51 protein-coding genes and 7 pseudogenes (2 of these 58 only partly in view) are annotated in these 57,398 nt (G+C 69.5%); 41 read left to right on the top strand and 17 right to left on the bottom strand.

The window, feature by feature from the left end; all coding sequences use genetic code 11:
* The 5 genes and pseudogenes from RLT58_RS34885 to RLT58_RS34865 form a co-directional block, all read left to right on the top strand.
* Positions 1–81 carry the 3' portion of a transposase gene (locus RLT58_RS34885; RefSeq protein WP_311314356.1) on the top strand. It extends 219 nt beyond the left edge of the window, so the window shows 81 of its 300 coding nt (coding positions 220–300); the start codon falls outside the window, past its left edge; the stop codon is at positions 79–81.
* Complete coding sequence (locus tag RLT58_RS34880; protein WP_311314355.1) at positions 78–965, top strand: IS3 family transposase; 888 nt, start codon at positions 78–80, stop codon at positions 963–965. Before RLT58_RS34885 ends, RLT58_RS34880 begins: the two co-directional genes overlap by 4 nt.
* A 33-nt stretch (positions 966–998) precedes the next feature.
* Positions 999–1,856, top strand: a pseudogene (locus RLT58_RS34875) (DUF6192 family protein); the annotation flags it as partial.
* A 2-nt stretch (positions 1,857–1,858) separates the two neighbouring features.
* Positions 1,859–2,278, top strand: coding sequence for a hypothetical protein (locus tag RLT58_RS34870; RefSeq protein WP_031031886.1), 420 nt, complete (start codon positions 1,859–1,861; stop codon positions 2,276–2,278).
* 66 nt (positions 2,279–2,344) lie between these two features.
* A complete protein-coding gene (locus RLT58_RS34865; RefSeq protein WP_037772147.1) occupies positions 2,345–3,187 on the top strand; it encodes an IS5 family transposase in 843 nt (280 codons plus the stop codon).
* A 50-nt stretch (positions 3,188–3,237) separates the two neighbouring features.
* Here the strand turns inward: RLT58_RS34865 and RLT58_RS34860 are convergent, their stop codons facing one another.
* Positions 3,238–3,456, bottom strand: coding sequence for a hypothetical protein (locus RLT58_RS34860; protein ID WP_031031882.1), 219 nt, complete (start codon positions 3,454–3,456; stop codon positions 3,238–3,240).
* Between the two features lie 85 nt (positions 3,457–3,541).
* On the opposite strand from RLT58_RS34860, the gene RLT58_RS34855 reads away from it, so the two are divergent.
* The 4 genes and pseudogenes from RLT58_RS34855 to RLT58_RS34840 all read left to right on the top strand — a co-directional run bounded on the left by RLT58_RS34855 (position 3,542) and on the right by RLT58_RS34840 (position 6,456).
* Entirely contained in the window at positions 3,542–4,255 is a 714-nt protein-coding gene (locus RLT58_RS34855; RefSeq protein WP_311314354.1) for a zinc-binding dehydrogenase, read from the top strand.
* A gap of 68 nt (positions 4,256–4,323) precedes the next feature.
* Positions 4,324–4,677: pseudogene (locus RLT58_RS34850) on the top strand (hypothetical protein); the annotation flags it as partial.
* A 74-nt stretch (positions 4,678–4,751) separates the two neighbouring features.
* The gene (locus RLT58_RS34845; RefSeq protein ID WP_311314758.1) at positions 4,752–4,949 is read left to right on the top strand and encodes a hypothetical protein; all 198 of its coding nucleotides are present in this window, start codon (positions 4,752–4,754) and stop codon (positions 4,947–4,949) included.
* 286 nt (positions 4,950–5,235) lie between these two features.
* The gene (locus RLT58_RS34840; protein WP_311314748.1) at positions 5,236–6,456 is read left to right on the top strand and encodes a low temperature requirement protein A; all 1,221 of its coding nucleotides are present in this window, start codon (positions 5,236–5,238) and stop codon (positions 6,454–6,456) included.
* Between the two features lie 504 nt (positions 6,457–6,960).
* On the opposite strand, the gene RLT58_RS34835 is transcribed toward RLT58_RS34840, so the two are convergent.
* Positions 6,961–7,149, bottom strand: coding sequence for a hypothetical protein (locus RLT58_RS34835; protein ID WP_311314353.1), 189 nt, complete (start codon positions 7,147–7,149; stop codon positions 6,961–6,963).
* A 247-nt stretch (positions 7,150–7,396) separates the two neighbouring features.
* Here RLT58_RS34835 and RLT58_RS34830 point away from each other — a divergent pair, with 247 nt between their 5' ends.
* A complete protein-coding gene (locus tag RLT58_RS34830; RefSeq protein ID WP_311314352.1) occupies positions 7,397–8,599 on the top strand; it encodes an IS110 family RNA-guided transposase in 1,203 nt (400 codons plus the stop codon).
* Positions 8,600–8,778: 179 nt separating this feature from the next.
* Here RLT58_RS34830 and RLT58_RS34825 read toward each other — a convergent pair whose 3' ends face one another.
* From RLT58_RS34825 to RLT58_RS34805, 5 genes are all read right to left on the bottom strand, one after another.
* A complete protein-coding gene (locus RLT58_RS34825) occupies positions 8,779–9,207 on the bottom strand; it encodes a hypothetical protein (RefSeq protein WP_311314351.1) in 429 nt (142 codons plus the stop codon).
* A 240-nt stretch (positions 9,208–9,447) separates the two neighbouring features.
* Positions 9,448–10,221, bottom strand: a complete 774-nt coding sequence (locus tag RLT58_RS34820) for a transposase (protein ID WP_311314350.1) — start codon at positions 10,219–10,221, stop codon at positions 9,448–9,450.
* A 29-nt stretch (positions 10,222–10,250) separates the two neighbouring features.
* Complete coding sequence (locus RLT58_RS34815) at positions 10,251–10,754, bottom strand: hypothetical protein (RefSeq protein ID WP_311314349.1); 504 nt, start codon at positions 10,752–10,754, stop codon at positions 10,251–10,253.
* An 851-nt stretch (positions 10,755–11,605) separates the two neighbouring features.
* Positions 11,606–13,108: an AMP-binding protein gene (locus tag RLT58_RS34810; RefSeq protein ID WP_311314747.1), complete on the bottom strand. Its 1,503-nt coding sequence runs from the start codon at positions 13,106–13,108 to the stop codon at positions 11,606–11,608.
* Positions 13,109–13,474: 366 nt separating this feature from the next.
* On the bottom strand, positions 13,475–13,768 hold the full coding sequence (locus tag RLT58_RS34805) for a chitin-binding domain-containing protein (RefSeq protein WP_311314348.1): 294 nt from the start codon (positions 13,766–13,768) through the stop codon (positions 13,475–13,477).
* A gap of 282 nt (positions 13,769–14,050) precedes the next feature.
* Between RLT58_RS34805 and RLT58_RS34800 the strand changes: the two are divergent.
* The 3 genes and pseudogenes from RLT58_RS34800 to RLT58_RS34790 all read left to right on the top strand — a co-directional run bounded on the left by RLT58_RS34800 (position 14,051) and on the right by RLT58_RS34790 (position 17,876).
* A pseudogene (locus RLT58_RS34800) lies at positions 14,051–15,254 on the top strand (IS3 family transposase).
* A 182-nt stretch (positions 15,255–15,436) separates the two neighbouring features.
* A complete protein-coding gene (locus RLT58_RS34795) occupies positions 15,437–15,961 on the top strand; it encodes a hypothetical protein (protein ID WP_311314347.1) in 525 nt (174 codons plus the stop codon).
* Positions 15,962–17,065: 1,104 nt separating this feature from the next.
* A protein-coding gene (locus RLT58_RS34790) for an IS5 family transposase (protein ID WP_311314346.1) occupies positions 17,066–17,876 on the top strand; the annotation gives its coding sequence in 2 pieces (ribosomal slippage) (positions 17,066–17,416 and positions 17,418–17,876; 810 coding nt in all).
* 17 nt (positions 17,877–17,893) lie between these two features.
* Here RLT58_RS34790 and RLT58_RS34785 read toward each other — a convergent pair.
* Positions 17,894–18,388, bottom strand: coding sequence for an NAD-dependent epimerase/dehydratase family protein (locus RLT58_RS34785; RefSeq protein WP_311314345.1), 495 nt, complete (start codon positions 18,386–18,388; stop codon positions 17,894–17,896).
* A gap of 668 nt (positions 18,389–19,056) precedes the next feature.
* Between RLT58_RS34785 and RLT58_RS34780 the strand changes: the two are divergent.
* Positions 19,057–19,356: pseudogene (locus RLT58_RS34780) on the top strand (chaplin); the annotation flags it as partial.
* A 223-nt stretch (positions 19,357–19,579) separates the two neighbouring features.
* Here the strand turns inward: RLT58_RS34780 and RLT58_RS34775 are convergent.
* Entirely contained in the window at positions 19,580–20,446 is an 867-nt protein-coding gene (locus tag RLT58_RS34775) for a tyrosinase family protein (protein ID WP_311314344.1), read from the bottom strand.
* A gap of 7 nt (positions 20,447–20,453) precedes the next feature.
* A complete protein-coding gene (locus RLT58_RS34770) occupies positions 20,454–20,939 on the bottom strand; it encodes a tyrosinase family oxidase copper chaperone (protein WP_311314343.1) in 486 nt (161 codons plus the stop codon).
* A 1,141-nt stretch (positions 20,940–22,080) separates the two neighbouring features.
* Here RLT58_RS34770 and RLT58_RS34765 point away from each other — a divergent pair.
* The 12 genes and pseudogenes from RLT58_RS34765 (at position 22,081) to RLT58_RS34710 (ending at position 33,810) form a co-directional block, all read left to right on the top strand.
* Entirely contained in the window at positions 22,081–22,704 is a 624-nt protein-coding gene (locus tag RLT58_RS34765; RefSeq protein ID WP_311314342.1) for a DUF2975 domain-containing protein, read from the top strand.
* Positions 22,704–22,979 (top strand): helix-turn-helix domain-containing protein, encoded by a 276-nt coding sequence (locus RLT58_RS34760; RefSeq protein ID WP_311314341.1) that lies wholly within the window; start codon positions 22,704–22,706, stop codon positions 22,977–22,979. Before RLT58_RS34765 ends, RLT58_RS34760 begins: the two co-directional genes overlap by 1 nt.
* Positions 22,980–24,006: 1,027 nt before the next feature.
* Positions 24,007–24,720 (top strand): annotated as a pseudogene (locus RLT58_RS34755) (transposase).
* 357 nt (positions 24,721–25,077) lie between these two features.
* On the top strand, positions 25,078–26,016 hold the full coding sequence (gene yhfZ / locus RLT58_RS34750) for a GntR family transcriptional regulator YhfZ (protein WP_311314340.1): 939 nt from the start codon (positions 25,078–25,080) through the stop codon (positions 26,014–26,016).
* A 109-nt stretch (positions 26,017–26,125) separates the two neighbouring features.
* Complete coding sequence (locus tag RLT58_RS34745; protein ID WP_311314339.1) at positions 26,126–26,512, top strand: PRD domain-containing protein; 387 nt, start codon at positions 26,126–26,128, stop codon at positions 26,510–26,512.
* Positions 26,513–26,570: 58 nt separating this feature from the next.
* Entirely contained in the window at positions 26,571–26,927 is a 357-nt protein-coding gene (locus RLT58_RS34740) for a DUF2620 domain-containing protein (RefSeq protein ID WP_311314338.1), read from the top strand.
* A 47-nt stretch (positions 26,928–26,974) separates the two neighbouring features.
* A complete protein-coding gene (locus RLT58_RS34735) occupies positions 26,975–28,312 on the top strand; it encodes a YhfT family protein (RefSeq protein ID WP_311314337.1) in 1,338 nt (445 codons plus the stop codon).
* A gap of 49 nt (positions 28,313–28,361) precedes the next feature.
* On the top strand, positions 28,362–29,315 hold the full coding sequence (locus RLT58_RS34730) for a phosphotriesterase family protein (RefSeq protein WP_311314336.1): 954 nt from the start codon (positions 28,362–28,364) through the stop codon (positions 29,313–29,315).
* Positions 29,316–29,317: 2 nt separating this feature from the next.
* A complete protein-coding gene (locus tag RLT58_RS34725) occupies positions 29,318–30,433 on the top strand; it encodes an aminotransferase class V-fold PLP-dependent enzyme (RefSeq protein ID WP_311314335.1) in 1,116 nt (371 codons plus the stop codon).
* 2 nt (positions 30,434–30,435) lie between these two features.
* Positions 30,436–31,602: an alanine racemase gene (locus RLT58_RS34720; protein WP_311314334.1), complete on the top strand. Its 1,167-nt coding sequence runs from the start codon at positions 30,436–30,438 to the stop codon at positions 31,600–31,602.
* A gap of 11 nt (positions 31,603–31,613) precedes the next feature.
* Positions 31,614–32,855 (top strand): phosphopentomutase, encoded by a 1,242-nt coding sequence (locus RLT58_RS34715; protein WP_311314333.1) that lies wholly within the window; start codon positions 31,614–31,616, stop codon positions 32,853–32,855.
* 205 nt (positions 32,856–33,060) lie between these two features.
* Entirely contained in the window at positions 33,061–33,810 is a 750-nt protein-coding gene (locus RLT58_RS34710; RefSeq protein WP_311314332.1) for a transposase family protein, read from the top strand.
* Between the two features lie 322 nt (positions 33,811–34,132).
* Here the strand turns inward: RLT58_RS34710 and RLT58_RS34705 are convergent, their stop codons facing one another.
* Positions 34,133–34,324: a hypothetical protein gene (locus tag RLT58_RS34705; protein ID WP_311314331.1), complete on the bottom strand. Its 192-nt coding sequence runs from the start codon at positions 34,322–34,324 to the stop codon at positions 34,133–34,135.
* A gap of 192 nt (positions 34,325–34,516) precedes the next feature.
* Between RLT58_RS34705 and RLT58_RS34700 the strand changes: the two genes are divergently transcribed.
* The 3 genes and pseudogenes from RLT58_RS34700 to RLT58_RS34690 all read left to right on the top strand — a co-directional run bounded on the left by RLT58_RS34700 (position 34,517) and on the right by RLT58_RS34690 (position 37,512).
* Complete coding sequence (locus RLT58_RS34700) at positions 34,517–36,592, top strand: SpoIIE family protein phosphatase (RefSeq protein ID WP_311314330.1); 2,076 nt, start codon at positions 34,517–34,519, stop codon at positions 36,590–36,592.
* Positions 36,585–36,818 (top strand): annotated as a pseudogene (locus RLT58_RS34695) (penicillin-binding protein); the annotation flags it as partial. The gene RLT58_RS34700 and the pseudogene RLT58_RS34695, both read left to right, overlap by 8 nt.
* Before the next feature lie 305 nt (positions 36,819–37,123).
* Positions 37,124–37,512 (top strand): annotated as a pseudogene (locus RLT58_RS34690) (hypothetical protein).
* 190 nt (positions 37,513–37,702) lie between these two features.
* Here RLT58_RS34690 and RLT58_RS34685 read toward each other — a convergent pair.
* On the bottom strand, positions 37,703–38,146 hold the full coding sequence (locus tag RLT58_RS34685; RefSeq protein ID WP_311314329.1) for a DUF5707 domain-containing protein: 444 nt from the start codon (positions 38,144–38,146) through the stop codon (positions 37,703–37,705).
* A gap of 307 nt (positions 38,147–38,453) precedes the next feature.
* Between RLT58_RS34685 and RLT58_RS34680 the strand changes: the two genes are divergently transcribed.
* Genes RLT58_RS34680 through RLT58_RS34670 form a run of 3 tightly spaced genes read left to right on the top strand, consistent with a single transcriptional unit; the run spans position 38,454 to position 43,395 of the window.
* A complete protein-coding gene (locus RLT58_RS34680) occupies positions 38,454–39,053 on the top strand; it encodes a hypothetical protein (RefSeq protein WP_311314328.1) in 600 nt (199 codons plus the stop codon).
* Positions 39,053–41,644 (top strand): ABC transporter ATP-binding protein/permease, encoded by a 2,592-nt coding sequence (locus RLT58_RS34675; RefSeq protein WP_311314327.1) that lies wholly within the window; start codon positions 39,053–39,055, stop codon positions 41,642–41,644. The genes RLT58_RS34680 and RLT58_RS34675 overlap by 1 nt, the downstream gene beginning before the upstream one ends.
* On the top strand, positions 41,641–43,395 hold the full coding sequence (locus tag RLT58_RS34670) for an ABC transporter ATP-binding protein (RefSeq protein ID WP_311314326.1): 1,755 nt from the start codon (positions 41,641–41,643) through the stop codon (positions 43,393–43,395). The genes RLT58_RS34675 and RLT58_RS34670 overlap by 4 nt, the downstream gene beginning before the upstream one ends.
* Positions 43,396–44,135: 740 nt before the next feature.
* On the opposite strand, the gene RLT58_RS34665 is transcribed toward RLT58_RS34670, so the two are convergent.
* The 3 genes from RLT58_RS34665 to RLT58_RS34655 all read right to left on the bottom strand — a co-directional run bounded on the left by RLT58_RS34665 (position 44,136) and on the right by RLT58_RS34655 (position 46,007).
* Positions 44,136–44,978, bottom strand: coding sequence for a helix-turn-helix domain-containing protein (locus RLT58_RS34665; RefSeq protein WP_311314325.1), 843 nt, complete (start codon positions 44,976–44,978; stop codon positions 44,136–44,138).
* 101 nt (positions 44,979–45,079) lie between these two features.
* Positions 45,080–45,319, bottom strand: a complete 240-nt coding sequence (locus RLT58_RS34660; RefSeq protein WP_311314324.1) for a hypothetical protein — start codon at positions 45,317–45,319, stop codon at positions 45,080–45,082.
* Between the two features lie 310 nt (positions 45,320–45,629).
* Positions 45,630–46,007, bottom strand: a complete 378-nt coding sequence (locus RLT58_RS34655; protein ID WP_311314323.1) for a winged helix-turn-helix transcriptional regulator — start codon at positions 46,005–46,007, stop codon at positions 45,630–45,632.
* A 55-nt stretch (positions 46,008–46,062) separates the two neighbouring features.
* Between RLT58_RS34655 and RLT58_RS34650 the strand changes: the two genes are divergently transcribed.
* The 9 genes from RLT58_RS34650 to RLT58_RS34610 all read left to right on the top strand — a co-directional run bounded on the left by RLT58_RS34650 (position 46,063) and on the right by RLT58_RS34610 (position 55,504).
* Positions 46,063–46,743: an SDR family oxidoreductase gene (locus RLT58_RS34650; RefSeq protein ID WP_311314322.1), complete on the top strand. Its 681-nt coding sequence runs from the start codon at positions 46,063–46,065 to the stop codon at positions 46,741–46,743.
* Positions 46,744–46,979: 236 nt separating this feature from the next.
* Positions 46,980–48,233, top strand: coding sequence for a glycosyltransferase family 4 protein (locus tag RLT58_RS34645; protein WP_311314746.1), 1,254 nt, complete (start codon positions 46,980–46,982; stop codon positions 48,231–48,233).
* Complete coding sequence (locus tag RLT58_RS34640) at positions 48,230–49,075, top strand: hypothetical protein (RefSeq protein ID WP_311314321.1); 846 nt, start codon at positions 48,230–48,232, stop codon at positions 49,073–49,075. Before RLT58_RS34645 ends, RLT58_RS34640 begins: the two co-directional genes overlap by 4 nt.
* A gap of 304 nt (positions 49,076–49,379) precedes the next feature.
* Positions 49,380–50,141: a DeoR/GlpR family DNA-binding transcription regulator gene (locus tag RLT58_RS34635; RefSeq protein ID WP_311314320.1), complete on the top strand. Its 762-nt coding sequence runs from the start codon at positions 49,380–49,382 to the stop codon at positions 50,139–50,141.
* Positions 50,142–50,324: 183 nt separating this feature from the next.
* Positions 50,325–51,689 (top strand): ABC transporter substrate-binding protein, encoded by a 1,365-nt coding sequence (locus RLT58_RS34630; RefSeq protein ID WP_311314319.1) that lies wholly within the window; start codon positions 50,325–50,327, stop codon positions 51,687–51,689.
* A gap of 53 nt (positions 51,690–51,742) precedes the next feature.
* Positions 51,743–52,666, top strand: coding sequence for a carbohydrate ABC transporter permease (locus RLT58_RS34625; protein WP_311314745.1), 924 nt, complete (start codon positions 51,743–51,745; stop codon positions 52,664–52,666).
* Positions 52,663–53,553, top strand: a complete 891-nt coding sequence (locus tag RLT58_RS34620) for a carbohydrate ABC transporter permease (RefSeq protein WP_311314318.1) — start codon at positions 52,663–52,665, stop codon at positions 53,551–53,553. The genes RLT58_RS34625 and RLT58_RS34620 overlap by 4 nt, the downstream gene beginning before the upstream one ends.
* Positions 53,550–54,539 carry a zinc-dependent alcohol dehydrogenase family protein gene (locus tag RLT58_RS34615; protein WP_311314317.1) on the top strand — a complete coding sequence of 330 codons (990 nt, stop codon included), beginning with the start codon at positions 53,550–53,552 and terminating at the stop codon, positions 54,537–54,539. The genes RLT58_RS34620 and RLT58_RS34615 overlap by 4 nt, the downstream gene beginning before the upstream one ends.
* Positions 54,540–54,568: 29 nt before the next feature.
* Positions 54,569–55,504, top strand: a complete 936-nt coding sequence (locus tag RLT58_RS34610; protein ID WP_399131995.1) for a PfkB family carbohydrate kinase — start codon at positions 54,569–54,571, stop codon at positions 55,502–55,504.
* Positions 55,505–55,564: 60 nt separating this feature from the next.
* Here RLT58_RS34610 and RLT58_RS34605 read toward each other — a convergent pair whose 3' ends face one another.
* A complete protein-coding gene (locus RLT58_RS34605) occupies positions 55,565–56,866 on the bottom strand; it encodes an MFS transporter (RefSeq protein ID WP_311314315.1) in 1,302 nt (433 codons plus the stop codon).
* Positions 56,863–57,398 carry the 3' portion of an ArsR/SmtB family transcription factor gene (locus tag RLT58_RS34600; RefSeq protein ID WP_311314314.1) on the bottom strand. It continues 1 nt past the right edge of the window, so the window shows 536 of its 537 coding nt (coding positions 2–537); the start codon is cut by the window's right edge — 2 of its three bases fall inside, at positions 57,397–57,398; its stop codon occupies positions 56,863–56,865. The genes RLT58_RS34605 and RLT58_RS34600 overlap by 4 nt, the downstream gene beginning before the upstream one ends.

Here is a 57,398-nt window from a genome sequence, read left to right as displayed (position 1 = left end):
CGGCAGAACGCCGAACAGGCCAAGACGATCGAGGTCCTGCGAAAAGCCGCGGTCTTCTTCGCGAAGGAGAGCGATCGGTGAACGACACGTACGCGTTCATCGAAGCGGAGAAGACCACCCACGGCGTCGCCTTCCTCTGCCGCCTGCTCAAGGTGGCCCGCTCCTCGTTCTACGCCTGGCTCGCCGCGGCGAAGCCCCGGGCCGCCCGCCGGGCCGCCGACCAGGTCCTCGTGCACGAGATCACCGTGATCCACATCGGGTCGCGCCAGACCTATGGCGTCCCGCGCGTCCATGGCGAACTGCGGCGTCTGGGACGGCGGGTGAACCGCAAGCGGGTCGCCCGCCTGATGCGCGAACACGGCATCCAGGGCGTCACCCGCCGCAGGCGCCGTTCGCTGACCAGGCCGGACAAGAAGGCCAGGCCGGCCCCGGACCTGATCGGCCGCGACTTCCACGCCGAGACACCCGGCACGAAACTGGTCGGCGACATCACCGCCCTGCCGACCGCCGAGGGCTGGCTCTACCTCGCCTGCTGGCTCGACCTGGCCACCCGCGAGATCGTCGGCTACTCGATGGCAGACCACCACCGCGCCGATCTCGTCGTCGATGCACTCGACATGGCCCACGGCCGCGGTGGACTGCAACCCGGCTGCGTGATCCACAGCGACCGCGGCAGCGAATACACCTCCACCCGATTCCGGTACCGAATAAGGGATTTGGGCCTTCGGCAAAGCTGCGGACGGACCGGATCTTGCTTCGACAACGCCGCCGCGGAGAGTTTCTGGGCCCTGCTCAAAGAAGAGATCGGCACCCGCGTCTGGCCCGACCGGGCCACCGCCCGTGCCGACGTCTTCGACTTCATCGAAACGTTCTACAACCGCCGCCGACTGCGCAGACACAAGGTCTTCGGCTACCTCACCCCGGCCGAGACCCGCCAACGACACCGACACACCCTCGCGGCATAACCATCGAGTGTCCAAGATCACGGGGAAGCTTCAGTCAGGCCCCGCGGCGGCACCCCGGACACCGAGTGGACGGTCCGGGAGTCGCTGGTCCGCCTGGCCGACGACATCGGCCTGACGTTCAACACGGTGAAGAACGCGAGGTGGATCGCGTCGCGCTGGCCCAAGGAACACCGCCAGGGGGACGTGTCGTTCACGATCCACCGCATCCTGGGCCGGATCGAGAACGACCAGGAGAGGTGGGCCGCGATCAAGAACCCTCCCGAGGGGAAGGCCCGGTGGACGGCGGACGACGCCAAGCGGCGGGTCGGCTGGACGGTCGACAGCCCGGAGACCCCGCAGGAGCGGATCACCGCGATTCACCACCTGGCCCAGGATGAGGAGGTCGCCGCGACGGTGACCACCGATTTCCTCAGGCGCCCGCAGGTCGCGGCCAAAGTCTCCACGGAGAACAAGGTCCGGGTGGTGGAGGAATTCACCCGCGACGAGGGCGTCGCCACTACGGCCGCGACCAGCCTGTTGCGCAGGCCGGACGTCGCGTTCAAGGCGATGAGCGACGACACCGCCCGCTTCCAGGTCAACTCTGCCCAGGCCGAGCGCAGCCGGCAAGCCCACGGCCACTTCGAGCGCACGAACCCCGTCGCCCCGGCGGTCCGCAACATCGACCGGACGGTGGAGTTCCTTGACCTGGTGACCGCCTTCCACGCGTTCGTCGCGGCGGCCGGCCGCACCGTTCCAGGCCTGCGCGACCGGCAGCTGTCGGAGGACGAACGCACCATCGTCCACCAGAACGTTGCGAAGGTGAAAGCGACCCTGGACTGGATCGAGACGGCGGTCGACACCGGCAAGGTCGACATGGATGACGAGCTCGCGGCCATCCTTCGGGGCGAGTAGTCGTGCCCCGCGCCTCCCGGCGCAAAGGGGACGCGGCCAGACGGCACGCGGACACGGTCCGCTTCGTCCTGTTCGAGGCCCGGCCGGCCGGGCTGGAGTTCCACCAGCTCGTTCGTGCCAGTGCCCTGTCCCCGCACCAGGTCCGGTCCGGCCTGGCCGCGCTGAAGGACGAGGCCGCGTCGAAGGGGTGGCCGCCGCTGATCTGGAACCGCGTCGACGGCTATCAGCTCGGCGCGGAGCGGGCCGCCCTGGAAGCCTACGAACGGCAGGTCGTCTCCGAGAAGCTGACCCAGTTCCGCCGCTTCATCACTGGCACCGTCGCCCCGCACGCGGCCGCCCACCCGAACGACAAGTGGGTGCGGCACATCGTCGCCCAGCTCAACTCCATCGAGTCCACCCTCGACCTCATCGCCTCGGCCTGACCCTTCCCTGCGGGGGCCGACCGGCGAAGCCGGTCGGCCCCCGCCGCAGGTCACCAGGGAAGAACCATGCGTGAACGCCGCTATCCCTCGGACATGACAGATCACGAGTGGGCGCTGATCGAACCGCTCCTTCCGCTGCCCGCGAGTGAGACACCGCTGGGAGGCCGGCCGGAGAAGCACCCCCGCCGGGAGATCGTCGACGCGATCCGCTACGTCGTCGACACCGGCTGCAAATGGAGGGCCCTACCTGCGGACTTCCCGCCCTGGAGAACCGTTTGGGGGTTCATGGCCCGCTGGGCGGCGGCCGGGGTCATCGGCCAGATCCGTGACGCACTCGCGGGGCGGATCCGCCGGGAGATGGGCAGAGGCCCCAGAGCCGTCGCCACGATCATCGACTCCCAGTCGGTCAAGGCGGCCTCGACCGTCGGGAAGGACAGCCGCGGCTACGACGCGGGCAAAAAGATCAACGGACGCAAACGGCACATGGTGGTCGACACCAAGGGCCTGCCGCTGATGGTCATGGTCACCCCCGCGGACCTCCACGACTCCGCCGCCGCGAAGGAAGTCCTCTTCCGCCTCCGTCTCACCCATCCCGAAATCACGCTCGTCTGGGCCGACCGCGCTTACGCGGGCAAGCTCGTGACCTGGGCTAAGAAGTATCTGAACCTCACGATCAAGACGATCTCCCGGCCCAAGGACACCACCGGATTCGTCGTCCTTCCCCGCCGCTGGGTCGTCGAACGATCACTCGCCTGGATGATGAACGCCCGCCGCCATGCCCGCGACTACGAGCGGCTCATCCAGCACTCGGAAACGCTCATCACCTGGGCCGCCATCACCCTCATGACCAGACGCCTGGCCACGATCATGGGACGTCGTCACTCAGCAGGGCCTGCGGCCGGCGTCTGACGCGCCGGTGGGGCCGGCCACCGGCCGACCCCACCGGAACCAGCGGCCGGTCAGTCCTTCTCGTACTGCGCGAGTGCGAGTCCGAGGCCGAAGAACGTCGGCGCCCACTCACCCACGAAAATCCCCCACCGGTCAGCACGGTCCGTCCCCGCTGCCTCTCCCTTGACCGAAGCCGTCCACGACAGGAACGACAGCCCGATCGAGACCACAGCAGCCGTATAGGCGTGATCACTACGCAAACCCGCCTCGTGCAACTTCTTGATGATCATGACCAAACTCCTCTGACGGAGATCTGCAGACACTGCCACCGTCACCCCCGCCCGGCATAACCGCTCACTCCGCACCACCAAACGGGTGACCCCAAAGGCAGCGCTCACAGCCCTCGCCTTTGAAAACAGCTTCTCAGCGCAGGGCGGCCACGCGGAGTACATCGCCATCACGGCCGGGGGAACGGTGCTGCTGCCCGACGGCTTGTCCTACGAGGACGCGGCTCCGATGATGTGCGCCGGGTACACCACGTGGAGCGGTCTGCGGGACGCTTCCCCGCAGCCGCACGAGAAGGTCGCTGTCGTGGGCATCGGCGGGCTGGGGCACGTGGCCCTGCAGCTGGCCAAGGCATCCGGATTCGAGACCATCGCGATCACGCACTCCCCGGACAAGCACGAACTGGCTGCCCGGCTCGGTGCCGACCACGTCGTCGCCAATGGCGAGGAGCTGCGGGATCTGGGCGGGACGGACGTCCTGCTGATCACCACCAACGCCTTCGACGCAGCGGAAGGAGCGATGACCGGCCTGCGCCCCGACGGCCGTGTCGTCCTGAGCGGTCTGGACTTCACCCGGCCGTTCTCCATCTCCTCCGAGGGCGTGCCGTTCCACATGATGCGCCAGCAGGTCATCGGCTCCACCCACGGTGGCCAGCACTACCTGTCCGAGGTCCTTGACCTCGCCGCCAAGGGCAAGGTCAAGCCGATCACGGAGACCTTCCCGCTCGATCGGGCCACCGACGCCTATGACCGGCTCTCCTCGGGCAGGATGCGCTTCCGCGGCGTACTCACCCCGCACGCCTGATCCGCGCAAGCCCGCTCCGGGCGCGCCCGCCACCGTTCAGGCTCGGAGACCTCGCGGTCGGCGCGGCCGTGACGTACGGACTGGGCACCAGTGGGCAGACCTGCGGGGCGGCGTCCCGCAGGTCTGCCCACTGGTGCCGCGCGAACGCCTCGGTCAATTCCTCGACGCGTTCACCGCACGCATCGACCAGTTCAAGGCCGACGACCCGCAGGCCGAAGACACGTTCATGGGACCCGTCCTCTCGGCCAGCCGGTGAGCGCCGTCCAGAGCTACATCCGCCAGGGCATCGGCCAGGGGGCCGGCTCGTCTCCGGTGGCCTGGGCAGGCCCGACCTGCCCGCCGCCCTCCAGGACGGCCACTTCGTCAGAGCCACCGTCTTCACCGATGTCATCAACAGCATGAACATCGCCCGCGAGGAGATCTTCGGACCTGTCCTGTCCGTCATCACCCACGACACGGTCGACGAGGCACTGCGCACCGCCAAGCCTGTGCGGGTATGTCACCAGCACCCACCCGGGACGAGCCCGCACCGTCGCCGAGCAGATACGCACCGGCCGTACTCATCAACAACGCCGACTTCGACTTCAACACCTCCTGGGGCGGCTACAAGCAGTCCGGCAACGGCCGCAGGTGGGCCGCCTTTGGCAGCAGCGAATACCCGGAAACCAAGTCCATCGTCTGCGTGATCGCCTGATCCGGCCATCCACATGCCACAGCCGCGGTACACGGCTCGGCCGTCCGGGGAAACGCGACCTGACGGGGCCGGGGTCGTCCCACGGCACACGTCGGCCGAGACGGGCATCCTCCAAAGGCCCGCCGCCGTCCCTCCTCGGCACACCCAACGAACGGGATTTTCGATGACTGAGAAAAACGCCAGGCGCAGCCCGTCGGCGAGTTCATCCCGCACCACCGGCACCACCGGCACCACCGGCACCACCGGCACCACCGGCAAGGGCAGGCTCGCACACCGGCTCTTGCCGATGACCGGACGCGACTCCAAGGAGTCCCACCGGGTCGCCACACCGTTGGAGCTCTTGTTCGATCTGACGTTCGTCGTCGCTGTCGGCACGGCCAACTCCCGCTTCGCTGAACTGCTCGGCGAGGGGCACTCCTCACAGGCCGTCTTTGCGTTCCTCCTCGCCATGTTCGCGATCAGCATCGCGTGGATCAGCTTCACCTGGTTCGCCTCCGCCTTCGGCACGGACGACTGGCTCTACCGGGCTCTGACGATGGTCCAGATGATCGGCGTCGTCGTGTTCGCGCTCGGCATCCCCGCGCTGTTCCACTCCGTCGACGAGGGCGACCACCTGGAGCTGCGGGTGATGGTCCTCGGATACATCGTGATGCGCATCGCGATGGTGCTCCAGTGGTGGCGTGTCTCCCGGGAATCCCCCTCCTTTCGCAAGGCAGGCAGAGCGAACATCCTCTGGATCCTGATTGCCCAGGTCTGCTGGGTGGTCGTGGGGTTCGCGCATCTGCCGCTCCTGGTCGTCATCATCTCCGTCGTCGTGATCGGCACCCTGGAGCTGCTCCTGCCGAGGTTCGCGCAGGGAGGGGCCGGCGACACGCCCTGGCATCCTCACCACATCGCCGAGCGCTACAGCCTGTTCACGATCATCGTGCTCGGCGAGAGCGTGGTCGGCACCGTAGCTTCCTCGGGCGATCTCCTCGGCGGCGCGGACGGGGCACAGTGGACCGGCAACGCCGCTGCCGTCGTCATCGCCGGTGTCGGACTGACCTTCGGAATGTGGTGGGTCTACTTCGCCACACCGTTCGGCGACATCCTCGCCCACCGCCGCAGGCGCGGATACCTCTTCGGCTACGGCCACATCCCCGTCTTCATCAGCATCGCGGGGGTCGGAGCGGGGCTCCACGTGGCCGGACTGCACCTGGAACACCACGCGCATCTCGGCGGGACCGCCGTCGTACTGTCCCTGGCCCTGCCGGCCGCGCTCTACCTGCTCATGGTCTACCTGCTCCACACCCTGCTCTTGTCGGCGACGGACCGGTTCCACCTTCTGCTGATCTCACTCACCCTCGTCGTGCTGGCTGCTGCGGTACTCCTGTCAGCCGCGGGGGTCTCCGTCGCGGTGTGCCTGCTCGTGGTCATGCTCGCCCCCTTCATCACCGTGATCGGCTACGAGACCATCGGCTACCACCACCAGCAACAGATGCTCGGCGAACTGCGCACTCGAGACTGACCAAACGGCATCCGTCACCAGAGCGGCATCCGGCCGGGAGAAGAGTGCTACTCGTCAGGGAGTTCGGCGCGGACACGGCGCGGCGACTGGAAGCCGTACCGGTCCAGGCCAGCGGGCCGTTTGGCGAGCCCTGGCCGCCGTCGACCCAGATGGTCGACCGGGAGGGCTGGCTTCCGGCGGGGAGGGCAGCGACGGCAGTGCCCGTGGTGGTGGCGTCCTACGGCGTCGAGGAACGGCTGCACCGCGACCAAGCACTGTCGCCGGTACGCCACAGGCCATCAAGGCGCTGGAGCAGCCCTTCTACCCCAAGGCCAAGCCAAAGGCGGCCGCCTACTCGCGACGAGGTCGAAGGTATCCTGTTCCGCATCCTGGCCCCCGCCCCCTGCCGGCGGAAGCGGACCCGATCGGCTGCGTGGTGCAACAGCGTACGAGCTGACTACGTACGGGCCGCATGGTAGCGGCGTCGGGGGGCTGCGGGCGGCCATCAAGGATGGCTCCGGGTGGTCAGCGGCTGGAGTCGGTGCTGGCGGAGGCGAGCTGGCCCAAGAAGTCGTGGATGCCCTCGCCGACCGGGGTCGGCACGATGATCACAGTCAACTTCTCGTCGTTCCGGCTGCGAGCCTCCGTACGGCGACGAAGCCGGAGGAAGACGATCACGGCGAGCAGTACCCTCAGATTGATCGTCAGCTTCAACGCCCGCCCCCCCCATTACCTTTTTGGTGGTCCCGCAATGGGGCTCCCGGCCTTCGGGCCCGGCATGACTTCCCCCCCTTGTTAACCATGATCCGGGGGGTGGTGTCACCGGGCCCGGAGGCACTGACTGACCGCTGATTAGGGGCATGACCACCGACTCTTCGCAGGTCGGGAGGCTCTTCGTAATGTGGATGTGGCGATCGGTGCCGTGGGCGAGGCCGGGCGGAAGCACGACCGGAGGACGCACGTGATCGAGACCGGCGACATCGACGTCTATCTCGGCCTGGACGTCGGCAAGGGCGAACACCACGCCACCGCCGTGACCCCGGCCGGGAAGAAGGCGTTCGACAAGCGCCTGCCCAACACCGAACCGAAGCTCCGCGAGCTGTTCGCGAAACTCCAGGCCAAGCACGGGACGGTGCTGGTCGTGGTCGACCAGCCGGCCTCGATCGGAGCTCTGCCGCTGGCGGTCGCCCGGGACATGGGCTGCCCCGTCGCCTACCTGCCCGGCCTGACGATGCGGCGGATCGCCGACCTCTACCCCGGCGAGGCCAAGACCGACGCGAGGGACGCGTTCATCATCGCGGACGCCGCCCGCGCGATGCCTCACACCTTGCGCTCGGTCGACCTCGAAGACGAGACGATCGCCGAACTGGAGATGATCGTCGGCTTCGACGGCGACCTGACCGGTGAGGCCACCCGCGTCGCGAACCGGCTCCACGGCCTGCTGACCCAGATCCACCCGTCCCTGGAACGGGTCCTGGGCCCGCGACTGCAGCACCCGGCCGTCCTGACCCTGCTGGAACGGTTCGGGTCACCGGCCCAGATCCGCAAGGCAGGCCGCCGGCGGCTGATCACGCTGCTGCGGCCGAAGGCACCCCGCATGGCCGAGCGCCTGGTCGAGGACATATTCACCGCGCTGGACGAGCAGACCGTGGTGGTCCCCGGCACCGACGCGGCCGCGCTGATCGTCCCGAGCCTGGCCGCCTCGCTCGCCGCCGTCCTCGACCAGCGCAAGCTCCTCGCCGGCCGGATCGAGGAACTGCTGGAGTCCCACCCTCTTTCCCAGGTCCTGATCTCGATGCCGGGCATCGGGATCAGGACCGGAGCCAGGATCCTCATCGAGGTCGGCGACGGCAGCAGTTTCCCCTCCGCAGCCCACCTCGCCGCCTACGCCGGACTCGCCCCGGCGACCCGCAACTCAGGCTCCTCGATCCGAGGCGAACAACCCTCCCGCAGAGGGAACAAGCAGCTCAAACGGGCCTTCTTCCTGTCCGCGTTCGCCGCCCTGGGAGACCCGGCATCCCGGGCCTACTACGACAAGAAGATCGGCCAGGGCAAACACCACACCCAAGCCCTCCTCTGCCTCGCAAGACGACGAGCCGACGTCCTCTTCGCGATGCTCCGCGACGGCACCTTCTATCAGCCCCAACACGCCCAACCAGCTTGACCAAACCCATAGGGGCACCCCCCGGATCACGCTCGGCCTCGTCCCGACCCCCTTGTCCACCCATGGCCCGGCCCCCGCGCCGGGCCATGATCGTTCTCAGCGCCAGCTGTTATACCGACGTCCCCCGAGGGCGTACGAGCTCTTTCACACATTCGAGTCTCCACTAAAACCGGGGCGGTTCACTTCCCGTAGTCGATGGCATCGGTCGGCAAAAACGACCGCCATTCCTGCGGGAATCCATCGTCGAAATCCGCCAGCTCCGAGAATGAAATCACCCCCGACCACCAGCCGTCTCCCCCGCGCTCTGGCATCCCATATCTCGTCAAAGGAACGTCTACTGGCCAGTCATGCGGATAGGGCCAGACGGTAAACAACACACGTCCGTCACCCTGGAATATTAGTTCGGTCAGAAGTACACCACGATAGGTCGCGGACGGCTCGATGCGCTTGTATCCAGGCGTCCCTGCGGGGATCTCCCACTGAGCCGGCTCGGCTGCCGGATCAACCGCCCTCAGAACCCAGTTCCGATTATTCGACTCAGACCTTCCAAAAACGCGGTAAATTACCCCATCGATGAGGTAGTAATTTCCTCTACTCAGCCTATTCACGATGTCCTTCCGCGGATGAGTCACGGATCCCTCACTGCCCCAGGGCCCTTACCCGCAAGATTGCCATGATAGTCGGGTGGATGATCACCCAATCGCGGGAGACGATGACAGGCACGTCGACATCTGCCGCGCTCCCTCTGACCGCAGTGGCGAGTACATTGATGCCGTCCTCCTCGATCGCGTTAGAGGTTGTCCCGTAAATGATCTATGGCGTGCTGGTTGACCAGCATGGGTTCCTGGTCAGCCGGCGAGGGTGAGGTTGTGAAGGCGGGCGATGCCGAGCATGGCGTGGTGGACGCCGTCGCCTTTGAGGCGGCAGTCGCGGAGGATCTTCCAGCTCTTCATGTGGGCGAAGGTGTGCTCGACGCGGGCCCGGACCTTGCGGTGGGAGGCGTTGTGGTCCTCCTTCCAGGCCGGCAGTTCCTCGTTTCTGTGGCGGCGATAGTGCGGGATGGTGAGGCCGGTGCCGCGGTAGCCGCCGTCGGCGATCACCGTGGGGGTGGTGCCGACGGCGGCCTTCGCTCCGGAGTCCTGCCAGGCCAGGCAGTCGTCGCGGTTGCCGGGCAGAGGCTTGCCGACGGCGACCACGAGGCGGGTGTCGGCGTCGATGACGACCTGGTGGTTGGTGGAGTAGCGGCAGTTCTTGCTGGAGGCGGCCACGGTCCGGTCCCGGGTGGGGACCAGGGTGCCGTCCACGATCAGCACGGTGGTCTTGCGGAACCGTCGTCGGGGCTGAGGGGCGAGAGCTGGTCCGAGGTGGCCGGCGATCCGGTCGGCCGCAGACTTGGATATGCCGAACAGCGGAGCGATCTGGCGCAGGGTGAGGTTGGTGCGCCAGTACGCGGCCACCAGCAGCACCCGGTCCTCCAACGGCAGCGACCACAGCCGGCCCTTGCGGACCGGATCGGCTCCCTCACGCCGCAACGCGGTGATCAACTTGCTGAACTGCCGGGGGCTCAGCCCGGTGAACGGGCCTATCCAGGAGGGCTCCGACGCCGTGATCACACCAGCCACGACAAGATCATCTCATCCCTGAACAGCAGTTACGGGACAACCTCTAGGGCGTAGTAGTACTCCAGCCTTCGAGCGCCCTCGCTGCCACCGTAGTGGTGCGCCGCCTCGATGCGCGAGGCGGCCTTCTCCTCGTACGCCGCCCATACCGCGGCGAGCAGCAGTACGGCCCCGAGGAGGACATGGGATTCGGCGAGGAGCGCACACGCGCCGAACAGGGTGAGTCGTCCAGCCACCAGGCCGCCGACGGTGGAGACGAGTCTGCCGGGCCGGCCCCACGCACCGCGGAACGTCTCGCGGCCGACGCTGATCAGGTCAACGGCCTCCGGCTCCTCCAGATGGGCAGTCCCGGTCGGGGTCATAACCGCCCGCATCAGATCGCGTTGCAGCAGAGCGTCAATGCGGTCACCCAGGGCGCCGGCTGCGGCGGAAGGCAGGGCGGCCGCGATCCACAGCAACAGGAGGATCAGCCCGGTCAGAGCCGCCAAGCCGAGTGCCTGCCGGCCGGGCGGCGAGTCGAGTCCTTGGGCGGCCACGTCGGGAACTGTCTCGACCAAGGCCCCGACCGCGGAGATCAGGGCCAGCGGAACCACCGCGGCGAGCAAGACCGTGCCGAAAGCGACCACGCTGGGACCGCGGCCCGCCCGCCAGGTGACCTGGGCAAACCGCCCGTAGTCACCGGTATGTACCCACGGCTGCCGGTCCGGCCTTGCCAGACGACGGCGTCTGCTCCACCTTGCCACTCCAGGACTCCCATCGATCGGCGGGACTGCGGGGAAGCGGCTCATCATCCTTATCACCGTGCGGAGTTGCAAGGACGTCCAAAAGCGAGACGTCGGTCGATGCGGCCGTTCACACGACCGGCTTGGAATTGCAGAGGGTCGATGCAAGAGTTTCGTACCGTCAGATCGCAGAGCGACAGAAAATTTGAGGCATCCCGTGCTCGTCGTAGTCGACGGAATCCATTCAGCAGGAAAGTCAACTCTCATCAAGGGTCTGCTACGACGCCTGGAAGAAGTGATTGACGTACCCGTGGAATTCACCGACTGGAACTCGTCCGAGTTGACCGGCGATCTTCTTCCCATGTAGAAGCGGGAAGGCCGACTCGGCGCGCACTCCCTGCTATTGGCGGAGGCGGCGGACCTGGCGCACCGGTGCGAGAAGGACATCCTTCCCCTGCCTCGCCGATGTCGGCGGCCTCCTGCGAGTCCAGGCATACAAGGTGGCGTCGCGCCAGCCCCACGAGCATGAACCGCGCAGCGCGGCCGCGAGCGAGGCACCCAGGGCGCCGTCGTACAGCCACCAGTCGCTGATCTCGTGGACCGTCAGACGAGGAAGGGCAGGCGTCTCAGTTCAACGCACGCCTGGTCGCCCGCTCCTGCCGCGGTCACGGGCTGTTGCCTTCCGATGCCAGCCTCTGGAGAAGCTTTTTGTCGGGTTTCCCCGCGTCCGTGAGGGGCAGGGCGTCCACGAAGTCGATGCGGGCCGGTTCGTACATGGGGCCGCGCTGCTCGCGCACCATGGCCCGTAGCTCGCCGGCCTGCACCGCTGTGCCCGGCGCGCGGACCACGGTGGCGTGCACCTGCTCCATGCGGTCGGCGTCCCGTACGCCGTAGACGGCGCTCTGCAGTACTGCCGGGTGGGAGTTGAGGAGGTCTTCCAGTTCGGTGGTGTAGACGTGTCCGCCGACCACCACGATCATGTCCTTGAGCCGGTCGATAACGATGAGGTAGCCCTCCTCGTCGAGGCGGCCGAGGTCGCCGGTGTGCACCCACCCTTCCCGCAGAACCTCGGCCGTCAGCTCGGGCTGCTTCCAGTAGCCGCGCATGACGCCCGGGGAACGGACGCAGATCTCGCCCAGCTTCCCGGGCGGCAGGTCCCGGCCGTCCGCGTCGCGTACGGCGACGTCCACCCCGGGCAGCACGCGGCCTGCCGTCCGCATCCGCTCCGGGCGCGCGAGGTCGTGGTCCTGCGGGAGCAGAACGCTGATCCCGCCGGTCTCGTTCTGGGCGTAGACCTGCACAAGCACCGGTCCCAGACGCCGCACGGCGTCCGCGAGCCGGGCGGGAGAGGACTGGCAGCCGCTGTAGGTCACCGCCGTCAGGCTGCTGAGATCGCGGTGGCGGGCGTCGGGGTGGTCCAGGAGCTGGTAGAGCAGCGGTGGCAGCAGGAACAGGCAGGTGATGCGTTCGCGCTCCACGGCGGCAAGCACCTCGCCCGCGTCGAAGTCGTCCTGCAGCACCACGCTCCCGCCCGCGCGGAGAACGCCGTCGGCCATCATCCCCCCGGCATGGGCAAGGGTCGTGCACACGAGCTGCCGCAGCGACCCGACCTCACCCTGCCGCAGGGGCGTCATCACCTGGCTGATCCGTCCGGCCTGGTCGAAGGCGGAGACGATGCCCTTGGGCCGCCCCGTCGTGCCCCCGGTGTGCCGGATGACGCAGATGTCGTCAGGGCGGCACCGGGCGGCGAACGGCTCCTCGCTCTGCTCGGCCGCCAGCTCCACCAGGTCCTGCCCAGGCCCGTGGCCGGGATCTCCCAGCAGGAGCACATGCTTCACCGGGACGGTCGCGGTGATCTGTTCGGCGCGGCCGGTGAGCCGCGGGTCGACGATCAGCACCTGGGTCTCGACGTCGGCCACGATCGCGGCCTGTATGCCGGCCGAGATCTTGCTGTAGAGGTGGTTGACCTTGCACCCCGCGAGGTTCGCCGCGTACCGGGCCGCGAGCGTCTCCGGCAGATTCCCGCTCAGCAGGGTCACGGTCGCACCCCGCTCGACGCCCAGGGCGGCCAGGGCGTGGGCCATGCGGTGTACCAACGCTCGGAACTGCCCGGCCGACAGCCGCCGCTGCCCGTACGTGACAAGCTCACGGTCCGGATCGGACCTCATCGTCTCCAGGATGTCCTCGACGAAGGTGCGCGGCCGGGCCGGACCCGGGCCGGCCCCCTCCGCCGTGCACGCCGACAGGCCGGCTTGCGGCAGCCGCTCACCAGCCGGAGGAGCAGCGGCGGACGCCCGGGAGAGCACAGCGGCGGGGCGGGCCTCGGGCGGCACGGCCTCGACAGACACGGGAACTCCGTTCAGCAGCAGACGCGGTCACCCCGCCCAACGACACCGGCGGTGAAACGACACCGGCGGTGAAGCGTCACCCCAGGTACCCTCACCCCCTGTCCCTGCCCTCTGCCCGTACCTCTTTGCGCACCGGCCCGGCCCTGCGGCCGGGAGCCGAAGCCATGGCGCGGGAGAGGGTCGGGCTCAGTTGTTCTTGCGCTGGACGTTCCACTCCCAGTCGCACACCTGGTCGGCCACCGAGAACAGCGTGCCCTCCGGGCACACAAAACGATGCGGAACCCCGTTGGAGCAGATGTAATAGGCCGCCGGCTCCTCCGGGTCGGCAAGGAGCTCGGCAACCTGATCATCTACCTCCGTGACGGGGCAGCTGGGCGCCGCCGACCCGGTGAGAGCACGGGGCGGAGCATCCGCGGCAAGAGCGCCCGAGGGCGTCAACACGGCCGCGAGAACAAGACCAAGGGCGAAAGCGTGCTTCATGACGAAATCAACCTCCCCGAACAGGCTCCGGTCACGCAGGACCACCCGCCAGGGGACACAGACGCTCTCAAGCCAGCCGGCCTGAGGACTTCAAGTCGTGGAGTCCGATGTACCTGTCGTGTTGCAGGAACCGGCAGCCCCTCACTTGGCCCGGCAGCCCACCCACCACCTCACCCTCGATCGCACTCTCTTCAGCCCGGCCCCGCCGGGATGCCCGGGCCTTGACCCCTGATCCTGGACACACGAGACACTGGATCCTGAGGATCTGAGAACGGACATCTCGTGGTCATGAAGAACTACCCGCCGGAGTTCAAGGCGGACGCGGTCGCGCTGTACGAGTCGCGGCCGGAAGCGACGATCAGGTCGGTCGCGGCCGATCTGGGGATCAACCCGGAGACCCTGCGGAACTGGGTGAGGGCAGCCGGGGTGAGCCGTCCCCGAGGACGACGGACGCAAGAACCGGCCCAGCCGCCGGTACCGCTGGAGGCGGAGAACGCCGCCTTGCGAAAGAAGGTCCGCGAGCTGGAGGAGGAACGGGAGATCCTGCGGAAGGCGGCGAAGTATTTCGCCGGGGAGACGCGCTGGTGAACCGCTTCCAGTGTGTCGCCGACCTCCAGCGCCGTCACGGCGTGAAGCGGCTCTGCAGGATCCTCGGCGTCAGCCGCTCGAGCTTCTACTACTGGCAACGGACAGCCGCTGACCGGGCCGCCCGGCAGGTGGCCGACGCCCGCCTGGCAGCCCGGATACGGGCGGTGCACCAGGAATCGGACGGCACCTACGGAGCCCCGAGGATCACCGCCGAGCTCCGCGAGGAGAACGGTGTCGCGGTCAACCACAAGCGCGTCGCCAGGATCATGCGGGCGTCCGGGATCCAGGGATCCGGTTGCGGCGCCGGCACCGCACCACCGTCTCTGACCCGGCCGCGGCCAAGGCCCCGGACCTGATCGGCCGCGACTTCACCGCGGACAAGCCGAACACGAAGTACGTCGGTGACATCACCTACCTGCCCGTCGCCGGCGGGAAGTTCTGCTACCTGGCGACCGTCATCGACCTCGCATCGCGCCGTCTCGTCGGCTGGGCGATCGCCGACCACATGCGCGCGGATCTCGTCACCGACGCCCTGGCCGCGGCGATCCGCACCCGCGGCAGCCTTGCCGGATCGATCATGCACACCGACCACGGAGCCCAGTACACGAGCAGGAGTTTCGCCGAAGCCTGCAGGTCAGCAGGGGTGCGGCGAAGTATGAGCGCGGTCGGGTCCAGCGCGGACAACGCACTCGCCGAGTCCTTCAACGCGACCTTCAAACGCGAGACCCTGCAAGGACGAAAGAGCTGGCCGACCGAGCGCGAGGCCCGACTCGACGCCTTCCGATGGCTCCACCGCTACAACACCCGACGCCGACACTCCCGCCTCGGACAACGACCACCGATCACCTTCGAAAACGCCCTCCGCCACACACCAACTACGCTGGCACAAGCCGCATAACCCGTGTCCAGAATTCGGGGTCAAGGCCCCCCCTCAGCGCTGCTTGCTTCAGCCGTAAGCCCTGCACCAACTTGCGGCCAGAGCACTCAGCGATGACACCTTCGGGTGAAGATCACGATCGGGTCATGCGGACGAGTGAATCCTCGCCACTCCCCATGACCGCCTTGCTGTACGAAATACCCATGCAAACCCGATACTTCAGTACCGCCGTTCTCGCCGGCCTGCTCTCCGTTGCCCCCTTTACCGCCCCGGCCCAGGCTGCGGGCCCCGCAGCTAAGACCGCTGCCTGCTCCGCAAGTTCCTGGGACTACGACGGGGACAAGCGGCTTGAAGTCGCCTCACGTGGCTGCCTGATCGCCGAGGACGCGGCCGGCACGACCGAGATCGCTCCCAGCCAGGCGATCGACTCCTGCAAGATCCGGACCGGCCCCAGCAGCCAGGACTGGTACACCAGAGACTGCAACATCGCGGGAACCTACAAGCTCACCTCCCCCAGCGGCCAGCTCTACCGGGGCACCTACACCCACGACTTGACCGGCACGGCAGTCATCGGCGAATCGTTCCCCTGCGAACCGGGGCAGTGGCGGCTCCAGAACTACCTCACCGTCCAGTTCACCAATACCCTCCTGGGATCTACCAAGACAGACGGATACGCAAAGGCCCGGCACACCTACAACCTCAACGTCGTACCCGCTTCCTGCAACTAGGCACGAAGAGCGGGCCAGCCAGCGCGGGATCGCCGGTCGCCCATACCTGCGATCCCGCGCCCACGAACGCAACAACGGCTGCCAAGACTTTCGCAAAGCACGGTACAGCCGCCGGGCCCGCCGGTGCCCCCGGCGTCTCGCGTCCGGCCGGTGGCGCTCGGTGCTCGTAAGGCGTCGGCCTCACTGTGGACCGACGTCATCGCGCCGACGTCGAGGGACGGCATCAGGAAAAAGCGGAGGCCGCCGCGTGCGAGCCGGATCTCCGGAAAGTCCCCACCGCAATTCCGGGCAGGGCACGTTCGTCAGGTCGTAGACCGTCTCCGACGGGGTGCAGCAGCCGCCGGACGCAACGAAGTCGCCGCCCTTGAGGCGGACTGGTCGGAGCCCAGGACCACGGTCCGGGCGCCCTCCGTACCGCTGGAGCTGTCGTTAACCTCGAATTTTCGTGACGGTCCACCGACGGGGTCGGTGGACCGTCACGAAAAATTCGAGGCTAGGCCTACTGCGGCGGTCGTATGGGCAGTTCAGCCACGCGGATGAAGTCCATTTGGACAGGGTCTACAGACAGGACTACGAACTTCTCCTGGTTCTGACGGGGCCCCCGGATGGCTTGTATCCTGTTGGCTCCTTGTACATCCGGAGCGATGGCCGACGGGCAGCGACCGTCGTCGACCCAGAGCACAGGTCACGCGGTCTGGGGAACGCGATCGTCCGGGCAACATTGGCCAGATACGCCTATCAGGTCAGCGAGGTCCGGCCAGACAATACCGCTCAGCGTCAGATCCTGGAGAGCAACGGGTTCTGCCCCGTGATCGATCCGGCTGTGGTGAGAAGGCTGCTTGGCAGTCTCTGGGGGCAGGTCGTGTCACCACCGAGCGAACTTGATGGGAGCTACACGCGGTTCAGCCAAGCCGCCGCTACAGTGCGCAGGTACATCATGTACGAGAGGCGCTGACCGACTGCTGCTCCACCCAGGGCTTCTTCCGCAGCCCATACGGGCTGGAGACGATCCCCATGGAGTCGACGGAACCACGCGTCCCAGCATCAGGCGTCCGGTCCCAGTATGAAGTCATCTCATTTGGGTGACTCGGTTTTCTGTGAGTCATGGTGGGGATCGTTGAGTGTTTGGTGCCGGACGAGTTGTGGGAGTTGTTCCAGCGGGTGGTGCCGGAGGTGCCGTCGTGGGCGCAGGGTGGTGGTCGGCGTCGGCGCGGTGACCGGGAGGTGCTGGCCGCGATCGTGTTCGTGGTCACGTCGGGTTGTACCTGGCAGCAGCTGCCTTCGGCGTCGTTCGGCCCGTCGGGAGCGACTGCCCACCGGCGGTTCTCGGAGTGGTCGAAGGCCAGGGTGTGGGCCAGGCTCCGCCGTCTGGTCCTCGACGAACTCGGTGCCCGCGGTGAGCTGGACTGGTTGCGGTGCGCGATCGACTTGGTGAACATGAGGGCTGTGAAAAGGGGGGGACCTGACAGGTCCGAATCCTGTCGACCGGGGCAAGTACGGCTCGAAGATCCACCTGATCACGGAACGGTCGGGTCTGCCCATATCCGTCGGCATCTCCGGGGCCAACCTCCACGACAGCCAGGCCCTGATCCCCCTCATGAAGGGCATCCCGCCGGTCCGCTCGCGCCGCGGCCGGCGACGGCGCAAGCCCGGCAAACTCCACGCCGACAAGGGATACGATTACGCCCGCCTGCGGCGATGGTTACGCGAACGGGGCATCACCCACCGCATCGCCCGCAAGGGAGTCGAGCCCTCGCAACGGCTGGGCCGCAACCGCTGGACCGTGGAACGCACCATGGCCTGGCTCGCCGGCTGCCGCCGTCTCCACCGACGCTACGAACGCAAAGCCGACCACTTCCTCGCCTTCAGCAGCATCGCCTGCACCCTCATCTGCTACCGCAGACTCACCAAATGAGATGACTTCTAAGCACTTCAGTCAGGGCCTCGGCGAGTGCGTCGACGATGCCCTCGGTATGGGCGGCGGCAGGTCGTGAGTGGAGCGCAGGAGAAGCCCACATCGTGGGCTTCGGTCCAGTCGATCGAGTAGCGGACGTCGTTCGCCGGGCGGTCGGGAATGTACGTGACCGCGTCCCATGTCGCGCCACACAGGCTGCGCAGGTGCTCGGTCAGCTCCTTGCTCGACAGGTCGGCGCCACCACCGAGGTTGTGGACCTCCCCGAGCGTGTCATGCCGCAGCACCGATTCGACCCCAGCGACGATGTCCTCGACGTGCAGCCGGTTGCGCACATGCCGGCCGCAGCCGTGGAGGGTGACAGGCAGTCCGCGCAGGAGCCGGGTGACGAAGAGAGGAATGATCTTCTCGGGGTACTGGTAGGGCCCGTAGTTGCTGCTGCGCGTCACGCACAGGGAAAGCCCAAGGGTCTGGTACACGCCCGAGGCCACCAGGCCGCCAGCCTCCTTGGACACGGTATAGGACGGAGGGGCGCAACGGCGACGGTTCGGTCGCAGCCCCGTGGGCGAGGGGCCTGTAGCCCCCGGGTTCACACACCACACGTTTCGGCGGAGCTGTGAGCGGTCCGCCCCCCTTCGTGGCAAGGCCTCGGCGCGGTGGCTGACGTCGGCCGCGTCCGCGAAGTGCACCTACACCGCTGACCGGACCGCGACGAAGCTGCCCTGGAAGCTCACCGCGAACAGTAAGGAGAAGGCCGCTCATCGAGCTCGTCGGAGACTGCCCGGACACCGTCGTCAAGTACGAGAGTGCCCCGTAGGTACGAGCGCGGCTTCCTCGGGGAACCGCGCCGGGCCGACGTTGGGCGGCCGTCAGCGAGGTGGTGACGGTCGCGGGTTCTTGTCCGGTCAGCAGCCCTTCGCACCGGCGGGAGCCGGCCGAACTCACCGTCCTGCGCGGCTGGCGGCGCGGGAGGAGGAGGACCGTCGTCGTGGCGACGGTGGCAGGCGGCCTATGTACCCGCGCCAGCCGATCGGGCGAGCGACGAGAGCTCCACGGTCAGATAGTTACTCACCTTTTCACTGGATATCCCCCGTATGAGGCGTTACCGGCCGTGTTCGCGCCCGTTGAACAGACTGGCGGCTGCGACCACGCGGCCGCATCTGCCAAGCAGAAGGAGAACGTGATGTCTCGCATCGCGAAGGCAGCCGCTGTCGCACTCGGCACGGGTGCTGTGGTGCTCAGCGGCGCCGGACTGGCCATGGCTGACTCCGGCGCTCAGGGGGCGGCCATTGCGTCGCCTGGCGTCCTGTCGGGCAACCTGCTCCAGGTCCCGATTCACGTCCCGGTCAACGTCTGTGGCAACACCGTGAACGTCGTGGGCCTGCTGAACCCGGCCTTCGGCAACCAGTGCGCCAACGGCGGCCACGACAGTGACGACGGTGGCTACGGCGACGACGACGGTGGCTACGGTCACGGCGACGGTGGCTACGGCGACGACGACGGTGGCTACGGTCACGGCGACGGTGGCTACGGCGACGACGACGGTGGCTACGGTCACGGCGACGGTGGCTACGGCGACGACGGTTACGGCGGCTGACCTTTTCAGGACCGCCCAGCGGACCTGCCGGCGGATCCTCGCCCCCGGGCTTGTCGCTGACGCGGGCCCCGGCACCTCGGTGCCGGGGCCCGCGCGCGTTCCCGGGCGATCACTCGTAGCGGTAGGGCATAGGGCCGAGCATGTCCCGCACCGGGGTGTTCCAGGGCGGCATCCTCTGCCCGGCGGCGATCACCCGGCCACGCCCCGGGCGGCCGAGCGCGGGCTGCTCGGCCGGGAGGTAGGCCGCTGCCTTGGGATGGCTCCTGCTCCACCGGGTCCAGCACAGGTCCACGAAGGCATGGTGCAGCCAGAAGACGGGGTCGTTGACCGAACCACCGCCCAGCATCTGGCCGCCCACCCACCGGTGCACGCGATTGTGGTTGGACCAGGTCGGATCGCCGCGGCGCACGGGCCAGCCCTCCAGTTTGTTCCGCAGACCCGCCGAGGCCAGGGAGTTCCAGGGCTCGGCGTCGTAGACGGGCTCGTCCAGGGCATCGGCGAGCTCGGCCTTGCTGGGCAGGTCGATCGGAGCCCTGGGCCGGCCGAGCTCCCGCATGAGGTAGTCGCCGTCCGTGACCGTCTCCTTGACGATCCACGTGCCGTTGCGGCGCGCGAACGGCCCCGTCGTCACCTTCCGGTCGGAGCCCTGACCGTCGCCGCCCAGGAAGTCCTCCCCCCACAGGGACGCGGCCGGCGTACGGTCCACCGTCCAGTCCCAGTACGGAACCGACACCGCCGGATCCACCTGCTGGAGGGCCTGCTCGAACTCGAGCAGAAACTTACGGTGCCAGGGAAAGAACGACGGAGCCATGTGCGCCACCCGCAGACCGCTGTCGCCGTCGCCCTGGTAGAACTCGATGTGCGTGCGCACGAACTCGTCGTAGCGGCCCTTGCGCTTGAGCGTCAGCACGGCATCCACGAACCGCCGCTTCTGCGCCTTGGTCAGGGACCGCTGGTTGGATCGCGTGTAGACCACGGCGCCGTCACCCCCGCGCTTTCCGGCCGGTGCCCGGCCCGCCCTCGTGGACGCGCAGCTGCCGCCCCCTCAGCTCCGCCGCCGCCCCCCGTGCCGCGTCGAGAGGCGTGGGATAGGCCGTGTAGTGGTCCACCATGCTCAGGTACGTCCCGTCCGCACGGCGCATCAGATGCAAGGCGCGGCCGTCGATGCTCACTTGCCACGACCTGGCGCCGTCGGCGACGGCCGCCACCGCACTCCCCGTGATGTGCCGCCCCTGGAACATCTCCTCGAACGTCTCGGGCATCGCCCCCGGAGACGGGTCCCCGGGTTCCTCGGACCGGTGTTGTCCCATCGCGAACACACTCACACCCGCCGCGGCGGTGCCCAGAAGGACCAGACCCGCACTGCGGCGACTCCACACGGCAGATCGCGGGGAGGACGCCTGGGGGACGGGTGCCGGCGGACCGGGCAACAGCGCGTCCTCACGGGCCAGGGAAGTGGGTGTCTTCACGAACTCCTCCTCGTATCGTCGTGCTGATGGTGCGGGCGCTTCACCTCGGGCGGCCCGAGCCGGCCGGGGTGCGCGGCCCAGCGGCCGGGCGGAGACGTCCGAGTCCACCGTGGACGGGCCGAGATGGTCGACTTCATCGGTGGCCGGCTTCTGGGCAGTGAGACCTCGGCCTGTGTAGCGGGCGAGCCGTTGCTGACGAGCAGTCGGGGCGCCGCGTGCTGGGACAGGACCTGGTCCCGCACGAACTGCGGCCCCTCCGGCAGACCGGGCCGCGGACTGGACCCCGCGGTGCTCAACCGCAGGGCACCCGTGTCCAGCATGCTGTCCGGGCCGCCCAACAGCACGCCCACGGGCACCTGCGCAAGTCATGATGCTCATGTGTCGGACACCCTTCTGTTCGGGAGGAAGAACCGCCTCAGCGGTAGCGATCCATTCAGCGACCACAGTGGAGAGATTCCTCTGCGGGACAACCCCCGTCACATCATCCGACGGCCCCCGGGCCGTGGGCACGACCAACGCCGGAACGGCGCCCAATCGCCCGCCGCCTCACCCACGAATGGATACATACGCCGCGACACGGACAGAATAAGGTAATGGCATCAGCGAGGTCCCACTATCGGGGGCGGGCTGGACCGACTTCCGGCCCCGCCCGCTCGGCCGTGACCGACGAGTCCGGCGCGACCAGGTAGGGCCGCACCGTCCTGGAGCGGCCCGCCGCAGACGGCCGTCCTGCACCCCGAGCCGAAGGACGGCCGTCTGGGCCGCATCGCAACCGACTCCAACTTGATCGTCAAGCACCCATAGCCTCGGGCCCCTCCTCTTCACGCTGCGGCGCAGCTCACCCGGGAGCAGGTCCTGGACTGGCACAACCGCGCCACCGCCCACCGCCGGCATGGGCTGCCGACTCACCTCCGCTCGAACGAGGAGCAACGAAGAGCACGGCACCTGGACTGCGACCGGCGCCCCGTGCCCTTCCTGCCGCCCCACGTCCTCAGCTCCCGCAGGGCTTGACGGGGAGGATATGCAATCCCGGGCCCTGCCTGGGTGTTGCAGCGGGCCGCAGGGCAAGGGGTTGCGTCCGATGGGGCGATCATCTTATCGTTCCTCGATACTATCGAGGAACGATAAGGTGATGGTGGTCATGACTGAACAGCGCAAGATGCTCGAACCTCTTCTCGGTGTGGTGTCGGTGGCCTTGCGGGTGGTGATAGGCGTGGCCGTACTGGGCTTCGTACTGAGCCTGTTCGTCGATGACATCCACTTCGGCGGGCTGGGCCGCAGCGTGTGTGTCACCTCCGACGGTATGTCCGCCGACGGGGCTGGGATGGACACGGTCTTCGGCCCGAAGGCGGGCGTCGATGTCTCCTCGGTTCCGCGGTACTGCACCACGGACCCCTCTGCCGGCCAGAAGCTTCTTCAGGCGGCGGGCACCCTACCGCCGGTCATCCTGGCCCTCGGCGGCCTGTGGCTGCTCAATCGGCTGCTCCAGGGAGCCGCCCGCGAGGGCGTCTACACCGCTCGAACAGCCTCGCGCCTGCGCGTCCTCGGCTGGTGGACCCTGGTCGGCGGCCTGGTCGCGGCCGCAGCCCAGGCCGCGTCCCAGGCGGCGTTGCTGGCGACGCTCGCGGCTGCGGACGGGGCTTCCCCGGGCAACGTGTGGGACGTCCCCCTCCTGTCGCCCCTCGTCGGCCTCGGGCTGCTGACCTTCGCGCGGATCGTGCGCGCGGGCACCGCGATGCGCGAGGACATCGAGGCGACGATCTGATGGACGGCGGCGCAACTTCGGAAAGCCACGCGATCGAGGTGCACCTCGATCGCGTCCTGGCCGAACGTGGCATGACTCTTACGGGCTTGGCGAACCAGGTCGGCGTGACCGTCGTCAATCTTTCGATCCTCAAAAATGGTCGCGCCAAAGCCATCCGATTCTCCACCCTGACCCGAATCTGTGAAGCGCTGGACTGCCAGCCGGGCGACCTGATCTCTTATCGGAAACCCGGAACTGATCCCGCATCACAAACGACCGACGAACCGGATAGGTAGAGCCGCCCGCACAAAATATGGCCGAACTCGGCCGCTCGGCTGGGCTACTCCGAAGGGAGATGCGCGAAAATATATCGCCCCCTCAGTCAGCTTCCGCATTACGTTGATATTGCCCGGCCGGACCAGCGGGCAACGGGGAAGGAGCTGAGGAATGATGCGCCGAGGCGCACGCATTCGCACACCCGCACACCTCTCTTCGCTCGGCTTTCCCTTCCCTCCGCGAGCCGCTCCGCAGGAGTCCGCGCCGATCGCTCCGGCTCGTCCGTTCTCTTGGTGATCGGCTCCGGAAGTCCTTCGGCGGTTGGCCCCTGGGGCTGGAGAGTGCGTTCGCGGTCCGGACGTCCAAAACGCTGCGGATGGAGCCCGACCGCGGCGAGACAGACCAGACCCAAGCCGCTGAGCGGTGGCGGTCTGCCGAGGCATCGTGTTCGCCGACCTTGTTGGCGATCTCCACGTACAGTGCGGCCAAAGGGTGTTCGGATCCGTGTTCACACATGGGTCCTGGATGCCCTCAGGAGGACGAGGGCTGGGCGCCGTTCTATGCCCGGCTCCCTGCGCAGCCGGGGTGGCGGCTGGCGTGCGGGACGTGCTGCAACAACGGTCCGGGAAGGTTTCGCACAGGTCGGCGTACTGGGTATGCCCGTAACTGACTTCGGCAGCAGCGTCCTGGCTTGCCGTGGCCCTTTTCCGTAAGCACCCACATTTTGTGCCCCGACCCGATTCGCGTCACCACCCGGACCGGGCCCGTCCTTCTTCAACGCGTTTCAGGATGTCTCTGGTGATCCGGTCGTGCCAGTCTGTGGGGCGCAGCATCCGCCGCCAGAGCTGACCGACAGCAGCCCGCTGGAAGATGCCCAGAGCTCTCAGCACTTCCTTGCGTCGCACTCCGGTCGACTTCCAGGCCCGCGTCGGCCTCGCAGGGCTGTCTAAAGGGTGTTGCAGAAGGCTGTGTTCTGGGCATTTTGCCTGTACGGGTGGGGTGTTGAGGGCTGAGCCGTTGTGGGTGGAGACGTTCACGGGCTTGCGGATGGACCGGTTCGCGAAGCTGGTGAAGGCGGTGCGCGAGCGGGGCGGGAACGGGCCCGGCGGCGGCCGGCCGTGGTGTTTGCCGCTGCCGGACCGGGTGCTGCTGGTGGCCGTGTACTACCGCACGAACCTCACGATGCGGCAGCCGGCGCCGTTGTTCGGCATCTCGCCGGCGACGGTGTGCCGGGTCATCCAGCGGCTTGGTCCGCTGCCGGCGCTTGAGCGGGCTTCGCGGCCGGTGGCGGACACCGAGCGGCTGTGGATCGTGGACGGCACCCTCATTCCGGTCCGTGACCGCAAGGTTGGTGCCTCGTACCGCAATTACCGGTTCTCGGCGAACGTGCAGGTCATCATCGACGCGGACACCCGTTTGGTCGTCGCGGCGGCCCGGCCGGCGCCAGGTAACAAGGCCGACGCTCACGTCTGGCGGGAGTCGGGCCTGCCCGCTCTGGCGGCGGGCACGACGGTCATTGCGGACGGCGCCTACCCCGGCACCGGCCTGATCGTCCCGCACCGCAGGAGAGCCGGCCGCCCCCTCCTGCGCGGGCAGGAGGAGGACAACGCCGAGCACCGAAGGGTGCGAGCCCGTGTCGAGCACACCTTCGCCCGGATGAAGAACTAAAAGATCCCGCGAGACTGCCGCCAGAAAGGAGACGGCCTTCACCACGCGGTCCAAGCCGTCGCCACCATGCACAACCTCGCCATGACACGGTGAAACAGCAGGCCAGCCGCCACTTCAGCCTGCCGAAGCCGAACCTTCTGCAACACCCTTTAGCGCGTCGGCGAACCCCTGCCGCGGTCGGCCGAGCCGATGCGTCCTGCCGGGAAGCGGACAAGCGGCCGCCCTCCGGCTACCGCTCCGCCGAGCCCACAGCCCGGGGTGCACCATCCCGCAGCAGCGCGCGCAGCTGGAGAAGCCCCGGACCGCCGGGCCAGCGCCGTCCGGGGCCGGCCCCGGACGGATTCCGGCTGGTCCCTCCCCGTCGCCCCCTTGGCCCATGCCATGCGCCCTCCGGTTGCGGTTCGGCAAGGAGCCTTGCCAATATCCAGAATCCTGTTTACTGTTCCTTTTGTGAACGCCTTCGATGACCGCTTCCTCACGCGCAACGGGCTGGCAGCCCGCCAGCTCGCGGTCCTGCTGCTCAACCATGAGCCGGACACGCGGCTGCCCCGGGTGCGGGACTACGCGGAGGAACTGGGCTGCGGAAACGGCACGGTTCAGGCGGCCCTGCAGTTGCTGGAGGAGTCCGGCGCCATCAGGACGACCGCCCGAGGGCACCTCGGCACCTTTCTCGCCCGCTCGGACCGCTCCATACTCTGGCGGCTCTCCGGGCTCGGGACACTGCTGGCCGCGATGCCCCTGCCGTACTCCCGCCGGTACGAGGGCCTCGCCACCGGACTGCGCGGCGCCTTCGAGAAAGCGGGCGCGCCCTTTGCGATCACGTTCATGCGAGGCGCCGGGGCCCGTACCGCCGCCCTGCTCGAAGGCAAGGTCGACCTCGTCGTCCTGTCCCGCTTCGCCGCCGACGAGCTGATCGCCGAGCACCCGGTGGAGCTGGTGGCAGACCTGGGGCCGGCCACCTACGTCGGCGCGCACGGCATGCTCCTGCGCCACGGCGTGGATCTGGACACCCCGGGCCTGCGGGTCGCGGTCGACCACGCGTCGGAGGATCTGCGCATGCTGGTCGACCTGGTCTTCGCCGGGCGCCCGGACATCCAGCTGCTGGAGGCCTCGTACATGCAGCTGCGCGACCTCTTCGCCCGCGAAGAGGTCGACGCCACCGTCTGGAACCTGGACGAGGTGCAGGACCGGCTCGGGTTCGGCGTCGACGTGCTTCCGCTGGGGGACGAGGTCACCCGCGAGCTGTCGCTGCGCAACTCGAGCGCGGCCGTCATCGGCCGGACCCAAGGGGCCAAGGCCCTGGCCGCCGTCCGGGACTCCCTGGATCTCTCACTGATCACCTCGCTCCAGCGCGAGGTGATCGAGGGCACGCGCCTGCCCTCGTACTGAGCCCCGGCCGGCGGGCCGGTCGTGGCAGGTCGAAGGTCCTGCCACGACGGGACCTTCGACCTCATCAAAATACAAAATCCTGGTTACTGTCGATTTAAGGAGGACCGCCATGGACGACCAGCTGGCCCTGCGGATTCAGCTCTTCCGCGAAGGAGGGCAGATCAAGCCCGAGGTGGCCGACTTCGTCACGGCCGAGCTGGCCGCCCTGGAGGCGGAGGGCAACACCGTGACCGAGGCGACCGCGGGCATGCTCACCAGCCACCTGATGATGGCGCTCACCCGGCTCCTGAACGGCGAGGCCATCGAGCAGTTCCTCACCGACGACCAGGTCGCCGCCGAACTGGCCGGACACCCCGAGGCCGTCAGCCGCGCCCGTACCGTCGCCGAGCGCGCACAGCGCGAGCTCGGAGCCGCCCTCCCGGAGTCCGAGGTGAACTTCCTGAGCATGCACCTCGCGGTACTGGCGCAGCAGACACCCGCCGCCCCATCCTCCTGAACCACCCCGTCCCCCGGACCGGTTCGGCCGGTCCGAACCACCAGGAAAGAAGCAGGACATGACGAAGATCCTCGCCGGCGGCGTCGGCAAAACCGAGGTCACCCACACCATCAAGCAGCTCGGCATCGAGGGCCTGGAGGTCACCGCCTCCAGCGACATGGACGCCGCGATGAAGCTGCGCGTCGCCCAGGCCGACTACTACCTGGGCACCTGCCACACGGGCGCCGGTGCCTCGCTCGGCGTCCTCGTCGGCCTGATGGGCAGCGCCGTCTGCCACACCTTCGGCCGCAGTGTCCCCACCGAGGAGCAGATCACCGCCCTGCTGGACGAGGGCAAGAAGGTCTTCGGCTTCTCGATGGACCAGATCGACACCATCGCCCCCCTCATGGCGCGCGCCATCGCCGCCCGCGGCTGACCCCAGCCACCCCGCTCTGATCGCCCCGGGCACGAAGGAGTGACCCCGTGAGTACGACACTCGCAGCCGGTACGAGCCTCGACTTCTCGCTGGCCCAGCAACTGACCGTCATCGCCCTCTGTGCGCTGACCGCGTACATCGCGCACATGGCGCTGGCCGTCTTCAACGACGGCGTACGCCCGTTCCTCCTGGACTTCATCCAGGGGCGCACCACGCGCAGCGCGACGACGGCGGTCTCGTTCGGCCTCTCGGCCGGGTTCATCTTCGGGCTCGGCGCCCCGATGGCCCTGTCCACCGGTGTGCTGAACCCTTGGCTCCTCTTCCTGCCCACCGACATCCTCGGCATGCTGTCGCCGAAGAAGTGGCTCGCGCCGATCCTCGGCGGCGCCTGGGGCGCGGTCGTCGTCTTCGGGCTCGACGGGGCCAACAACGTGGCCCATGACCTGCCGGTCGACTTCATCACCGCCATGCAGCAGATGTCGACCCCGATCCTCTTCCTCTTCACGCTGTTCCCGGTGCTGGCCATCACCAAGCAGTTCGGCCGCAAGTGGGGCGGCGTCGCGGGGCTGCTGGAGTTCGCGCTGGTCGTCATGACCATGAAGCTGTGGCCCAACATGTTCGCCGGCGCGCTGGCGATGGCCGTCGGTGTGCTGATGCTCATCGGTCTCGCCGTCGCCAAGGACCTCGCCCAGCGCAAGGCGGACAGGGCCGCGGGCGTGAGCGAACCCGTCGTCGAGGGCGACGACCCGATGGCCTCGCTCTTCAGCGCCAGTGCGGCCCGGCTGCGCAGGTACCTGCCCCTGTTCATGGTGCTGGGCGCCGGGGTCTGTGTGCTCGCCCAGATGCACATATTCGGCGGTGGCGAGGCGACCAGCTTCCTGATCGCGAAGGGGCAGTACTCCGAGGCGGCGCAGGTCGACTTCTACCGCGTCTTCGGTTTCATCCCGCTGATCGCGACCACCGCGCTGGCCTCCGGCGCGTACGGCATCGCGGGCTTCACCCTCGTGTACCCCATCGGCTACCTGATGCCGAACCCGTTCCTCGCCGCGATCGTCGGCGCCCTGGTCTTCGCGGCCGAGGTGCTGGCCCTGTCCTACATCGGCAAGCTCCTCGGGCGGCTGCCCAGCGTCCGCGACTCCTCCGAGCATCTGCGCAGCGCGATCAGCGAGACGCTCCAGCTGGCGATCCTCTTCGGCTCGCTGATGGCGGCCAACGCCATGGGCGGCGGCCTGGGCATCCTCGTCGTCGGCGGGCTCTACCTGCTGAACGAGGCGATGGGCCGGCCCGTCGTCCGGATGGCCGCGGCACCGGCCGCGGTGATCGTCGGCGGCATCCTCCTCAACCTCCTGTACTGGATGGACCTGTTCACACCGATCAAGGGATAGCCCCACTCCCCCGGATCACGCAGGCCGACCCGCGAAGGACTCCCCCACGATGAACAGCCCCGCCCCCGCGCTGCGTACCGTCCTCGGAGACATTGCCCCCGACGCGGTACGCGGCCCCGCCCTGGCCCACGAACACCTCGTCCTCGACCTCGACCACCGGGGTGACGGCGGCGCCGTGCTCGCCGCCGGCCGGCACGCCGCCGCCGTCACCGCCGAACTGGCCGCACTCCGCGAGGAGTACGGACTGGCCCTCGTCGTCGAGCTGACCTGCCGCGGCATGGGCCGCGACGTGCGCACCCTGGCCCGGATCTCCCGGGACGCCCAGGTCGCCGTCGTCGCCGCGACCGGCTGGTACTACGAGCCGTTCCACACCTCCGAGATCGACCGCGGCAGCGTCGGGGACCTCACCGCCACCCTCGTCCACGAGATCGACCACGGCATCGGCGCGACGGGTATCCGCCCCGGCGTCCTCGGCGAGATCGGCAGCCACGGGGACATCCCGACGCCGCCGGAGAGCAAGGTGCTCCGCGCCGCGGCGCGGGCCGCGCTCGCCACCGGGCTCTCCGTCGCCACCCACGCCCAGCTCGGCCGCGGCGGCCTCGCCCAGCTGGAACTGCTCACCGGCGAGGGGCTGCCCCCGCACCGGATCTCGCTCGGCCATCAGGACCTGCTGGACGACCCGGCGGTGCACCGGGAGCTGGCCGCGAGCGGCGCGTACGTCGCGTTCGACACCGTCGGCAAGGACGGCTACCAGAGCGACGACGTCCGGCTGCGGCTCCTGCTCGCCCTCCTGGAGGCAGGACACGCCGACCGGGCCCTGCTCAGCTGCGACATCTCCCGCCACGGCTATCTCGCCTCCGAGGGGGGTCAGGGCTACGGCCACCTCTTCGGGAGCTTCCTGCCCAAGGCCCGTGCGGCAGGCGTGGACGACGACCTGATCGACCTGCTGACCCGCCGCAATCCGCTGCGCTTCCTCAGCGGCGCGAACGTGGAAGAGAGCTGACCATGCACCCCGTACTCCCCCGGACGTTCCCGCTGGCAACCGTGGCCCCGGCCGACGCCGTCGCCCGGCAGTTCCGGCTCATCGAGGCCACCGCCCGCCACTTCGAGGGACCTCAGCTGTTCGCCACCGACGCCGGGGTCGTGCCCGGCCTCGGACGCCCCGCCACCACCGCCCGCGTCGAGTCCGTCCTCGCCGACTTCTTCGGTGCCGAAGGCGCCGCCTTCGTCCAGGGCGCGGGCACCGGCGCGATCCGGGCCGCCCTCACCGCCGCCGTCCGGCCGGGCGACCCCCTCCTCATCCACCGGGCGCCCGTCTACCGCACCACCGAGGTCACGCTGCGCGGCCTCGGGGTCCGGACCGTCGAGGCCGACTTCAACGATCCCGACGAGCTGCGCGAGGCCCTGGAATCCGGCCGGTTCCGCTGGGCCTACGTCCAGCACACCCGGCAGCGGCTCGCCGACTCGTACGACCCCGGCGGGGTCCTCTCCGCCTGCCGGGCCGCCGGCGTCCGCACCCTCGTCGACGACAACTACGCCGTGATGCGCACTCCGGCTGCCGGGGTCGAACTGGGCGCCGACGCCTCCTGCTTCTCCCTGTTCAAGCTGCACGGTCCGGAGGGCGTCGGCATCGTCGTCGGCGCCCGCGACCTGATCGAGCACATCCGCCGCGACAACTACTCCGGCGGAGGCCAGGTCCAGGGGCACCAGGCGCTCGACGCACTGCGCGCGCTCACCCACGTACCGCTCATGTGGTCCGTGCAGTCCCAGGTCGGCGCCGAGGTCGCCGAGCGGCTGGCCTCGGGCGAGGTGCCCGGGGTCGCCGAGGTCCGGCTCGCCAACGCGCAGGACCGGTGCCTGCTCGTCCGGCTCGACCGGCCCGTCGCCAGGGAACTGCCCGCCGTCGCCGCCCGCTTCGGCGCGGCTCCGTACCCCGTCGGTTCCAACTCCCGCTACGAGATCACGCCGCTCTTCTACCGGATGTCCAGCTCCGCCCTGGACGACTCCCCCGAACTGGCCGACTGGACCGTGCGCATCAACCCGATGCGGGCGGGCGCGGACCTCGTCATCGAGATCCTGCGCCGCTCACTGGCCGCGCTGAACGACCCGAAGGACCACTGACCGTGTTTCTCGACACCGTACTGACCCGTAATCCCGGGCTCGTCGAGGCCGCGGCCGCACTCCATGACGAGGGCGCGATCCCGCCGGACACCTATGTGATGGACCTGGACGCCGTCGAGGCCAACGCCGCACTGCTGGCCGCCGAGGCCGAACGGCTGGGCCTCTCCCTCTGGTTCGTCGTCAAGCAGCTCGGCCGCAACCCGGAACTGATCCGGGCCGTCGCCCGGCACATCCCCCGGTACGCCGCCATCGACCCGCCGGAGGCGCGCACCCTGCACGCCTCCGGCGCCCGTGCCGGCAACCTCGGCCACCTCGTCCAGATCCCGCGCCGCGCCCTGCCCGAGATGCTGGCGTGGCGTCCCGAGACCGTCACCGTCTACGACCTGGACAACGCCCGCGCGGTCTCCGACACCGCGAGGCGGCTGGGGTTCGTCCAGGACATCCTGATCCGTCTCGAAGGCGCCGAGGGAAGCGTCTACCCCGGCCAGGAGGGCGGCGTCCCGCTCAACCGGCTCGACGCGTTCGCCGACGCCGCCGAACGGCTTCCCGGCATCCGGATCGCGGGGGTCACCGCCTTCCCTTGCGTGCTGTGCGACCCGGCGACCGGGGCTCCGTACGCCACACCCAACTTCGCCCTCGCCCTGAAGGCCCGCGAGACACTCACCGGCCGCGGCCATACGGACCTCAGGCTGAGCGCCCCCAGCGCCACCTCGATGGCCTCCCTGCCGCTGCTCGCCGGCCTCGGCGCCACCCACGGCGAGCCGGGCCACGCCCTGACCGGCACGACCCCGCTGCACGCGCTCGACCCGGCGCAGCCCGAGACCCCCGCCTACGTGTACGTCACCGAGGTCGCCCACACCCTGGACGACGGCCGCCCCGCCGTCTTCGGCGGCGGGTTCTACGCCCGCTCCCGCATCAAGAGCGCCCTGCTGCCACGCACCGGGGCACGTCTGAACGTGCTGGACGCGCCCGCCGAGAACATCGACTACTACCGGCTGCTCGACGCGCCCGCCCCCGGACAGGACGCCCAGATCGGCGACACCGCGCTGCTCGCCTTCCGCACCCAGATCTTCGTCACCCGCTCGACCGTCGCCGTCGTCTCCGGAATCTCATCCGGTACGCCCCGTCTCAACGGTCTGTACGACGCCCAGGGCCGGTCCCTGAGCTGAGGAGGCACCTCATGGCCAAGACCGTCATCGTCGTGATCGACGGATTCGGCATCGGCGCCATGCCCGACGCGGGCACCGCGCGTCCCGGCGATCTGACCGCCGACACCTGCGGACATGTGCTGGACCACTGCCGGGAGGCGTTCGGCCGCCCGTTGCGGCTGCCCGTGCTGGGTTCGCTCGGCCTCGGCCTCGTCCACTCGCACCCCGATCTCGCCCGGCGCACCCATCTGCCCGTCGCTGCGGGCCGGGCCGCCCTGGGCTATCCGGGCGCCGACACCTTCGCCGGCCACCAGACCATGATGGGGGCCGACTTCAGCCGGGTGACCGTCGCCCGGCTCGCCGACCACATCGACGAGGTGACCGCCGCACTCGAAGCGGCCGGTCACCGGGTCGGCCGGCTGGACGGCAGGCCGCTCCTGGTCGTCGACGGCTCGGTGCTGGTCCACGACAACCTGGAGGCCGACCCGGGCATCAACTGGAACGCCTCCGGGCGACTGGAGGACCTGCCGTTCGACGGGCCGGGCGGCATCCTCGCCGTGGCCCGCACGGTGCGCGCCGTCGCTCCCGTGGCGCGGGTCATCGCCGTGGGCGGGCATGCGGACGGCCCGCTGGAGCGCTTCGTACGGGCCGGTGAGGAGGGCACGGTCGGCCTCGACACCCCCGCCACCGGCTTCTACCGCAACGGCGGCCTCGAAGTGCAGCACCTGGGTGCCCGGATCGACCACACCCGTCAGCTCCCCGACCTGGCCGCCCGCGCGGGCATCCCGGTCACCCTGGTGGGCAAGGCCGCCGACATCCTGGCCTGCGAGGCCGCGGTCCGGCACCCGGCCGTGGACACCGCCGACGTCCTCACGCACACCCTCGAAGCGGTGCGCGCCCGCGGCGACGGCCTGGTGGTCTCCAACATCCAGGAGACGGATCTGGCCGGGCACCAGCAGGACACCGAGCGCTACGGACGTCTTCTGGAACAGGCCGACGCGGGCCTGGCCGCGCTCGTCGCCCTGCTCGACGCACCGGGCGACCGGCTCATCGTGACCGGCGACCACGGCAACGACCCGACGGCCGGGCACGCCTTCCACACCCGTGAGTACGTCCCCGTGCTCATCCACCGGCCCGACGCGGACGGCGTGGAGCTGCTGCCCGACTCGGAGAGCCTCGCGGATGTCGGCGCGACGGCAGCCGTTTCCCTGTCGCTGGACCCGGAGGGCCTGGCCAATGGCCGGGAGCTGCGGACGGGCCGCCGGGCGGCCTAGGCCGTTTCGTTCAGATCATCTGATCGTTGGTCCGGTTGTGTCGTTGACGGATGCGCAGCGGGCGCGGACAGAGCCATTGAGCGTTTTCAGCGTGGCCACTGATCGGGTGACGGAGCGGTGTGAAGGTCGGGGTGCGCAACGGACAGGGCTCCCGCGCCGTTGAGGGAGGTGTTCGACGTCTCAACTCAGCAGCACAGGAGCCCTGTTGGTTCCGTATCCTGCCGCACTCGACCTGCCTCACGCCCTGGTCGAGTGGGTCGCGATGCTCATCGTCATCCGTGAGGGTGACCGCCGGTGCAAACTCCCGCCGCGCCGTCGTGCGCTGGTCGCACTCGTGTACCTGCGCCGCCACGACACTCTCGCCCGCATCGCCGCCGGCTTTGGGATATCCGTCGGCACCGCCCATGCCTACGTCACCTCCGTCACCGGCCTGCTCGCCGACCAGGCACCGGGCCTGCTCAAGACGCTGCGCTCGCACGACCCGGAATTCGTCCTCCTGGACGGCACGCTCGCCGAGTGCGACCGCGTCGGCGACGGCAAGGCCGACTACTCGGCGAAGCACAAGCGGCACGGGGTGAACGTGCAGGTCGTCACCGACCCAGCCGGAGAGATCCTGTGGATCTCGCCCGCGCTGCCGGGCCGGACCCACGATCTGACCGCCGCCCGCGCCCACAGGATCCTTCGGATCTGCGAACGCCAGGGCGTCCCGGTCCTCGCCGACATGGCCTACATCGGTGCCGGCGACTGGGTCACCACAGCCAAGCGCCGCCCGCCAGGCGGGGAACTCGCCCCCACCGACCGAACCCGGAACCGGGCCCTGTCCGCAGCCCGGGCACCCGTCGAACGCGGCATGGCACGGCTCAAGTCCTGGCAAATCTTCCGCAGATCCCGCATCAGCCCCAACCGCATGACCGTCATCACCAAAGCCGTCCTCACCCTGGAGAGGCAACGCTGAAAACGCTCATTGCCGCCGGACCGGGCGCCGAAGCGGGGCGGCCGGTGACCGGACCACCACGGCGGGTAGTGATTCCCGTTCCGGCGGACCGACAAGGCCCCGGCTGCCCTTCGACCACGAGGCAGACAAGGAGCGCGACACAGCCGAGCGATGCATCAACCGCCCGGACTTCGACACGGCCTTATTTCTCAGCATCATCGGCTGCTTCCGACCGCTGTGGGTCTCCGCGCGTGCGTCTGGCCCCGGCCCCCGTTGGCCCGGCGGCACCCGTCCTCGGCGGGACGGGCCCTCCGTATGGTCGGGCGTGTGCTTCGCTTCGAGGTCAGCGGGCGTGGTGCCTGTTCGTCTGCTGGTGGGGCATCTCGCTCGGTCGCGTCGCGGTGGGACGGCGCCGCGTGCGGTCGGGCCGGCGGCCGGGGAACGGGTTGCGCCGGGCGGGCACGCTGGGGGCCAGTGCCAGCAGGGCGATGGGGACGAGGACCGCGACGAGGACGAGCACGTTGATGAAGGTCATGTTTCTGCCTTCCGTCGGGTACTGACAGCCTGTAGCCACTTGTTGTAACCGGAAGTCGGGTCAATAAACACGTTTAGTGAGGGAGGTGGGGGTGGGCGGGCCGCCCTTGTCTGTGCGGGGGCGCTGCCGGGGTGAGCATCGCTCGGCAGCCTCCGGCTCGTCAGCGTCGCGGCTTTGAACAATGCTGGATGGGTGTCCACGCATTCGTTCTCCGCCGCCGACTCCTTCTTCGGGGTCGCTCCTCTTGGGTCTGCTGCGGTCGGGCTGGCTCTGGTCACTGGGCGCAGGCAGGTGCTGCGGCAGTGCAACCGTCCGTTCAGGGAGCTGTTCGGCTTCTGGAGCCTCGGCCAGGAGGCGGGGGTCGCGCTGTCTGCGGCGAAGTTCCGGCCGCTGCTGCGGGCGCTGGATCTGCCGGGTACGGAGCGTTCGAGTGTCCTGGTGGACCTCGCTGTGCGTACGGGTTCGGGAAGTGTGGTTCACCGGACGTGTCTGGTCGCCGCGGTACCGGTGACGAGCCGGTTCGGTCCTGCTGTACTTCTGGTGGCCGGTCTGCTCGGCAGCAGGCGGTTGAGCACTTCTGCCGCGGCGGTCGAGGAAGGTGTCACCGATGTCGCGGGCCGGGCTCTCGCGCGTTATGAGGCGTTGCTGTCCGCCATCCCGCATGTTGTCTGGCTCATGACGCCCGAGGGCAAGGTCGCCACGCTTGTGGGCCGTCTGGGGGTCGCCGGGGAGAGCCTGTGGCAGCCGGAGGCCGGTTCGTCGGCCTCCTGGATGGACGCGGTGCATCCGAAGGACCGGCTCTGGTTCGCCTCACAGTGGCGTGCCACGCGCCGTGGCAAGGCGCTCCTGGACGCGATGATCCGTGTCCGGGTGGGGGACGACTCCGGCCGCTACCGGCACGTGAAGATCATCGCGGTGCCGGTGCTCCGGGACGGTGAGGTCGTGGAGTGGGTGGGCACGGTGAGCGACGCCGAGGAGGAGTGGCGCGAGCAGATGAAGGAGAGGCTGCTGGCGCGCGTGGCGGCCATTCCTACGGCGGGCACCGTACCGGACGTTTTCAGCAGGCTGGCCCGGGCCGTGGTGCCGGACCTGTTCGACGCGCTGGCGGTCTTCCATCCGCAGGCCGGAACATGGCACGGCCTGTCGGGCATGGAGCACACAATGGCCAGAGCGCAGGCGGCGCTGGCTCCGGGGCTCCCGGCGCTCGGACCACTGCCGGACGACTTCGCGCTCGGCAGGCAGGCGGAGCGGGCCATCGCGACGCGGAAGTCCGTGCTCATCACCTTTCCGGCCGGACAGCCGCCCGCCGATCTTTTGTCCGGCGCGTCCAGGGCCTGGATGGAGCAGGCCGGTGCCACCAGCCTGCTCGTCGCTCCGCTGGTCGCGGATGAGCGGGTCGTGGCGCTCGTGGCGGCCTCGACCTGTCAGGGGCACCCGCCCCCGAGCGGTTCGGATCTCGATCTGTTCAACGAGATCCTGCGGCGTGTCCAGGACCCGGTGCAGCGCACGCTGGAGTTGCAGGGCGCGCGGGAGACGGCTCTGACCCTGCAGAGGTCGTTCCTTCTTCCTCCGCCGTCCGTGGAGGGTGCCGAGCTTGCGGCGGCCTACCAGCCCGCCGATTCCTCGGCCGAGATCGGTGGTGACTGGTACGACGCCGTCAGGACTCGTGACGGGTCGGTTTCTCTTTCGATCGGTGATGTCGCCGGCCATGATCTGATGGCGGCCACGGCGATGGGCAAGATCAGCAACATGCTGCGGGGGTTCGCCTATGACGCCGGGTGGGCGGGTCCCGCGGCCACTCTTGCCCGGCTCGACCTGGTGGCGCAGGGGCTGGATATCGCGCCGCTGATCACCGCTGTTCATGTCGTGCTGCGTCCGGTCGGCGATGGGAGCTGGCAGGCGACGCTGTCGAACGCGGGGCATCCGCCGCCCTTGCTGGTGCCGGGGTTGGGCACGCCGCGTTTTCTTGGCCGCCGGCAGGGCACGGACCCGCCGTTGTGTGTGCTGCCCGAGGTGTCCCGTACCGAAAGTCATTATCGAATCGGGCCGGGTGACACCCTGGTGCTCTATACGGACGGGCTGATCGAGAATCCGCGCAGGGACATCGGTGACGGGCTGGCTCTGCTCGTTCGGCATGCGGCTACGTTGCGCTCCCGTGCTCTTGTGGCCGAACGGTTCGTGGCTGAGCTTCTGCGGCTTCCCGAGGACCGTCGCGACGATGTCGCCGTGATCGCTTTCCGTGTGCCGGGCGGCGAGCGGAGGTGCTGAGGCCGTGTGGCATGTCGGCATCCCTTCGTACGACGGGTCGGTGCCCGTGCCGAAGGACGAGACGGAGAAGGCTGCGGCCCTGATCGGGCAGGGCCGTATCCAGGCCAATCCACTGACCATGGCATCGGTCACCGCGACCGCAACGTCCGGTCATTTCCATCAGCCCACGATCCGCCCCGGCACCCACGACCGCACCACCACCCCGAACAACCCATCCGGTGTGTCCCTGGTCGATGAGGCGCGCGGCGACTGAGCCCGGCTGCCGGTGGTGATTGGGGTGCGGTCGGAGCAGCGGTGGAGGGCCGACCGTGCAGGAGTACGGCATGGGCACTCCTGCGGCGAGGCCGACGTTGAGCAGGATCTGGCCGGGCTCGCCCACCGGCGGATGCCTTCGGCATCGGTTAACACCAGTTGCGCGGGGCGGTCGTTGAACCCAGTGGCCAATGTGTGTACCGAGGCCCGATGCCCCGGGGCCTCATACTGTTCTCGTCTCGGCAGGAGCCCCTTGGACCACACCACCAGGAGGAACCGGTGTCATACCCGCAGCCGCTCACCCCTGAGGAGAGGCTCGCCCACGCGAAGAAGCTGTTGGGCCTCCCGCGTATCGTCGTGATCTGCGGCTCGACCCGGTTCATGACCGAGATGAACAAGGCCGATCTGCGGGAGACCAAAGCCGGAAGGATTGTCGTCAAACCGGGCTGCGACATGAAGTCGCCGCACGAATTCTGGTCCGATCCTGCCGAGGCCGAGGCGCTGAAGGACCGACTCGACGATCTGCACCGCGCGAAGATCCGGCTCGCTGACGAGCGCTCGTAGTCGGCGACTACATCGGAGACAGCACCCGAGCCGAGATCGCCTACGCCCGCTCGTTGGGCAAGCCCGTGCGATTCACGCACCCCGAAGTCGACCCTGACGCCTGACCGCCGTGCGGGGCCCTCGACCGGCACCCTCACCATGACCCGCCACGGCCCGGCCCGCTGGGACCGCACCGGACGACTGCTACGCAGCCTCAACCCCCCTGACCCCACCCCACAAGGCGGGCACCCGCCCTGAGTGCACTCACCCCCGCACCGCGCCACAGGCAGGCGCCCGCCCCCACAGCCATCCGGCTCAACGGCGGGCCGTGAAGTCTGCCGCGCGGGGCACGAATGCCGTGTCGCCGTCCTTCGCGGTCGCCAGGACCGCCACGTGCCAGGCGCCGGCCGGTACCGCGTCCGCCTCGGTGACCCTCACCGTGTAGGTGCACCGGGCGGCCCCGTCCCCGGCCGCCGTGCACGTGGCGGACTCGACGTCCTTCATCTCCTTCGCCGTCGGAGCCGGCTTCAGGGTCCCGGGCCACGCCAGTACCTTGACGCCGCGTACGCCCGAGTCGTCCGACACGCGGACGGTGAAGGTCAGCGAGCCGTCGCGGGTGCCGTGCGGGGCGACGTACGCGGCCTCGCCGTCCCGCACCTGGGGCTTCGCCTCGGAGGCCTGGGCCGCGAAGGCGACGGCGCCGGCCGCTCCCAGCACAGCCGTACCCGCGAGTGACATGGCGATGACGCGCTTGGACATGATCGGACTCCCTTGAGCAGGTCGATGCGCCGTGGCCTGCGCTGTGTTCGCTTGACCGCGGCATTGGTTCGATCTTCGTCCAGGAGTCCGGGCCGGGGCATGAGTAGAACTACTCAGCTGACGTACCCAGCCCGGCCGCCGCGTGGGGTTGCCCTGCACGCCCACTTCACCTTAGGGTAACCTTAGTTGGTAGGGGTAACTATTGTGCGGGGAGGCCGGAGTGGTGCGGACCGGGGGGCGGCCACGTCAGATCGAGTCGGCTGACATCGTCCGGGCCGGGCGGGAACTCGGGCTGCGGAACCTGAGCATGAACGCCGTGGCGGCCCGTCTCGGCGTGTCGTCGACGGCGCTGTACCGCCACGTGGACGGGCGGTGGGGGCTCGAACGGCTGGTGGGTGAGAGCCTGCTGGCCGAACTCGACCTCCGGGACGCGCCGGGCGACGGGCCCGTCCCCCATCTGCTCTCCACCGCGCTCCAGTTGCGGGCCTTCCTGCTGCGTCACCCTGGCCTGACGCGCTATGTGCAGACCTTGTTCCCGCGAGGCGAGGGGGGCCGGCGGCTGCTCGCGACGGCGGCGGAGTCGCTTGTGCGGCGCGGGTACTCCACGGAGGCGGGCATCGTGCTCTCGGCCGCCGTCGCGTCCGTGGCCATCGGGTACGCGGCCACGGAGGAAGCCCAGTTCGAGAGGGTCGAGGGGCTCGACGCACAGCGGCAGGACGTCGAGGAAGCCCTTCGGAGCGACGCCCGCCTCGGTGAGGCGCAGCGCGCCCTGCCGACGATCGACGCCGATGAGTACGTCCGGTTGTGGCTGGGTGCCGCGATCCGCGGATTCGTGGAAGCGGCGCCCCCCGGCCGGCCGGTGGACGAGATCAGGGCGGCGCTGCGTGCCGCCGGAGAGGGACAGTGATGGCCAGACGTGGCATCAACGGGGTGATCATGCGCGCCTACGGTGCGCGCGACCACGAGGCGACGGTCACCGGTACGGAGCTCCTGGCCCCGGACTTCCTGCGGGTCCGGATGGCCTCTCCCACTCTGCTGCGGGACGTGGTGGTGGCTCCGGCGGCGCATCTTCGGTTCTGGATGCCGGACCCGGACGATCCCGAGGTCGAGCATCAGCGCGGGTACACCCTGTCCGAGGCGGACCCCGCAACCGGGTCGTTCGCGGTGGACTTCGTGCTCCACGATCCCGCCGGTCCGGCGTCCATGTGGGCGCGGCGGGCCGTGTCCGGGACGAGCGTCCGGGTCACTTCGCTGGGTTCCTCGCAGTTCGACCTGCCCTCCGAACTGCCTGCCGGGTACCTGCTGGTCGGTGACGCCGCATCCATACCGGCGATCAACGGCATCCTCGATGTCCTGCCCGCAGAGGTGCCGGTGGAGCTCTATCTGGAGGAGCACCGGGAGACGGACCGTCTCATCCCCCTTGTCGCCCGTCCCCGGACGAACGTCCACTGGGTGGCGCGGCACGGGGAGGCGTCGCTCGCCGCCGCGATACCGGCCCGGGACTGGTCGGACTGGTATGCGTGGGTCACACCGGAATCCGGTTCGCTCAAGCACCTGCGTGCGCGGCTGCGCGAGGAGTTCGGTTTTCCCCGCAGCGAGATGCACGCGCAGGCGTACTGGTACTACGGGCGGGCCTTCGGTTCGAACCGGCGCAAGGCCGTTGAGGAGCCGGTGCCCTCCGGTGCGCCGGCGGAGCCCGCCCCGGACGCCGGTGCGGACACCGGGGCGGACGCGGACGGGCGGGAGCCGCGCCGGGGCTCCTGGCGGGCGCAGGCCGGCGGACGGCTCATCAGTCCGCTGCGCCCCACGCTGATCGTCGCCGGGGTCGCCCAGGCGCTCGTCACCCTCGTCCAGCTGGCTCCGTTCGTACTGATGGCGGAACTGGGCCGGCGGCTGGCGTCGGGAGAGGGTTCGGGGCGGCTGTGGGCCCTGGGTGCCTGGGCGGTCGGTCTGATGGGGGCCGGTGTGCTGCTGGCGTCCGGTCTGCTGCTGTGGCTGCACTGGGTCGACGCCCGGTTCGCGCGGAACCTGCGGCAGCGGCTGCTGGCCAAGCTCGCCCGGCTGCCGCTGGGCTGGTTCGACAGCCGGGGGTCGGGGCGGGTCAAGCAGATCGTGCAGGACGACACGCTCGCGCTGCACTATCTCGTCACCCACGCGGTCCCCGACGCGGTCGCGGCCGTGGTGGGCCCGGTCTCGGTGCTGGTCTATCTGTTCGTCGTCGACTGGCGGATCGCCCTGCTGCTGCTTCTCCCCGTGTTCGTGTACATCGTGGCGATGGCGATCATGGTGGTGCAGTCCGGCCCGCTCATCACGGAGGCGACGCGCTGGGAGGAGCGTATGAACGCCGAGGCCGGCGCCTACCTGGAGGGTCAGCCGGTCATCCGGGTGTTCGGCGGTGCGGCGTCCTCCGTCTTCCGTACCCGACTCGGCGAGTACATCAGGTTCCTCGACAGCTGGCAGCGGCCGTTCTGCGGGCAGAAGACGTTCATCGATCTGGTCACCCGGCCCGCGACGTTCCTGCTGCTCATCTGCGCGCTCGGCACGCTTCTCGTCACCACCGGACGGATGGATCCGGTCTCCTTGCTGCCGTTCCTGCTGCTGGGTACGACATTCGGCGCGCACCTGATGGGGATCGGGTACGGCCTCTCCGGTCTGCGTACGGGGCTGCTGGCGGCCCGCCGTATCCAAGTGACCCTCGACGAACCCGAACTGGAGACGGCTGCGGGCGGGGAGGCACGGGAGGTGCCGGCGGGGAAGGTCGAGTTCGAGCGGGTCGGCTTCGCCTACCGTCCCGGTGTCCCCGTCCTGGAGGACATCTCGTTCACCCTCGAACCGGGAACCGTGACAGCGCTGGTCGGCGCCTCCGGCTCGGGCAAGTCCACCCTCGCCGCGCTGCTGGCCCGCTTCCACGACGTCACCGACGGCGCGATCCGGGCAGGGGGCCGGGATGTGCGCGAGCTGACCCCGGACGAGCTCTACGCCCGGGTCGGCTTCGTGTTCCAGCAGACACAACTGGTCCACGGAACAGTCCGCGACAACATCGCCCTGGCCGTTCCCGACGCTTCGGAGGAGCGCATCCGGGAGGCCGCCCGCGCGGCTCGGATCCATGAGCGGATCATGCGGATGCCCGAGGGCTACGACACCGTCCTCGGCCCCGACGCCGCTCTCTCCGGCGGCGAGCGGCAGCGGCTCACGATCGCCCGGGCGATCCTCGCCGACACCCCGGTACTCGTACTCGACGAGGCCACGGCCTTCGCCGACCCCGAGTCCGAACACCTCGTGCAGCAGGCGCTGACCCGGCTGACGGCCGGGCGCACCGTGCTGGTCATCGCGCACCGCCTGCACACGATCACCGGTGTGGACCGGATCGTGGTCCTCGATCACGGGCGGATCGCGCAGACCGGCACCCATACCCAACTGCTTGCCCTCGACGGCCGGTACCGGCAGCTCTGGGATGCCGCCGCGGCCGGCGCCGACACGACGGGAGCCCACCGATGATCCGTACCCTGCTGGCCCTGCTTCCCCCCGGCAGCCGACGGGCGATCACCGTGCACCTGGCGCTGACCGCCGCGGGCGTCGTCCTGCGGGCGGTCGGCGCGGTCCTCCTCATTCCCATGGTCGCCGCTCTGTTCGGCGACGAGCCGGCCACGGCGTGGCCATGGCTGGGGGCACTGGCCTGCGTCACGGCAACGGGCTGGGCCGTCGACGCCGCAGCGGCACGACGGGGGTTCGCCCTGGGTTTCGGGCTGCTCGACACGGGCCAGCGGACCGTCGCGGACCGCCTCACCGACATCCGTCCGACCTGGTTCACCGCCGGGAACCTCGCCACCGGCCGGCAGGCCGTCGCCGCCACCGGACCCGATTTGGTCGGGCTGGTCATCTATCTCGTCACGCCGCTGCTGAGCGGTGTACTGCTTCCCGTCGCGATCGCCCTGGCGCTCCTGCCGGTCTCCTGGCAGCTCGGTCTGGCGGCACTGGCGGGCGTACCCGTGCTCCTCGGCGCGTTCTGGGCCTCCGGGCGGCTGGGGCGTGATGCCGACCGGGCGGCTTCCGAGGCCAACAGCGCGCTGACCGAACGCATCATGGAGTTCGCCCGCACCCAGCAGGCGCTGCGGGCTGCCCGCCGCGTCGAGCCCGCCCGCAGCCACGCCGGGGCCGCGCTCGCCTCGCAGCACGGCGCCTCGACACGGCTGCTGCTGCTCCAGGTCCCCGGGCAGGTCGTCTTCGGCCTGGCCAGTCAGCTCGCCCTGCTTCTCCTCGCCGGGACCGCGGTCGCCCTCACCGTCAACGGCACCCTCACCGCACCCGAGGCGATCGCGCTGACCGTGGTCGTCGTCCGCTACCTCGAACCGTTCACCACCGTCGCGGAGCTGTCCCCGGGGGTCGAGAGCAGCCTCGGTACGCTGCGCCGCATCCGCGCCGTCCTCGACGCACCCACTCGCGCCGCCGGCACCCTCCGCGCCGATACGGCCTCGGCCCCGAGGATCGAACTGCGCGAGGTCACGTTCGGCTACGCCGACGGCGACGGCGACGAGGGCCCGGGCAGCGCACCGGTGCTCGACGGTTTCGACCTGGTACTCGAACCCGGTACGACGACCGCGATCGTCGGCCCTTCGGGGTCCGGCAAGAGCACCGTTCTGGCGCTTGTCGCGGGTCTCCACCAGCCCGCCTCCGGCAGCGTTCTCATCGACGGTACCGACAGCGCGGCACTGGATGCCCCATCCCGCCGCGCACTCGTCAGTGTCGTGTTCCAGGACCCGTATCTGTTCGACGGAACCGTCCGCGACAACATCCTGGCCGGCCATCCGGGGGCGGACGACGACGCGGTGGACCGCGCGGCGCGTCTCGCCCGCGTCGACACCCTTGTGCAGCGCCTGCCCGACGGATGGGCCGGCAGGGTCGGTGAGGCCGGCACCACGCTCTCGGGCGGCGAACGCCAGCGTGTCTCCATCGCCCGCGCGCTTCTCAAGCCCGCCCCGGTACTCCTGATCGACGAGGCCACCAGCGCCCTGGACAACGAGAACGAAGCCGCTGTCACAGCCGCCCTGACGAACGACCCGATCCCCCGCACCAGAGTGATCGTCGCCCACCGGCTGAGCAGCATCCGCACCGCCGACCGCGTCGTCTTCCTGGAGGACGGCCGCATCCTTGAGGACGGGCCGGTCGACGAACTGCTCGCCGCCGGCGGCCGGTTCGCCGCCTTCTGGCAGCAGCAGGACAAGGCCGGCGGCTGGCGGCTCAGCACGTGATGACGACGCGCCGACCGTAACGTGGCGCCTCGGTGCTCTATCGCGTACCGCTGTCCGCCTCCCCCCGCTTGTACGCCACTATCCAGAAGAGGTCGGCCCGGCTGTCGGTCGGCGCCAGCGTGATCATTACGGGGCCGTTGGGCTCGAAGTCCACGAGGGCGCCTTCGCATCGCAATGCGGAGTCCCCGAGGGCTACCGGGGATGCCTGGCCCGGGCCCCCGATCGGCTTCTGGCTGAGCCGGACATGCCCCGGGCCCCGGCACATGAAAGCCACACGATTGCCCGTTCGGGCGGTCCCGCCAACCTTCACCTGGGCAGGCGCACCCCGCGCCACGACACCAGAGCGCACCAGCACCTCGGAGGACGGCCGGTAGGCGCGCCAGGTCCGCAGGAACTCACGGCTGCGCGTCTGGGCGTCGCGCTGTGCAGAACCCGAGCGGACGGCCTCGGGAGCCGTGCGCCCCTCGTGTCCCACTGGTAACCACAGGAATCCCAAGAGCACACCCACACAGGCCAGTCCGGCGGTGATCGCACCCATCGGCCCGGAGTAGAGGCGTTCGCCGCGCCGCAACTCCACTGCCTCGATCACATGCTCCTGGGGATCATTCTTGTGCCGGCGCACGCCACCCGCCCCCTCGCGTTCTGCCACTCTTCGGTCGGTTGTTCTTGCGTGCGCGCCCCTCCGAATCGCCGTGTCTTCGGTCCTCCGAACGGCGGGAAGGGGCGGCGACCGCACGCGTCTACATGGATTGCAGGGCCTCTGCGATCAGGGGGTAGGCCTCGGAGCCGAACACCGCCTGCTGCATCAGCCGAGTGAATGCCTCCTGGTACTGGCTGAGTTGGGCTCGCTGCTTGATGTCGATGAACGCCGAGACGGTCTCGACCTGGACTTCTCGGTCGTCGAAGATCCAGAAGTCCTCGACCGGCCAGGTCTCGGACCGGTCGGCCGAGCGGGGGATGATCCCGAGCCGCACCGTCGGCATGGCGGAGACGACGAACAGGCGGCTGAGCTGGCTGGTCATGACCTGCCGGTCGGCGAGCCGGTAGTAGAGCGCGGCCTCCTCCAGCACGATGGTGAAGCTGCGGCCCTTCTCCCGCAGGATCCGCTGGCGTTCGGACCGCACGCGCAGCACGTCGTCGACGTCGTCGGGTATGGCCCGACGGCGCTGGACCCCGCGCAGCACGGCGGCGGTGTACCCCTCGACCTGGAGCGGGCCGGGTACGAGGCACTGTGCGTAGCCCTTGAAGGTGCGCGTCGCATCCCACAGGGGCTGGACCTGGTCGTGGACGCGGCGCATCCCGTCCCGCTCCAGATGGCGCCATTCCTGGTACATCAGCTGGATGTTGGAGGCCATGGCGATGAGGTCGTCGGCGCGCGCGCCGGCTTCGCAGGCCACGGTCCAGGCGCGTATGTCCGCCGGTGAGGGCAGTGCCTTGCCGTTCTCGATCCTGCTGACCTTCGACTCGTGCCAATGGCAGAGGGTGGCCAACGCGCGGGCGGTCAGGCCCTTGCCTCGGCGCAGTCCTCGTAATTGCTGACCGAGCGCGATCCGGGCGGCTTCGAAGTCTGACGAAGAAGACATGTATGCAGTCTCGCGTGCCGCACATGCCTGACGCCAACCTCATGCCGCCCGGATCGCCGGGATCATTCCGAATACCCGAATACTCCCCTAGCGAGGTGCCGTCACTTCTGCGCGATGGGCTTCATGGCCAGTGCCTCGTCCCGCCCCGGAAGCACCTCGAAGAGCCGCTTCGGGAACTCGACCACGGTCTCGTGATCCGGCACGTTCAGAGCCTCGAGCCTGCTCTTGTCCTGAACGATCCAGGACTGCAGCAGGAAGGTGTCGGTCTCGTCGTCGTAGTAGAGCGTCGGGCTGTTGTTGTTGGGGCTGGCGGGGTCCTTGCACAGCAGGGTGATCGCCACGGGATGTCTCCTCCGTAGTTCAGGTGCCCTCGACGGGGCTCCGACACCCCAGAGACTGCCTGACCAGCACCTGGCGGGACAGCTTGTTGCGCATGTTTGCGCAACAAACACCCGCGATCTTGCATACTTGCGATTTCTTGCACGCTAATAGCAGGAACACAAGATCAACTTGCACCAATACGGCAACGCGGGGAGTCCGGCCCGGCCCGAGATGCCCGCCTCAATACGTCCCTGGCTCCGCCGTCCGCCACTCCCGGCCTCCTGCTCCGGCCGCGGTCGGGCAGCAGGCGCGCCGGTCGCGGGAGTCGCGTCACCCGGTGGAGCCGGGTGACGCCCCATCACTTCGCTCGCGCGCAGCGAGGATGTCCGGGACGTGCGCTTCGGCCCACTGCCGTACGGCACGCAGCGGAACCAGCAGGGAACGGCCGAGCCCGGTCAGGGCGTATTCGACGTGCGGCGGGTTGCCGCCCCGGTCGGTGCGCGAGACAAGGCCGTCGGCCTCCATGGCGCGCAGGGTCTCGGTGAGGGCCTTGGGGGTGATCCCCCGGATGTGCGCTTTGAGCTCGGTGAACCGCATCGGCCCGTCCTCCAGCGCGTTGACGGCGAACACCGTCCAGCGCGCGCCGATGCGGTGCAGCACGGTGCGACTCGGGCACGTCGCCGCCATGACGTTGTACGCCTTGCCCATGAGGTCCTCTCGGTAGCGTTGAAGATACCGGTATCAAATCTATACCGTCGTGGTCATGAGCGAGAACCTGAAAGACAAGCGAATCCTGGTCGTCGGCGGGGCCCGCGGCATCGGCGCCGAGATCGTCCGGCGCACCGGGCAGGCCGGCGCCGACGTCGTCGTCGCCGCACGGTCTGGTCCCGAGGTCCAGATCGACGTCACCGACGAGACCACCATCGCGCGGGCCGCGGAGTCGCTCGGCGTCTTCGACCACGTGATCTCCACCGCGTCGGCCCACCACGACGTGCCGGTGCCCGAGCTGGAACACGACAAGATCCAGGCCGCGTTCGCCGCCAAGGTCGTCGGCCCGCTGCTGCTGGCCAAGCACTTCGCCCCACGGATGCCCGCCGGCGGGTCGTTCCTGTTCTTCTCCGGCATCGTGGGCTGGCAGCCCAAGCCCGGCACCGTCGTCAAAGGCACTGCGAATGCCGCCCTGGCCGCGCTGGTGACCCACCTGGCCGTCGAGCTCGCGCCGCTGCGCGTCAACGCCATCGCGCCCGGAATCACCGACTCCGGTACCTGGGACCGGCTCCCGCACGAGCGTCGCAGTGCCCTGTACGACAGAGCCGCCGCGGCCTCTCTCGTAGGCAGGGTCGGGACGCTCGAAGACGTCGCCGACACCGCCCTGTGGCTTTTGGGTGCGGGAGGAGTGACCGGCGAGACGGTCCATGTCGACGGCGGCGCCCGGCACCACTGATCACGGAACCCGGCGCCGCCAGTCGGAGCACGTCACCGCGCCGTCCGCGTCCGCACGTGCGACCGCGTGGGGGTGGGCCGGCGCATCACGGATGTGCCGGCCATGACCCCTCGCAGTCCTGGCTGCGCGCGGTCCACCGTGACCGCAGGCCGGTGGTGACGTGCTCCGTACCGGCCGCACTGATGCGGTGGACACGCGCGGGCAACCTTCCGCAGGTGCCGACCGTCCTGTACGGCATGAAGATCTCGTTTCTCTTACACAATGCATATGGGATCGGAGGGACGATCACTACGACGTTCAACTTGGCCCGAGCGCTGGCCGATCGGCACGATGTGGAGATCATCTCCGCGCTCCGGAACCGGGAACGGCCGAGCTTCGCCCTCGACCCGCGCGTGCGGCTGCGGCCCCTGGTGGATCTGCGGCACGAGAAGGACGACCCACGGCATCTGACACCGGCGAAGATCTTCCCCTCGTCCGAGTACCGCTACCGGGAGTACAGCGCGCTCACCGATGAGCGCATCGGCGAGGCGCTGGCGTCGCTCGACACCGACGTCGTCGTGGGCACCCGGCCCGGCCTCAATGTGCACCTGGCTCTCCAGGCCCCCGCGCGGGCGGTGCGGGTCGGGCAGGAGCACCTCACGCTCGACCACCACCCGCCGCGGCTGCGCAACGCGCTGCGCCGGGCCTATCCCCGTCTGGACGCGATCACCCCCGTCACGGAGGCCGACACCGCCGTCTACCGGCGCAAGATGCGGCTGCCGGGCGTACGTGTGCAGGCGCTGCCCAACAGCGTCCCGGCCCCGGCCCTCGCGCCGGCCGACGGCTGCGGGCGCATCGTGGTGGCCGCCGGGCGGCTGGCGCCCGTGAAGCGGTTCGATCTGCTGGTCGAGGCCTTCGCCCCGGTCGCCGCGGCGTATCCGGACTGGACATTGCGCATTTACGGCAGGGGCGAGGAGCAGGAGCGGCTGCGCGCGCTCATCGACCGGCTCGGGCTGTACAACAACGTCTTCCTGATGGGCGCGGTGACTCCGATGGAGGCCGAGTGGGTCAAGGGTTCGGTCGCGGCGGTGACGTCCGACTTCGAGCCCTTCGGCATGACCATCGTCGAGGCGATGCGCTGCGGGCTGCCTGTCGTGAGCACGGACTGTGCGTACGGCCCCGGCGAGATCATCGCCCCCGGGGAGGACGGTCTGCTGGTTCCCGTCGGAGACCGGGACGCGCTGGCCGGCGCTCTGCTGGATCTCGTGGGCAACGACGAGCGGCGCCGGCGCATGGGGCGTACCGCGCTGGAGAACTCCCGGCGCTACGGCCCCGCTCCCGTCGTGGCGCAGGCCGAGCGGCTGTTCGAGGAACTGGTGGCGGCCCGGGTCGACGGGCGGGCGGTGGGCGGGTCGGACCGTTCCTTGACGAGCAGCGGGTACGCGGCCAGGGACACCATGCTCATCGCGGCCGGCAGTGTCGTGAGGGCCGCACGGAAGGCGCGACGATGAGTGGCCGTGAGGGTGAGGGCATGAACGGGCCGGCCGAGAAGCCCCTGGGGGAAGTGTCGGTGCAGGAGGGAGGGCGTCTGCTCGTGCGCGTCCGGCTGCCGCTGCCCGCCACGGCACGTCCCCGGCTGCTGCTTCGGCTGCGGCCGAAGAAGGGGAAGCCGGAAGTGACCGGCCGCTCTCTCGATCTGGAGCCTGCGGAGCAGGGCTGGTGGCGGGCCGTGCTGGAGGCGGACCCGGCTCTTGAGGAAGGCCGCTGGGATGCCTACGTCGTGGGCGCGCCGGGGGCGGATCGCGCGCCGCTGCTGCCCGGTCCGCGCGATCTGCGCACGCTCGTGTCCGGTGGGGGCGACGTGTCGGCCGCGCCGGTGACGGTCCGGGTCCCGTATGCCACCAAGGACGGCCGGCTCGCTGTACGGGCCTGGCGGCGCGCCACCCACGCGGAGGCCGGCCGCATCGTCGTCGCGGGTGACTCGATGACCGTGGCGGCGCGGCTGTTCGGCGCCCGGTTGGGGGACGGCGCGGCGGTGGCGCTGAGCCGGCGGGGGCGGGATGCGGCGGTACGGCAGGCCGACGTCCGGGCCGAGGGAGACCAGGACTTCTCGTTCACTGTCGGCTACAAGGACCTCTTGGTGGACGGCGGGGGGCCGGTGGTCTGGGACGTGTTCGTTCGCCCGGCCGCCGGTGCGGCGCGGATCCGGGTGGCCCGGCTGCTGGACGACATCGCGGACCGCAAGACGGTCTTCGTCTATCCGGTCGCCACGCTGGGTGAGGTGTCGGTGCGTCCGTACTACACCCTCGACAACGACCTCTCTGTGGAGGTGGCACCGCTGCGGCCGCGGTGAGCGGCAGGGCGCGGGTGGTGTGTCGGGAGGGCCGGGGGAAAGCGGGCAGCAACTCGGGCTCCGGCGGCAGACGGTCGACCGGTACGGGCGCCGTTCGGGCAGGGTCAGCGCGTGGATCGGGCGGCGGTCCGCGCGGGTACAAGCGGTTGCTGCGGCGTGACCAGCCCGTTCGGCCTTCGTGAAACGGGCACGATCGGGCACAGGCGTGCTGGTGAAGAGCCTGGTCGCCATGGGTGCCTTGCTTGTACAAACGACTCATGAGCCCGAACGGGGCCCGAGTCGCAGCAACACAGGGAAGTGTGCCGTGGACACCGATGAGCGCCGACGAGAGATCCTGAACATCGCCCGCCGCGACGGGTCGGTGGAAGTCACCGCGCTGGCCGGGATGCTTCAGGTGGCCAAGGAGACCGTCCGGCGTGATCTGCACACCCTGGAGGAGCACGGTCTCGTACGCCGTACCCATGGCGGCGCCTATCCGGTGGAGAGTGCGGGGTTCGAGACGACGCTCGCGGCGCGTACCAGTCGGCTCGTCCCGCAGAAGTCCCGGATCGCGGCGGCCGCTGCCGACCTTCTCGGCGATGCGGAGACGGTGTTCGTCGACGAGGGGTATACGCCGATGCTCGTCGCGGAGGCGCTGCCCAGGGACCGGCCCCTGACGGTGGTCACCGCGTCGCTCGCCGTGGCGACGGCCCTCGCCGACGCGGAGAAGATCACCGTGCTGCTGCTCGGGGGCAGGCTCCGGGGTTCCACGATGGCGACCGTCGATCACTGGACGACGCGGATGCTCGCCGGCTTCGTGATCGACCTTGCCTATGTGGGGGCGAACGGGATCTCCCGTGAATACGGTCTGACCACGCCCGACCCGGCTGTCAGCGAGGTCAAGGCGCAGGCCATGCGCAGTGCCCGCCGCCGGGTCTTCGCGGGAATCCACACCAAGTTCGGGGCCGTGAGCTTCTCCCGTTTCGCCGAGGTCGGCGACTTCGAGTCCATCGTCACGGACACGGGCCTGCCCTCGGCCGAGGCTCAGCGTTACTCGCGCCTCGGTCCGCAGGTCATCCGCGTCTGAAGGCCTCCGGCGCGCCCGCGCGGCGTGCCCTGCGGGAAGCAGCCGCGGTCTTCGTCCCGCAGTCTTCGGCCCGGGTGCCCGGTCCCCCGGCCCCCGGTCCCCCGTCACCCCGTCCGGCCACCTCGGGCACGTGACATGCACCTTACAAATCATCCCTCGATGACGAGTGATCAGGAGAACCACATGCGTCACCTTCAGGAACGTCGAAGCAGGCTGAGTGTCCGTCTGGGCGCGGGCGCCGCCGTCACCGTCCTGCTCGCCGGGTGCAGCGGCGCGGGCGGCGGCAGTTCGTCCGGGGACAGCGAGTCGATCAACGTGCTCATGGTGAACAACCCGCAGATGGTCGAGTTGCAGAAGCTCACCGCGGCCAACTTCACGAAGGAGACCGGGATCAAGGTCCGCTTCACGGTCCTGCCGGAGAACGACGTACGGGACAAGATCACCCAGGACTTCTCCAACCAGGCCGGGCAGTACGACGTCGCCACCATCAGCAACTTCGAGGTCCCGTTCTACGCGAAGAACGGCTGGCTCCACCCGCTCGACGAGTACACGGCCAAGGACAAGGCCTTCGACCAGAGCGACATCCTCAAGCCGCTCCAGGAATCCCTCACCGCCGAGGACGGCAAGCTCTACGCCGAGCCGTTCTACGGCGAGTCGTCGTTCCTGATGTACCGCAAGGACGTCTTCGCCGAGAAGAAGCTGAAGATGCCGGAGAAGCCCACCTGGCAGCAGGTCGCCGACCTGGCGGCCAAGGCGGACGGTGCGAAGAGCGGGATGAAGGGCATCTGCCTGCGCGGGCTGCCCGGCTGGGGCGAGGTCATCGCCCCGCTGACCACCGTCGTCAACACGATGGGCGGCACCTGGTTCGACAAGGACTGGAACGCGAAGCTGGACTCCCCCGAGTTCAAGAAGGCCGTCCAGTTCTACGTCGACCTGGTGCGCGAGCACGGCGAGGCGGGTGCGCCCCAGGCCGGCTACGCCGAGTGCCTGAACAGCATGACGCAGGGCAAGACGGCCATGTGGTACGACGCCACCGCGGGCGCCGGATCGCTGGAGGCCTCCGGCTCCCCGGTCAAGGGCAAGGTCGGGTACGTCGCCGCGCCGGTCGAGAAGACCGACAGCTCCGGCTGGCTCTACACCTGGGCCTGGGGCATGCAGAAGGCGTCCAAGAAGACCGACAGCGCCTGGAAGTTCATCTCCTGGGCCTCCGGCAAGGAGTACGAGAACCTCGTCGGCAAGACGATCGGCTGGCCCAACGTGCCCGCGGGCAAGCGCGCCTCGACGTACGCCAACAAGGACTACCTGAAGGACGCCTCCGCGTTCGCGAGCGTCACCCAGCAGGCCATCGCCGGTGCGAACCCGCGTGACCCGGGCACCCAGCCCCGGCCGACCATCGGCATCCAGTTCGTCGACATTCCGGAGTTCACCGACCTGGGCACCAAGGTCTCGCAGGAGATCAGCTCCGCCATCGCCGGCCGCCAGTCGGTTGACGACGCGCTGAAGGCCTCGCAGGCGCTCGCCGAGAAGGTCGGCAAGGAGCAGAAGTGAGTGCATCGGTCTCCACCCCGGAGCTCATCCCGGCCGGCGCGACCGGCCCCTCCGTGCCCCGCAAGACCCGCAAGGTCCCCGGCCGGGCCCGTGTCTGGGCGACCCGTGCCCCGTTGCTGCCCGCCCTGATCTTCCTGATCGCGGTGACCCAGCTTCCGTTCGTGGCGACGCTCGTGGTCTCGTTCTTCGACTGGAACTCGCTCGCACCCGACAAGCGGAGCTTCAGCGCGCTCTCCAACTACGGTGAGGTGTTCAGCGATCCGAGCCTGCGGGACTCGGTGCTCACCACGGTCCTGCTCACGGCGAGTGTCGTGATCGTGAGTGTCGTGCTCGGGCTCCTTCTCGCCCTGCTCCTCGACCGCAAGTTCCTCGGCCGGGGGTTCGTCCGCACGCTGCTGATCACCCCCTTCCTGCTGGTGCCCGTCTCGGCGGCGCTGATGTGGAAGCACGTGCTGTACAACCCCGAGTACGGCCTGCTGAACGGGGGCTGGGCCTGGTTCACCGGACTGTTCGGCGTCGACGGCGCCGCCCAGCCCGACTGGATCTCCGACATGCCGCTGACCGCGGTCGCGGCGGCTCTCGTCTGGCAGTGGACCCCGTTCATGATGCTCATCCTGCTCGCCGGGCTGCAGAGCCGGTCCGCCGAGCAGATGGAGGCCGCCCGGCTGGACGGTGCGAACGCCTGGCAGATGTTCTGCTACCTCACGCTTCCGCATCTGCGCCGCTACCTGGAGCTCGGCGTCCTGCTCGGCTCCATCTACATCGTGCAGAACTTCGACGCGGTGTTCACCATCACCGCCGGCGGGCTCGGCACGGCCAACCTGCCCTACACGATCTATCAGACCTTCTACCAGGCTCACGAATACGGACTGGCCAGCGCCGCAGGGGTGGTCGTGGTGATCGGCACCATCGTCGTCGCGACCTTCGCCCTGCGCGTGGTCTCGTCCCTCTTCCGTGAGGAGGCGGGCCGCGCATGACCACCCTGACCGCTCCGCGCAACCCCGCGACCGGCCGTCGCCACCACGCCGGGGCGACGAGAAGGGGCAGGCGACGCTCCACCGCTCTCGGTCTGCTCGCCTGGGCCGTCGCCGTCATCTTCTGCGCACCCGCGCTCTGGATGCTGCTCACCTCCTTCCACTCGGAGGCCGACGCGGCGACCAACCCGCCATCGCTCGGCGCGCCCCTCACCCTCGACGCCTACCGGGTGTTCTTCGGTGCCGGCGGAGGCGCGAGCCCCTGGCCTCCGCTGATCAACTCCGTGACCGCGTCGGTGTTCTCCACGCTCTTCGTGCTCGTGCTGGCCCTCCCCGCCGCGTACGCGCTCTCCATCCGGCGCGTGGAGAAGTGGACGGACGTGATGTTCTTCTTCCTGTCCACGAAGATGCTGCCGGTGGTGGCCGGGCTGCTGCCCGTGTACCTGTTCGCGAAGAACACCGGGATGCTCGACAACATCTGGTTCCTCGTCATCCTCTACACCTCGATGAACCTGCCGATCGCGGTGTGGATGATGCAGTCGTTCCTGGCGGACGTGCCGGTCTCCATCATCGAGGCCGCCCAGGTCGACGGGGCCCGGCTGCCCACCGTGCTGGCCAGGGTGGTGGCCCCGGTCGCCGCGCCCGGGATCGCGGCCACCTCGCTGATCTGCTTCATCTTCAGCTGGAACGAGCTGCTGTTCGCCCGGGTGCTGACCGGGGTGACGGCCCAGACCGCACCGGTCTTCCTGACGAGCGTCGTCACCAGCCAGGGGCTCTTCCTCGCCCAGCTGTGTGCCGCGTCCGTCGTCGTGTCCCTGCCGGTGCTCGCCGCCGGCTTCGCCGCTCAGGACAAACTCGTCCAGGGCCTTTCTCTTGGAGCTGTCAAATGAGGGCTGCGATCATCGAGTCCATCGGCAAGGTGTCCGTCGAGACCGTCCCCGACCCCACTCCGGGCCCCCGGGACGTGGTCGTCGCTGTCAAGGCCTGCGGACTGTGCGGCACCGATCTCCACATCCTGCAGGGCGAGTTCGCGCCCGCGCTGCCGATCATCCCCGGTCATGAGTTCGCGGGCGAGATCGTGGAGACCGGCTCCGAGGTGACCGAGCTGGCCGTCGGCGACAAGGTCGCCGTCGATCCGTCGCTGCACTGCCACGAGTGCCACTACTGCCGCAGCGGTCGCGGCAACCTGTGCGACAACTGGAACGCGATCGGGGTCAGCAAGCCCGGCGGAGCCGCCGAGTTCGCCGTCGCACCGGTGGCGAACTGTGTGAAGCTCCCCGACCACGTCGACGTGAACAGCGCGGCGCTGATCGAACCGCTGTCCTGTGCGGTGCGCGGCTACGACGTGCTGAAGTCCACGCTGGGCGCCGAAGTGCTCATCTACGGTTCCGGCACCATGGGCCTGATGATGCTGGAGCTCGCCAAGCGCACCGGCGCGGCCTCCGTGGACGTGCTGGACGTCAACCCCGACCGGCTGACCACCGCGGTCAAGCTCGGCGTCTCGCGCTCGGCGGCCTCGGCCGAGGAGTTGGAGACGGTTCGGGGCTGGGACGTCGTCGTCGACGCCACGGGCAACGCGGGCGCCATCCAGGACGGGCTCGGCCGGGTCGCGAAGGGAGGCACGTTCCTCCAGTTCGGGGTCGCGGACTACGCGACGACCGCCGTCATCGAGCCGTACCGGATCTACAACCAGGAGATCACCATCACCGGCTCGATGGCGGTGCTGCACAGCTACGAGCGCGCCGCCGCGCTGTTCGCCTCCGGGGTCATCGACCCCGCGGTCTTCATCAGCGACCGGCTGCCGCTTGAGCGGTATCCCGAGGCCCTGGATCGGTTCAAGGCGGGCCTGGGCCGCAAGATCGTGGTCGAGCCGTGACGGCGGACACAGCCGATGCCGTGCTGGTGATGGGTGAGGCACTCATCGACCTGGTGCCGTCCGCGGACGACGCGGGCACGCACCGGGCGCAGCCGGGCGGGGCGCCCGCCAATGTCGCTGCCGGTCTGGCCCGGCTGGGCACGTCCAGCTGGTTCGCGGGAGCACTCGGCGGGGACGGATTCGCCCGTCTGATCGAGGAGCGGCTGGTCGCCGCCGGTACGCGGCTGGACCTGTGCGGGCGCTCGGAGCTGCCCACCGCACTCGCGGTGGCGGACCCTGGCCCCGACGGGACCGGCTACCACTTCCACCTGCACGACACGGCGACCTTCCGGATGCCGGAGCGTACGGCCGATGCGGCCCGGTTCGGGGCCGTGTACGCGGGCGGGCTCGCCGCGGTCGTCCCGCCGGCGGCCGATGCGGTGGCCGCGACCGCCCGCGCCGGGGCGCGGCACTCGGTGCTGGTCGTCGACCCCAACGTCCGCGAGGACCGCACGCTCGGCGGCGCCACCGGGCGCCGGCTGCGGGAGCTGTGCGAACTGGCGCAGGTCCTCAAGGTCAGCGACGAGGACGTGACCGCGCTCTGGCCGGGTACGGCTCCCGAGGAGACCTGTGCCCGGCTGGCCTCCAAGGACCGCCTGGTGGTCCTGACCCGGGGTTCCGCCGGAAGCACGGCCTTCACCCGGGACGGGGGCTCGCTGTCCGTGCCCGCCGTCCGGGTCGAGGTGGTCAACACCATCGGCGCGGGAGACGCGTTCATGGCGGCGGTGATCCACTGGCTCGGCGAGGCCGGAGCGTTCCGCGACGGCGGCGCCGTGCGCCTCTCGCCCGGCCGGGTCGCGGACCTGCTGGCCTTCGCCTCGCAGGTGGCCGCGACCGTGGTCGCGCAGTCGGGGACGGAGCCGTCCCGGCCGGAGCCTGGCCGCATCGCGACGCGGGTCGGTGCGGGCGCGGGCTCGCCGGGCTGAGGGACCGGCGCGGGGCACAGGCGCCGGGCCGCATGCGCATCGTCGCGCATGCGGCCCGGATCACGCACCCGAAGCCTGACCGGCGTCGGCCCGAACGGGATCCGAGGACTTTGGGTGAGGTGCCTCATCGGCCGGCGCTGCGGCACGCAGCGCCGCCTCGACCTGACGGTTGCTGGTCATCGTCGAGGTGACCGCCGTCATGGTGAGCAGGAGGCCGGCGGCGGCGTAGAGCGGGGTGCGTACGTCGTAGGCGGTGGCCAGCCAGCCGCCGAGAAGGGCGCCGAACGGGGCGGCGCACATCGCGAGCATGCGGGAGGTGGAGGCCACCCGGCCCATCAGCCGGGCGGGGACGATCGCCTGCCGGAGTGAGGGGCCGAGCACCATCGTGGCGCCCATGCCGGCTCCGCAGACGGCGAGCGCGAGACCGGCGACGTACGGGTCGGGAGCGGCGGCGAGGCCGAGGATGGCGAGCCCCTCGGCCGCCGCCGTGCACGTCAGCGCGGTGCCGGTGCCCAGTCGTCGGCCGAGGAAGGAGGCGATGCCCGCGCCGAGCAGGCCGCCCGTGGCCTCCGCCGTGAGGAGCAGCCCGAAGCCGAAGGTACCGATGCCGAGGCGTTCTCGTGCGAAGAGGGCAAGGACGGTCTCCACGGCGAGGAACGCGATGTTCCCGACCGCCGGACGCAGCGCGAGCCCGAGCAGCAACCGGTTCCGGAAGACGTACGCGGCGCCGGCCCGTGCCTGTCGCAGCAGCGACTCACGGGCCTGCGGTACGGGCCGGGGCGCGGCCGGCAGCGACCGTACGAGCAGCGCGGACAGGGCGAAGGACACCGCGTCGGCGAGCAGCGGGACGGCTCGCCCGAGCGCGAGCAGGGCGCTGCCCGCAGGCGGCCCCGCGAAGCCGGACATGGCGGTCTGGGCGCCGCGCAAGCGAGAGTTGGCGCGCTCCAGGAGTGCGGGTTCGCGGCCGAGCAGACCGGGCAGGTAGGCCGTCGCGGCCGTGTCGAAGAAGAGTCCGCCGAGGCCGAGCAGGAAGGCGACGGCCGCGAGGAGCGGAATGCTCAGCGCGTCCAGGACGGCCGCTGCCGCCGGTATCACGAGCAGCGCCGCACGCGCCGCGTCCATGACCCACATCGTGCGCCGACGGTCCCAGCGGTCCACCAGCGCACCGCCGAGCACCCCGAAGAGCAGCCACGGCAGCGTTCCGGCGGCCGTGACGACGGCGAGCGCCATCGGGTCCCGTGTCAGTGTCAGGGCGAGCAGCGGCAGCGCGGCATGGGACACCCCGTCACCGAGCGAGGACACCGTCTGCGCCGTCCACAGCCGTCCGAATCCGGTCGGCAACTTGCCCGCATCCGATGTCACTTGGCGTCTCCTTCGGCCTGCTCGCGCGATGCGGGGTGGAACAGTGCGAAGACGAGCGACGCGTCCGGCAGCGACGGGTCCGACAGCTCCCGGTACTCGTCCGCCAATGCCTCCAGCCGCTGCCCCAGCTCCGCGAACTGCTCTTCGGTGAGCCGCAGATGCGCCATCCGTACGTGCCGCTCCGCTTCCGGCGCCGCCTCCAGGTCCGCCACCGCATGCCGCATCAGCAGGTCCGGACCGCCCTCGCCCGGATCCGGCAGCACGATCGACCGGGCGGCCATCGCGTAGTACCGCTCGGTGACCCCCCGCACCTTCCGCGTCCGCACCACCTTGACCAGGCCGGCCCGTTCCAACAGCCGTACGTGGTAGCTGGAACTCCCCTTCGCGAGACCCACGCGCTCGGCGATCTGCGTAATCGTCGCGGGTTCGAAGCGGAGCACGGCCATGATGCGGTGGCGCGTGAGGTTGGAGACCGCGCGCAGCTGCTCGTCGGTGGTGACGTGCAGCGCCTCGGGGAGATCATCGGTAGGCA

The sequence above is a fragment of the Streptomyces sp. ITFR-16 genome, assembly GCF_031844705.1.
Taxonomy (GTDB): domain Bacteria; phylum Actinomycetota; class Actinomycetes; order Streptomycetales; family Streptomycetaceae; genus Streptomyces.
Note: the sequence above shows the minus strand (reverse complement) of the source record. Positions and strands in the feature narration are given on the sequence as shown.

What these genes read in the sequence shown, in the direction of transcription:
- RLT58_RS34865 (WP_037772147.1), top strand. Translation starts at nt 2,345, where the DNA reads ATGCGTGAACGCCGCTATCCCTCGGACATGACAGATCACGAGTGGGCG.
- RLT58_RS34860 (WP_031031882.1), bottom strand. Translation starts at nt 3,456, where the DNA reads ATGATCATCAAGAAGTTGCACGAGGCGGGTTTGCGTAGTGATCACGCC.
- RLT58_RS34845 (WP_311314758.1), top strand. Translation starts at nt 4,752, where the DNA reads ATGTCACCAGCACCCACCCGGGACGAGCCCGCACCGTCGCCGAGCAGA.
- RLT58_RS34840 (WP_311314748.1), top strand. Translation starts at nt 5,236, where the DNA reads ATGACCGGACGCGACTCCAAGGAGTCCCACCGGGTCGCCACACCGTTG.
- RLT58_RS34810 (WP_311314747.1), bottom strand. Translation starts at nt 13,108, where the DNA reads ATGAGGTCCGATCCGGACCGTGAGCTTGTCACGTACGGGCAGCGGCGG.
- RLT58_RS34805 (WP_311314348.1), bottom strand. Translation starts at nt 13,768, where the DNA reads ATGAAGCACGCTTTCGCCCTTGGTCTTGTTCTCGCGGCCGTGTTGACG.
- RLT58_RS34795 (WP_311314347.1), top strand. Translation starts at nt 15,437, where the DNA reads ATGCAAACCCGATACTTCAGTACCGCCGTTCTCGCCGGCCTGCTCTCC.
- RLT58_RS34765 (WP_311314342.1), top strand. Translation starts at nt 22,081, where the DNA reads ATGACTGAACAGCGCAAGATGCTCGAACCTCTTCTCGGTGTGGTGTCG.
- RLT58_RS34760 (WP_311314341.1), top strand. Translation starts at nt 22,704, where the DNA reads ATGGACGGCGGCGCAACTTCGGAAAGCCACGCGATCGAGGTGCACCTC.
- RLT58_RS34745 (WP_311314339.1), top strand. Translation starts at nt 26,126, where the DNA reads ATGGACGACCAGCTGGCCCTGCGGATTCAGCTCTTCCGCGAAGGAGGG.
- RLT58_RS34740 (WP_311314338.1), top strand. Translation starts at nt 26,571, where the DNA reads ATGACGAAGATCCTCGCCGGCGGCGTCGGCAAAACCGAGGTCACCCAC.
- RLT58_RS34730 (WP_311314336.1), top strand. Translation starts at nt 28,362, where the DNA reads ATGAACAGCCCCGCCCCCGCGCTGCGTACCGTCCTCGGAGACATTGCC.
- RLT58_RS34725 (WP_311314335.1), top strand. Translation starts at nt 29,318, where the DNA reads ATGCACCCCGTACTCCCCCGGACGTTCCCGCTGGCAACCGTGGCCCCG.
- RLT58_RS34715 (WP_311314333.1), top strand. Translation starts at nt 31,614, where the DNA reads ATGGCCAAGACCGTCATCGTCGTGATCGACGGATTCGGCATCGGCGCC.
- RLT58_RS34705 (WP_311314331.1), bottom strand. Translation starts at nt 34,324, where the DNA reads ATGACCTTCATCAACGTGCTCGTCCTCGTCGCGGTCCTCGTCCCCATC.
- RLT58_RS34685 (WP_311314329.1), bottom strand. Translation starts at nt 38,146, where the DNA reads ATGTCCAAGCGCGTCATCGCCATGTCACTCGCGGGTACGGCTGTGCTG.
- RLT58_RS34680 (WP_311314328.1), top strand. Translation starts at nt 38,454, where the DNA reads ATGAACGCCGTGGCGGCCCGTCTCGGCGTGTCGTCGACGGCGCTGTAC.
- RLT58_RS34675 (WP_311314327.1), top strand. Translation starts at nt 39,053, where the DNA reads ATGGCCAGACGTGGCATCAACGGGGTGATCATGCGCGCCTACGGTGCG.
- RLT58_RS34670 (WP_311314326.1), top strand. Translation starts at nt 41,641, where the DNA reads ATGATCCGTACCCTGCTGGCCCTGCTTCCCCCCGGCAGCCGACGGGCG.
- RLT58_RS34665 (WP_311314325.1), bottom strand. Translation starts at nt 44,978, where the DNA reads ATGTCTTCTTCGTCAGACTTCGAAGCCGCCCGGATCGCGCTCGGTCAG.
- RLT58_RS34655 (WP_311314323.1), bottom strand. Translation starts at nt 46,007, where the DNA reads ATGGGCAAGGCGTACAACGTCATGGCGGCGACGTGCCCGAGTCGCACC.
- RLT58_RS34650 (WP_311314322.1), top strand. Translation starts at nt 46,063, where the DNA reads ATGAGCGAGAACCTGAAAGACAAGCGAATCCTGGTCGTCGGCGGGGCC.
- RLT58_RS34645 (WP_311314746.1), top strand. Translation starts at nt 46,980, where the DNA reads ATGAAGATCTCGTTTCTCTTACACAATGCATATGGGATCGGAGGGACG.
- RLT58_RS34640 (WP_311314321.1), top strand. Translation starts at nt 48,230, where the DNA reads ATGAGTGGCCGTGAGGGTGAGGGCATGAACGGGCCGGCCGAGAAGCCC.
- RLT58_RS34630 (WP_311314319.1), top strand. Translation starts at nt 50,325, where the DNA reads ATGCGTCACCTTCAGGAACGTCGAAGCAGGCTGAGTGTCCGTCTGGGC.
- RLT58_RS34620 (WP_311314318.1), top strand. Translation starts at nt 52,663, where the DNA reads ATGACCACCCTGACCGCTCCGCGCAACCCCGCGACCGGCCGTCGCCAC.
- RLT58_RS34615 (WP_311314317.1), top strand. Translation starts at nt 53,550, where the DNA reads ATGAGGGCTGCGATCATCGAGTCCATCGGCAAGGTGTCCGTCGAGACC.
- RLT58_RS34610 (WP_399131995.1), top strand. Translation starts at nt 54,569, where the DNA reads ATGGGTGAGGCACTCATCGACCTGGTGCCGTCCGCGGACGACGCGGGC.